This window comes from Mastigocoleus sp. MO_188.B34 (genome assembly GCF_030065675.1).
Taxonomy (GTDB): domain Bacteria; phylum Cyanobacteriota; class Cyanobacteriia; order Cyanobacteriales; family Nostocaceae; genus Mastigocoleus.
The window spans coordinates 1-56970 of the sequence record NZ_JASJDK010000041.1 but is presented as its reverse complement, the minus strand read 5'-3'; the positions used below and the strand labels follow the sequence as shown (position 1 = coordinate 56970).

The window sequence follows — 56970 nt, the reverse complement described above, 5'->3', positions numbered from 1 at the left end:
ATAGTTGCTATCACTAACTGTCTCCAAGCCTGATTATTACGTTAGTTCTGGCTCACAGTTAACGCTGTCCAAAACCAGACTCACAGCGTGTTGCAAATTTTCGGAAGAGTCTTTTAGAGTACGAATAATGTCACCCATTAACTTATTAGCTATCTTCAATCCCTCCAACTATTCACGAACAGGTTATTTCACATTACCTTGGGAACCAATTTATAAGAAATTTCAAATACCATCAGAAGAACTGGTACTAAGCGATCTACATGACCTCTCACACAAGCCGATAAATGCTCAGGTCGATAGACTTGACCCAGAGGATCCCAGCCGTGATCTCTTAGTTTTCTCCTTAGCTAAACCTATATATCCTGGCTCAGAATCAGAACGGCTTGCTTCTGGTTTTATTCGACTAGCTCGGGGTAAAGCAATACCACAAAAAGTGGGTGAAGCGTATGTGGATGTAGTGTACGGAGATTCAGGACAAGTACGCGGAGTAAGGCTCGTTAATAGCCGCTTAATTGTTTGGTTGAACTTGATACCTTCTCCTGAAGATAATGAATGTAACTGGTTTTCTGGCTCTGCTAGTAGCGTGCAGCTGGATCGCGAGGAAATTCTCGATCCATTTCTTGCTGCGAAAGGTGAGTGGTTGGGACAAGATCCAGAAAAGCGTTGCATGCAAATATCAGAAGTTTTGCTGCCCGGATCTTCCTATCCAAAATCACCTCACTACCGCGTTTCTTTATTTAATCATTCCTACAGACTCATATCTCAATCTAGTGGAAGTGTCCGAGCCAGTGTCACGATAGCATCAGAACCCTTTGATTACATTGGTGCAGATCCGGTTACCGGTGCCAATCGTCACTTAGTATGTGAATTATATCGAGTGATTAGTTTGTATGCTGGAGCAGATTATTTAATTGAAGAGTTGTTTGTCAAGGGTAAGCCTAAAGATATAAAAGACAGCATTGTAGATTCATCAATCATTGTGAATGTTGATTTTGCTGCTCGCTATTTTGCCCATATGGATATGGGAAACACTGAGGATATCGAGCAAGTATTTCCCCGGATGGATTGGTTTGCTGTTGGTTCTATGATGTCCCCTTATCCCGCTTATGGCTTTGCTACTGATGTGCATATCGATTCAGTAACACATCCATATGAAGAAAAGGAAAATTGGTTCTCTTGGCAGTTATTACCAGGAAATTCTGCAAAATGTCTGCACCTATTCATGCGCGATCGAGCAGAGGGATTTGATGCTCGCGTAGGTCATGCGTGGTATGAGATGATATACCATCCGCTGAAGGCACGAGTGTATTCTGATATTGCTGTTAGTAATACAGATTTAGAAAGTGATAATACTGATGTCTTAGCACTTACTGAGTACAGGTATTGAGTTGTCTAATGAGGTAGTAGTAATTTTCAATTTTCTATAATTTTGAGCCACTCCGCGCTATAAATAGACGGGGCTAAGATTTTCCCGCATCAAAAATGGTGTACCCGTACTTGGAATGCGATTCAGCTAAATCTTCCTAAACGCGATCCGTCAACAATAAATCAAGCTCCTTCACCAATATTGTGTTTGCTTATATTCCAGAGCAATCCTCTACAAAGGGCTTTGTACGCCATTGACGCTTCGGTTTTGACTATTTTCGCAAGCGCGACGCGTTCGCGGAGCGCCTCTCAGGGTACGCAATCTACTTCCGCTACGCGCCACTCTATGGTTTTAACCCCACACCACAACAGTGGCAAACGTATCGGAAAAATTTATTTACCCAATTAAAGTGATGGCACTATCTTAAACTAATCAACTTCTACCATATTTGTGAAGTCTTCTACAGGTAAAGTCTCTTTCTCTGCTACTAATTGTTTGAGTTGATTTTCTAATTTTGAGCGCTCTGCGCGACACTCTTCTAACTGTTTATTTTCCCCAATTAAACCTAATTTTTCTAGAAATATTGGTAAAGGTAAACCAACAACTTTTGCAACTTGATTTAATTCACCCCATTTGAGTTCATCAACTTCTCCATCCCTCAATAACCATAGTCCTGCATTACTCAAGCCGGATTGAGCCCGGAAGACTTTCCAATTAGAAATACCCTCCTTTTTCATTAATTCTAGAAGTATTTGATCGTTTTTATTACCCTTTGCATAAACGGTTGCAAATAAAAGTCGAAGTGCGACGATCGCAAGTACTAAACTTGTCGAACAAGCCAGTAGAAAGTAAACGAAATTTAAATTGTTGGGTATCATAGTGCTATATTTTTATCTGCGCCTTGATTTTACCTGGGTATATGTTGCAGCATAAATGCAGTTAAACAAAACATCACGATAAAATTAAAGCTTCTTAATTCTTTGAAGAAAATATCTGCGAATAAAAACTTACTTTATCAAACATTAATATAAATTTTACAGTATATGGCTCATGCCAAAAATCATAGAAATTAGAGATTGTGAGTATATGAAGATGTAGGTTGACAGAAAAATAATTAATAATCTGGTGAGTGGAAGTGATTTTTAAAACATGCGTCTTTATATTCCCAAGTATATCTTGGAACCACTAAGTTATTGATTTTACTAATGGTATTTGTAATAAGAAATATTGATTTAATCTTATATCGATTTATCCTAAATATTCTTATGCAATTTATTTAGTTCGATCCATACTCAATTCAAGTCAATTTAAAGAAAATTCAGTCTTATTCGTTGACTGGGATACTAAAAATAAAAGATACAGTGGTATTTCCAATTTTTATTAGACGTGGAAATTAAGTTTAGAGTAAGTACCCGAAGATAATCTAATAAACAGATGTTGGGGATAATTGAAGAACAGCGCATAGGAGCCAATTCTCAATTCAATCCCCAATTCAGTTTTTAATAATTAATTTAGTCGATATAATCAACTACATACTCGGTAGGATAGCGAACTTTTGGATTAGTTGCATATTTGTCATCAGCGGCTCGATACCCTGCGGGACAGACAACTACAGCCTTATAGCCTTGTGCGGGGAGTCCCAAAACTTCATCGTATTTATCAGGTACAAAGCCCTCCATGGGACAAGTATCAATTCCTAACATTGCTGCGCAGGTCATATATTGACCCAAAGCAATATAAGTTTGTCGAGTTGACCAATCATTGATATCGAGGGGATAGGGGGGTTGTTTCATAAACCCTTTAACCACATTGGCGAACTTCTGGAGGTTTTCTACTGGAACTTGTTGAACTTCTGACATCCGTTGGACATAACGGTCAACATCTGATTCGTTGAGGTCTTTCTTGATTGCAAATACCACCAAGTGGGAAGCTTCGACAACTTGTTTTTGTCCCCAAGAATGCTCTAACAGTTGCTCGCGGATTTGGGGATTGCGTACCACGATAAATTTCCATGGTTGTAATCCAAAAGATGAAGGAGCTAAGACCAAGCTTTGCTCTAGGACTTTCCACACAGCTTCGGGTATTTTTTTGCTGGGGTCAAACTTTTTTGTCGCATAACGCCAATTAAGCTGTTCGAGAACCTGCTCTGGTGTGAATGTTGCAGCAATCATATAAAGTTAAAAATTTGTAAACTTTGCTCAGTTTAAAAGATACATGTAATCACGAATAAAAAATAGTAGGTAAATGTTTATGTCTATCTGTTGACTAATTTTGAATAACCAATAGGAATTAATATCTCAACTGGAGAGCTAACACTAAGTTTTTCTTATGCTTGCCATTATTTGTACATATATTAACTATATTTTTATAGGAATAATTTCATCATAAAAATAGCCCTATCAAATAAGATAGTTGTTGGTTGTGTTGAATGTATATCAAATTATTGCAACTAGTATTCTAATATTGTTTTTTTGCTCCAAATGGGTAATTGGTAATCGAAAATTGTGAATGGGTGATAACGATTGCATTTCATTCCAGACGCCAACCCCAATTCCCATTAATCCTATACTTGGGACTCTTTGACTAATTTTTTCAGATGCAAATATGCTTCCTCTGGTGTAAAGCAATCACTTGCTTTCTCTGCTGGGATGCAAAACTGCCAAACATCAGGATAATAACGAATAGCAAAGCTAGGAATTAATCCCAATTCCATCGCTCGTTTACCTAATTTTTCAGTTTCTTCTTCTAGATCGACTTGGTTATGAAAGTTAATTTCACTCATACAATCCCTCTCTATTTGGAATTAAATGTCATACCCCTACAGATCTCCAATTATTAGATTTTTCAGAAATAGGTTACCAAGGTACAGTTATAAGGGTTAGTGTTAAATACTTTATAGATGCCCACAGGTCAAGATTTTATTGAAATCTTATTACCAGTAGCATTTCAGTATCAAAAGAATTCTATCGAACATTGGTGTCACTAAATCTTAAAGAAATGCAAATAAAGAAATGAGAAACAATCGCAGACATCAAAAATACTTTCCGTAATGGCGTTGGTTTCAGTTGTAGACAAGCAAGTAATTCGCCCAGTATACAAGCATCTAGAGGATATCGTGAATACTACAAATGAACAGAACCAAAAATTAAATTACCAGATTAGTTTTGATTCTGTTAATTATCCCTTGGTTCATTGTTGTGGTAAAAGACTATAAATCTTATCCTGTGAGGATTTATTTTTGAATGCGGTAAAAATTGTTTGGGAACACCGCTGGTCACTTGTCATATAAATTTTTGACAAATGACTAGCGATAACTCAGTCAGTGAAAATTAAGGATTATTTATTAGAAGTTACAAAATTAGCAAATCTAAGTTCATTAATGCTGTTCCATTTATAAATTTTTTCTCGGAAAGTTTTCCATTTTTCGTATACTCCTTTGAAAGTGGGATCCTTATCGGCGTTTTCATCCAATAATTCAAAGGAAGCTTTTTGAGCAGCTTGTAAAATATCTTGACTATAAGCAATTAACTTCGTTCCACCAGCAACTAATCTACTTAAAGCTTCACCATTACGGGCATCGTATTGAGCTAGCATACTCATGTTAGCCTCATAAGCTGCCGTTTTAAATACTTCCTGGTATTCTTTAGGTAATTTCTCCCACTCCTTAAGGTTAACTAATACTTCTAATGTTGGGCCTGGTTCCCACCAACCAGGATAATAGTAAAAGGGAGCAGCTTTTTGCAAGCCGAGTTTTTCGTCATCGTAGGGACCAACCCATTCAGCAGCATCAATTGCACCTCTCTCTAAAGCCAAGAAGATTTCGCCTCCAGGTAACACTTGAGCATTCACTCCTAAACGATTCATTACCTGTCCACCCAAACCTGGAATTCGCATGGTCAAACCTTTTAAGTCAGTTGCAGACTTAATTTCTTTTTTAAACCATCCGCCCATTTGTGCTCCGGAATTACCCGCAGGAAAGTTAATAATATTAAATTTGTCGGCATAAATTTTTTGCATGGTTTTTAGCCCACCACCATGATAGAGCCAAGAATTCTGCTGTTGAACGTTTAAACCAAAGGGTACGGAAGTAGCAAAAGCCAGAGCCGGACTTTTACCAATATAAAAATAACTTGCGGTGTGACCGCATTGTACTGTTCCTTTTTGTACCGAATCCAAGATTTGTAATGGTGGAACTAACTGACCCGCTGCAAAAATTTGGATATAAAAACGCCCATTAGTCATTTCTTTGACGCGATCAGTAAGAACTTTAGCCCCATCAAAAATACCTACAGAACGAGGCCAACTTGTTACCATCCGCCAACGTACGCGCTGTCCTGCTTGCACGCTTACACCTGCACCCGCACCATTTCTAGGACTGCAAGCAGCTATAGTTGTAGCAGTAGTAGCTGCAATCGCACCTTTCCCCAATATTTCTCTGCGTTTCATGATTCCCTTGTTTTTTAAATAACAGTTATTTCAATTCAAAGTATTTTACGGCTCATTGGTAGTATTTTACGGCTCATTGGGGCTGAAATATGTAGTCTGTTTTCAGACTGGGAATCAAAATATTAAATTTGTGTAGATATTAAACTTGCGTAGATGCAACCTTAACCTTAAAAAATTATTTAAATTCAAATTCAGAGCTACTAAATAAACTGTCAATAATATCAGCAAATTATTTGAAGTTTGGATAAATATCTCTGGGTAAATACTTGTTCACATTCCAAAATATCCATTCAAGATGCGCGGAACAGTACCCTTCCAGGAAGTATTTCATCGTTAATTTTGGCGTAAACCCGCAAACAAGCTGATACTTCTCCTGGAATACCACCAGTTTCCAAACGCAGATCGTCTTTGGAATAGGTGTAGATATCCGCGTAGGTTCCCCATAATGGGCGAATTTGAACTTGATTACCTGCTTCTCTAGCTTTTGCTACAGCTATATCGAGGGTACGTCGGGCTTCTTGTTGAAGTTTTCCCCACCAGGAATAGCGTTCCACTGGTGGTAAGTAAACTAAAGAGTGAATGGCTTCATCTAAATCCAGTTTTGCGCATAATGCAGTTATTGGATCGCGGTTCTCGCTACTAAGTTGGACTCTTTGAAATCGCTCTACAAGTGCTGCTACATATTTGAATTTTTCTGATTCGCTCTGTAAAGACCTAACGCCAAATCGATCTACACTTTTGAGTGCATGGTGTAAACACGGGTCTGTATCGATAAATTTGAGATAAGTAGATACTAATTTACCTAAAAAAACATTTTCGGCGTCAGAGTTAACCAGTTTGAGACGGGGGTCAAAATCGATTTGGTCTGACAATAACAATCCTTGGGCGTTAACGCTACCCGTTAAACCGGGATAAAGATATTCTGTGCGGATAAATGGTAATTGTTTTAAATTCTGTTTATTTTCAATTGTGCCGATTTCCCCTGCTAATTTTAAGATTTTTTTTTGCCTAATATTAGCGATTTTTTCTGGAACCCGCAACAATAAGTATTGGATTTCATCCCATAATTGAGCATCATTCTTACTGCATATTTTATATTCACCAATATAATTTGAGATATCGCGATCGCTAATTAAAGAATGGGCAATTTTTTCTAGTTTAAGTTTTTTAAGTTCAATAATTTCTTGTTGACTTATTTCTGGTTTTATTTTTTTTGGTTTAACTTGGATTTCAGTATTTATTTGTGAAGATTTTTCTGCTTGTGCTGCTGCTATGGGTTCCAAGATATCTTCCCAAGGAGAATCATTTTCCATGGAAAGGGTAGGTGATATCTGACTGGGTGGTATATTACTCTTCAAGAGTAAATCTATTTCCTTGAGTAATTCCTCGCAACTTTCCCTTCCAGGGTCATTTGCAGATGTCTCCAGAGCTGTGAGTAACTGAGTCCGCAGTCCGTGTAAACCCAAACGCAGCACCCAAGCTAAATCTGAGTTACTGGTTGCTAATAACTTACTAAGATGTTTCATTGTTTTATTGGGGATTGACGATTGGCGTTATAACCCATCCTGATGGATGAATGGAGCGCACGCAATACTGACAGCACGCTTCCACTAGCCGCATACGAATGAAGATTAGAGATTGGCGATTGTTAATTTATTACTTAGCAATGAGAATTTAATAACCTGTAATTTTGAAATTTAGAATGGTGCGTTACGCGATGCTAACAGCACCCTACTTTTGTACTTTATTTAATCCACATTCCTTATTACTTGTTACTCATTACTCATTACTTATTACTCATTACTTTTTACTTCAACTAGTGTTCTCCCGAAAAAGGGTCGCGGGTGCTTTCGATGTCATTTGGCTGGAGTTCTAAAGTGTCTCTAAATACACATCCTTCTTCTTTGAGAGATTTAATGTCTGTAGATGTCCAATAAGGGACTTCAAAAGCATGGATGCGCAGGATTCCTTGATAGTTAAGGGAAACATAATAACGACAGGGATATTCCGTAGTAATTTCTGGTTCTGGTAGTTCGCCAATTAGTTCCCATTTATTAGACTGGGGATTACGAAATTGGAAGTAAAATGTATGTTTTCCGCTGGCTGGGAAGGGTGGTAACTCTGCTATTAAACCAATACTTTGAGGTTCCATAGAACCCTCTTCATATCGGAAAACTCGCAGTTCTGAGGTATAATCTTTGCTAGCTGCAAATAAGACTGTATGGGCGTCAGTTTTTAAGGCGCTAGCTGATTCGGCGACGTTAACGGCTATATCACACACCACTTTGCTGTCATCGCCAATAATTACTGATTTGCCAGTAACTTTAGCAACATCAAGCCTCGGAGCATCGAGAGAAATTAAGTAATGGGGATTACCGCGACATAATAGTAGATCGATTTCTAGTTTTTGGTTGATTTCAAATTGGACTTTAATGTAGTTTTTGAATTCCTCTTCGGACATCCCTAATTTTTTCATCAGGGCATCGCCATTATAATAACCCCAAAGTTGCGGTTTAACGTTTTCAAAGTCTTGGCGTTTGATATTATTAGTTAATTGCATCCCTTGCCAATTAGACCGAAGTTTGGCAATCGAATCATTTGCTTGGAGTTGATAGAGTTCTTCTCCTGCTTGAAATATGGGATCGGAATTACCCCCAATTACTTCCCGCTTGAAGGAACAAGGAAGAAAATAAAATAGGTTTTTGACATCTATATAAAGTTGGTTTGCACCTTTACGCAGTAAATCTTTTGATTGTTGGGGAGAAAAACTCAATTGACGAAGTTTTTCCGCAAAGCAAGCACCAGCAGAAGTTGCTAATTTAGTGTATTCAGGTTCAAAGGTAACTCGTTCGTGGTTCCAAACAAAATAATCTGATTTACTGAAAACGCGGTAAAGTTCCTTTTCGACTAGTTCTAAATTACAGGTTTTTCCAGATAAAATTAACCAGTCTACCTGTTCTTTATGGTTTTCTTGCCGCTCTGATAAATTATCAGTGGTTAAATAATTAGCTCTATGGGTTATTGCTTGACTACCTAAAGCATTTTCGATTAATCCTTGAGCGATACCTACAGCTTCTTGAATTACTGGTAATACCGAGGCTGCAAATTGTTGTTGGGTGATAGTAACGTTAAGTCGATCAATTAATTTACCCGGTAATTGAACTTCGTTTTGTGCTAACAATTCAGCAATTTTTTGTCCGTCAAGCACAAATACATTCACAGAATCCCGACTCTCCTTCTTTTGACCCAATGTTAGTTTCGCAGCTTCTGCATATTCCCACAGAGTATAAAAAGTTTGCGCGCGTAGAGATGACTGTTTCCAACGAGTAGGTATTACCCTTTCCGCAGCAGTTAAAGCTTCTTTGTAAGCTTCACTTTCCGGTACTTCCCGATCTATGCAAGCTAATAAACTTCCTGGTTGAAATTTTCCATTATTTAAAAAGCGATCGCTCAACTCTTCCGGCTGAACTTTGAGGACATCTTTCGCTAACCTTTCCTCTGATACAGCACTTAGTAAAGCATCTGCGATCGCAGCTTTTAAGAGTAAAAATAATTTTAAAGTGATTAATTCCCCACCCAATTGTAAATGACCGGAAGAACCTAACAGCTTAGGAGTCAATTTATAATATCTTCCCCCATCACCCCTATCTTCACCGGGTTCAAAAGGATCTATTTCTTCCAGGGTTAAGCGAATTAAAGCTAAATCTGTAGTTCCACCACCAATATCTAACACCAGAACATTTTGCCACCATTTATTACCATCGCTGCGACACCTAGTTTTAAATGATTCGATACCGACATTTAAATCACCACCAAATTCTCGCCACAGGAAAAATATTGCCGCCGAAACAGCTTCATCGTAAGCCATTTGGACATCTGCTATACCCAATTGCTTTACTAACTGTTCAATTTCTCGACGTACGAAAGGAGAAGCAATGGTGGGATAAGTAACTACAGCCCGGTAAAATTTACCAGAAGAACACTTACCTGGATAACGCTGGCGATAATCTTCAGTTAACTCGATCAACTCAGCATAAGCAGCTTGGAGCATTTTGTTTACTGCAACCGAATCCTCTTGACCATTCAGAGAAACTTTAAAACTCCGCTCTTGACCAAAATAACGTTTAGGAGAATGTAAAAATCTACCATCAATTTCTTCCCCTTCCCGAATGGTAAATTCTCGATTATCCTTCGCTTGTTTACCCAAACGTACTTTTACTTGGAGCAAGTCATCATTTGGTAAAACAGGTTTGAGATCAACTACCTCCAACTCGCTGGGAATTTCACTCAAACGTCGATCCTTATCTAACTCTACAGGAATTAGACTTTGCCATTCCAAAGCCGGAACCCGAAAAACATCATGGTATATCTGGTTTAAACATTTACTAGCGGAACGGCGAAACCAAGCCAAACGCTTACCCAAAGCAATTTCAATTTGGCGAATTGCTTCCAATAAAGTTGTGCTATTTGCAGCACTCAATAACTGAGTACCAACATGTTCATTATTAGGGTCAATATCAGGAAACTGTTTGGTAAGTTCCCTCAAAAATTTTTGCCATTCCAAATTCCAAGTATCCGATCCCACACCCCGAACATCATCCACTGGACGACGATTTAACCAGTCAATCAAACGTTCTCTTAACTTGACCTCTTGTTCATAAGGTAAACCATCTGGAGTTACGATGGTTTTGGGATCGTAAAGAGTAACCGTAGAATTAGAAGTACCAAAATCAATAGCGAACCAACCAGGATAAGTAATTTCCAACTTATTATTTTCCTCCGGGAGAGATTGAGCAGGCTGAAGCAATGGTTGCTTAATACTTGTTGGAGTCGCAGATTCTCCATTAGTCCAAATATTGCACTCAGCAGTACAGTGTTTAGGTGCAGACATAATTGGATAACCCGTTCTGTCCGAATTAAAATATTCGATTGACACCTCTAAAGTGCAATCTACTCCCGATGGTAAAACATGACCCCAACGACATTCAGTTTGCTTTAACCGTTTGGGACTAGACAGTTGTAAAAGTTGAACAGAACTAAAATTAGCATTACCATAAGCAAACTGGATAAGCGCTGCTAGATCTGAGGGAAAACCAGTCACAGAAATATTAATTTGAGAAATAAAAGGAAAATAAAATCCCTCTGTGGGAATAATCTCTATTACAGGTAACACTAATAAGTTTGGGTTATCTTCCTTTGCACGTAATTGATAACGATTTAAAAGTTCTACTTTGATGGGCATTTTTTTGCTTGATGAAGGAGACAGGAGTTAGGAGACAGGAGACAGGAGTTAGGAGGTAGGAGACAGGAGACAGGAGACAGGAGACAGGAGACAGGAGACAGGAGTCAGGAGTCAGGAGTCAGGAGACAGGACAGACCGCGCCTACGGCGTTAACGTAAGTGGGGCGTAAGCACAGCAGGAGTCAGGAGACAGGAGTTAGGAGATATGAGAAAGGGGATTTGTAGTGAGAATGGTTTAGATATGAATAATTTGACTCAATGACATGGCTAACTAAAACCGGATATTGAGTCCGCTATTTTTATTTCTAAATTCTGACTCTTGAATCCTGAATTCTAGGATTGTTTACTTTTCGTTACTTTTTGCAGCTTGTTTCATATTTATATCTCGCTTTTTTATATCTCTCACTTTGGAGAACTTTTCGGTCTTAATAATTCATTTGTAACCCATTCCTAAAACTCCTTTCTTATCTTCCTTCTCCTGCTGTGCTTACTTACGCCCCACTTACGTTAACGCTGTAAGCGCGGTCTGTCCTATCTTCTGTCTCCTGTCTCCTGTCTCCTGACTCCTTCTTCTGGAAACGAAATCCTCGGTATTTGCGACAATGTTTCTAACCAAGGTGGTGTGGGTGCTGCTGTACGTTGTTCTGCTGAAGCTATATATCTTAATAATGGTTCGTTCCTTGATTTGAGCAGTTGTTGCAAACTATCTAAAATTTCTTTTAATGCTCTATAAAATGTAGATTTAACTTCTTTTGTTAGCTCGCTGACATATTGAGTTAAATGCAATCCGGCGCTAGCTGTAATTTCATTACGCAATCTTAAGACAGCTATTTGATGGTTAAAAGGTCTGGGGGGTACGGGATATTTTTTATCGGGACTCCAATCAAAGATTTGACCTTGGATGTGTTTATTATCTTGACGGGCTAGAGGAAATAAGTTTTCGGCGTCTATGGATCTATTTTTTCCATTTGAATTACCACCAAGTCCGCTATGTTGAATTACAAGGTTTTGCCATTTTCTCACCGGATCTATTGCTCGCATCAGGTTACGGAATAAGCGTACTTGATTTTTACCAAAGTTTTGTTGAATGTGTTGCTCCATTTCCGGTATAACAATTTCGAAAATATTATTTTTGTCTTGTTCGACCTCGATCGCTAATTTATGAAATAGGTCTTTGACTGCTTCAGTTGTATATTCGTGGGCGAATATCTGCATTTCTTCCAAGCTCTGAACGAAAGCAGGATAAAAATCATCGCTCCGAGTGGGAAGAAAATCTTCTACTTCTTCATCACCAAAGAAGCTTTCAGTGGATGTGAGGGAAATGGTACCGTTTTTGGTGCTGTCCAATAATAAAGTCCATTCACTCCAATCAAAGAAGATTTTGTGGGTTAATTCGTCTTTAACAACATCGCTTACTGTTACTCCGTAACGATTTTTCAAAATTGGTTGTTTGTCTAGATCGTCTTGGAATTCCCTGTAGGTACTAACCAAGTTTTCAATGGCTTCTCGGAGTTCCAAAAAAGCTGGATTTTCTACTACCGGGATATATGCAGGGATCTCTTCGAGAATATTGGCTAAGTTATCTTGTTCTTGACGGATAATTTGAGCGGAACGTTGGGTATCTGCTACAAGTTGCTTCATTCCATGTAAAGCGACATGCTCTTTGAGTAGGGAACGTAATCTTCCGATCCCACCATCTTCTACATAATCACTCAACTGTTTTTTCAAAATGCTTGTAGGTGGAAGCATTTCGCTTAATTGTTGCCATTTTTGTCGCCACTCTAACTCTTGGGGTTTGTTGAGTACGTCTAAGTCGGGGAGAAATTCTGGTGAACCAACTTGTATCAATCGGGAAATTTCTGCTAGTTCTTTCAATCCATAAATTTGGGAAAGTAGAACAATATTCTTTTTCTCTGTTGTTAAATTACTTGCACTTGCAATAATCAGTTGGAGAATTTTTAGTTCTTCTAATACTGTTTCTTCCGAAAGTAATAGTTCCTCTAATAGCTCATTAATTAACCGTTCATCACTGGAGGTTACGGGTAATTGATTGAACCTACCCACACCAACGATAATTCTATCCTTAAGGTCTTGTCCCTTATCCTTTTCAAGCATACTGCGAATTTTCGCTGCCGTTCCACCTCCGGGATATCTTCCATTCAGCAGTAGCAAAATAGTTTGCACCTCTGCTAACTCCCGCAAAGATAAAAAAGCATCCCTGACTCCAGAGTCAGCAGCACCTAAACCAGGAAAGTCTAACAATACAAATTCATTTGCGCCCTGTAACGAAGATAAATCCCAAATTTCCTGAGATACCTGTACCGTGACATCAATTCGTCGAATCAAAGAAAAACTGTTATTTAAATCTTTACTTGATGGAGTTGTATAATTTTCCCAATCTTCTTGCACTTTAGGAAGGTCTTTAAATTCAAGTTCTAAAATGTTCATCGGCGGTTCAACTAACTTTAGTCCTTTCCTCGCCGTTTCATAATCTATTTGATAACTTCTGCCACAAATTTGACTCCCGTAAGCAGTGTATGTCCTGATAAATAAAACTAATTCCCGCAGTAGCGATCGCAATTCTAAACTTTGAGTTTCCTGCCAAACTTCCTCACACCATCGTAAAATTCCCTCGGTATCTACCGTATCGGTCGGCTGCAAATTTTGGAGAATATCAAGTTGAGAAACACTTACATTTGAGGCTTTTGCTCGTTGTTCTGTTTCCTTGAGCATAAATCTCAAACATTCATTCACCCCCATGTGGGAAAGATACTCTACCGTAAATTTACCAACTTTGGTGGTTTGCAAATTGGGTTGAGCAACCAGATGAATAGCAGTGACATTACCTGTAGTTGGAGTTTCACTTACAGGAAGTGCATCAGCATAACCAATTAAACTACCAATTAGTAAAGTTTTACCGCTACTAAATTCCCCCATAATGCCGATTTTCACCGGGGAAGAAGCAAGTTCAACCGTTTTTTGAGCGTAGGAACGTAATCGCCCGACTGTTTCCTGAAAACTGTTAGGGAACCAAACTTCTTCTGGTGGTGGGTTTTGCGACAATAACTCTAAGCTTTGTAGTATCGACTCTCCATAATCTTTGTAGCGGCTTAACTGTTCTACTGCTGTATCGCTTTTCATAGTTGCTCCCAAGTCATACAGGTTTTCCCTACCCAAATCTCGATCGCCCCAAATACACCTTGGTTTAAATACAATTTAGCGGGGGTGTTTTACAGAATGAATCTTAAATTTATCAATTTTAAACTTGTTAATCTTAAACTTATAAACATGAATCCACTCCCTGTATCAGGATCATATATTTTTTCCATGAGAATGAAACAGGGAACAGGGAACAGTTTTGTGGATATGTCAGCAATGGGTGAAAGGTTAGCAACGAATATTGAATGATGGATATTAAACGGTAGATAGGTAGATATTGAGAAACTGATGAAAAATTGTTAGCGGATGTTAGGTTACCGGTATTTAGTAATGGATGTTGAGAAAAAAAACATTAGCAACGGATAGGGTTGCTGTGGGAAAAAACCAATATCCATCCGTTTTAACTCTTTTATCCGTTACCAAATTTCTCATCTCTTACCGGTGTAGTCAAAATCAAACATTATCTCTATAGTAAGTAAGCAATTAGCTAGACTCGAACTAAAACCCGCTTTAGGATTAGCAATGACAACCAAACTGAAAAAGTTCTGGAAGTTTTTCAAAAATAATATTGGGGAGCATACTATAGTTGGGCAATACCTCAGCTGCTAATATCTCGGAGATTAGTTATTTGGAGAAATTCATTGGAATGAAAACACAAACTGGGAAGGTGTATGTCGTTTAGAAACTGCCAAAAATCTACCAGAAGCCTTAAAAGAACAATTGGGTTTGGATATCGCTCCAAAGGAAGATGAAAATTAGAAATTATTTATGCGCGGAAAATTTAGAACCATTTTTACCATTAATGCTTCCGAAGATGGTAGCATATGATTCTCAATTATATTTAGTAAATATTACGAACAAGAAAAATTACCAATATAAACTAGCAGCGATCACTACTCAAAAGTAAAAAATTATTCATATTTTACTATTCTTAAAAACAAGTTTTAAAGAGGGGTTAAAAATTAAAATTAATAATCAATAATCAGTAGTGCACCAAAAAAAATAGCATAGAATCAAACATCGCATCAAATATATGTTTGATTGTTTGTACTGTTTTTAATTCAAAAAATACAAGGTAAACTATGTAATTTCATTGATACTTATGCACGCCAAATAACTTCTATTTGGTCACATATAAATTATGATTTTGAATCAATTTAGAACCTAATATTCATCACTTCAAAATCAACTACTGATTTAGCATATTCCTTACTGGGTAAAGATTAGCCAATCTATTGCCTGTGGATATCACCTAGTGCAGGCATATAAATTTACTAATACTAATCTATCAAATCAAAGCTAGTTTTGATTAGTACTAAATTCGAGCTTTTATTTCAGTCGTTTAAGTTAATCTATCAAAAGAGTTAGCCAAAAAAAGTTCCCTAGAAACAGTAGAGTTTTTATTATGGGAACTATTGATGTATTGAATAGTTACTTATGGTATTAAAATGCAAAATGGCTATAATAAAAAACATGGTTGTTCACATAATTTAAAATTCAAAAATCTAGTTTTGAATTATATGTTCATTCCTTACAAAACTAATCTCAATTATGTTTTTATTTGAGTTATTTTTTCAAGATTCATAAATATAACTCACAAAAAACATAACTAATTAGGAATTGGCTAAGGTTTATTTTAAGAAAATTGACCAAAAATGCCACTATTTAGGGCTATTTGCCCAATTTTACTTGTAATTACAACAAATGACAGGTTTTCAGACAATGGATAGTGTTAAATATGAACCCTCTCGAGTAAATATGGATGTTTTTGACTTAGCCAAGTTATATAAAGGTTCGAAGTCGAAAGCTACAAAAATGAATGATTCTTTAAAAGCAGGATTAGAGGAAGGAGAAATAGCTGAAGTTCTGGGAAAATTGGATGTTATTGAGTCTGCTGCGACTGGTATTGTTGGAGCCGGTATATCTTTTGCCATCTATAAAGCTCTAAAAGAATTTCTGCACCTTGAAGGGGCACGACGCCGAGGTGAACTAACCAATAGTGAAGTTATAGAACGAGTTAGTGATATTGCTTGGAAAGCAGGTAAACAGGGTGTGGCTGTCGGTGCAATTTTGACATTAGTTGTCATGATTTTTGGTAGCTCTATTCTTATTCCTCTGAGTATTATTTCTCCTTTTGTTGGTATTCAAATGGCAGGAAGTTTATGGCGATCTTTTTGGAATGGTCTTGATGATTCGCAAAAAGAGGAATTGAAAAATTCGGCGAATCAACTTGGAGGTAAGATTAAAAACTTTTTTGCAGAACTAGACAAAACCGAAAAAGATCCCTTCAAATCCTTATAGTATTATCTAATCAGAATTTGTATAAAATAATTTCACCCTAAATTATTTGGGTTCTAATCAATAATTTATGCAGAGATGTAGCATTGCTATATCTCTGCAAATTTAAATTTCCAATAAATAAGCGGTCGAATTTAATTAGTTAAGCATTAGACATCTCCGGAAAAGAATGTAAAGACGTAGCAGAGCCTTTGGCGTCGGCGGATCCGTAGGTGACGTAGTCAGAGCCTGCGGCGTCGGCGGAGCCTCTAGCCTCTGCTACGTCTCTACAAGGATTTTGGGTTATACATATTTAATTTCCGGAGAGGTCTATTTAAGAAAGTCAAAATAAGCTTCAATATATTTTCTTAGGTGTATAGAAATAGTATTTATATTAGGACTTACGCACTCATTTAGCATTTAGTAAAGCTTATCCAAATCAGATTTTTAAACCCCTAAGAATGAAATTTTTTCCACACTTCTCACACTTTTCACACTCCTTCTCTCATTCTTAAAAGGGTATATCAACCAATTTGGTATGACTACAGCATTGGGAGTCTCTTGGGAAGAAATTATTTCTAACTTGAGATTCCTATTTCCTTGTGAAAATCATTTACTAACCCCACACACATTACCTTACTGTAAATAACTTAATTAAATTGTTCGTGCGTAAATCCTGAACAGACAAGAATTCAACTTATGCTAGCGATCGCTTATAAGTACTTTTACTAAAGTGCATAGAAAGCGATACCTTCTTTATAATCTTTATCTAAAGTCCATCCTGCTCCAACATTAGGATCCTTAGAGTAAAAATGTCTAAAACCTCCAATATCCTCTTGCTTAAAATAGTACTGATAAACGGGTGTTGCACTTAGAGTTGCTTCTGCACATGCATAGAAAGCAATACCGTCATTATAATCTTTGTCTAAAGTCCAACCAGCTTCGACATTAGGGTCTGTAGAGTAAAAGTATCTAATTCCTCCATAAGGTTGTTCTACATAATATTGATAAATTGGAACAGTACCTTTTTGTTTATCTTTGAAAGCTTTGAAAGCTACACCGTCGTTACAATCTTTATCTAAAGTCCAACCAGCCTCGACATTAGGGTCTATGGAGTAAAAATATCTAATTCCTCCATAAGGTTGCTCGGCATAATATTGATAAACAGGAACTACTTTGGACATAATCTTATCCTTAATAAACTATAAATTTGTTACTAGAATTTGTTAGTGATTTTGCTCGAATGAGCTTGTGTAAAATGACTACATGAGGGTATTAACATTTTTCGGAATAATGTAATGTTGAAAGTCTAGCTAAAACACTACCTTTAGAGGAACTGAATAAATAACATCTATGAATTTATCTACCAAAGACAACCCCTTAATTGGGATTTGGAAACTAGTTTCCGTTACTGCAATACTTCCTAATGGAAAAATTGAACCCAAAGCTTTTGGAACTAATCCCACGGGCTATATTACCTACACTCCTGAAGGTAAAATGATGGTGATATTTTCTCGAAGTGATCGCCCACCCTTAAGTGGAAATGCACGTTCTACCCTTAGTAAAGCAATACATTCTGTACCAGTAGAAGAACGCGCCGAAGCTTTCACTACTTTTAATGCATACGCAGGAACATATACTATCAATGAAAATACTGTGACCCATCATGTAGAAGTTGCATCAATGCCAAATCGAATTGGTCAAAATTTAACCAGGATTTTTACCTTAGATGGAAATCGAATCAAATTAAAAACACCACCGAGCAAAAGCGATGATGTTCCAAAAATATTTGAATTAGTTTGGGAACACGTTGAAATTGAATAACAACAAAAGCAATATTCAACTTTTAACGGACACCACGATTTTGCTTTTGTTCCCGTTTGAACATTGTAAGTAATTTCTCACACCTTGTTTTAAAGTTACCTACAGCCCGATAGCTTTTGCGCACAACATCTAAAACACCGTAGGGAACCTTTAGTCGCAATGGAGAGATTAAAGGACGATAAAGCAAATAATATGCTTTTTTCAGGTTTTCCCATTTTGAGCATTCTTCCTCATCTAGGAAGTCAGAAATATCTACAACTAAACCCCTACCGTTATACATCATTACGTTGCGACCGTGAATATCATGGGGAAAAAGACCGCGATCGCGTGCATAATCCAGAGCTTTATCGATATCTTGGATCACCTTTCGGGGAATCGGTATACCGAGATTCATACAATCATATAAAGTTGTTCCATATAACCGTCTCAAGATTAAAAATCCATCTTTAGCGTAGAAACATTCAGAAAACGCAGGATGGGAACCCAAGCGTTGGTAGACTTCTACTTCTTCCTCAAACCCCGAACGTCCTGGTGCGTAAATCTTCACCACAAGATTTGGATAATTGGGGTGATAGAAAACAGCAGCATAGTTACCTGTACCCAAAAGGTTCCAAGGAGTAGGAATATAACTGACCTGTATGGGATCGTGTGGGTTGACGCTCTTTATCCTTAGCTTGGGTAGTAGCTCAAACTGGATACTCCCCACAAGTTGGTTTATGTGCAATTTATCCATAAGGGACAAATATATTACCTGTGGCAAAACGAAAAGAACAAATTAACCCACTCAAGTTAACTTAAAAATTCATTAACTTAACAATTTTAAATTTGATGAGATGGGATTGTGTAAAACAATGTAGCCTGATATACAAATATCATTCTAACAGAAAATAATCTAATGACACATATGATAAATGGGACAGCAAGAGCAATTAAACAGACAGAGAATTAATTGTAATGCCTTTAATTGTAGTCATATTACTTAATATTTAATCTCTCCATAAAGCAATACCACCTAATAAACCATATACATTGGGAATAATCTTCACATTCGACGCTAAATCTATTTGTACTTTTCTAGCTTCGCCACCACCAATGTATAGGTAATCATAATTAAATACATTTTGTAATAGTTTAGTTGCTTTTTTTAGTCGCCGATTCCATTTTCTTTTGCCAATTTTTTTTAACGCGATCCGTCCTAATTGTTCTTCATAGGTTTCTCCTTTACGAAATTTATGGTGCCCTAACTCTAAATTTGGTATCAATTTACCATTAACAAATAAAGCAGAACCAAAACCAGTTCCTAAGGTAAGAACTAATTCTACACCTTTACCGGAAATTGCACTCAATCCCTGCATGTCTGCATCGTTGATAACTCGTACTGGTTTTTGTAATTTATTGGATAGTGCAGCTTCTAAGTTAAATCCTAACCATTCAGGATGTAAATTGACTGCTGTTTCTACTACACCATAACGAATCACGCCGGGAAAACCAACAGAAACTCTTTGGAAATTACCTTGAGAAGATGCTAAACGTAAAATTGTATTAATCATAGGATCCGGTGTAGCTGGTTGGGGAGTATCTAAACGCATCCTTTGTGTCAAAGGCATTCCTTTGATATCTAGTACTATTACTTTGATCCCACTACCACCAATGTCAACAGTTAAAGTGCGAATATTGCCATTTTGTTCCATAAATTTACCTCTATTCCTAGGATATAAATAACAGTTTTAAAGTTTTTCTTCTTAAATAATTAGTAAGTATTCATTTACGTGTAGATTGCAGCACAAAATTTTTCAAATCCCTTAGAAAAATTAGATATCAATTTCCGACATGTATATAGCGACTCGCAAATTAGTATAGAAGTACAGCTACGAGCCTGAATCTTATTTTTAAAGCAGATTCTACTCTTATTTCCTAACTCCTGGATTCTGCTATAAATGCTTGCGATCGCATTCCCGAAATTACGATGAATAAATATGAAGAAACATGTATATTTGTAGCATCTTAAGCACAGCTTAAATTTTGCGAAAACGATCTAATTACGAATTTTATTTTAAGTGTTATGCCAAATATCATAATTAATCCCTCTAAGGCAGGTAAAATCTTTATGTGAAGCTGAATTAGTCGAATGAAGGTCAACGACCCCTCACTAAAATGAAGAATTTCCCAGCAATTAGCTGTTATTTTCTTGGTTGATCAGCACAGTTGTGGTCCAGTTGACTAGTTTAAGAATCATTTTTAACTAAATTTCATTAGCCTCATTATTGATTATGCATGGTTTTATACCCCCTAAGCGTTTTTTCCCTTATCTTTCCTGGACTGATATAGAAGAAATGCCTGATAAAGAAAATGTAGTTATAATTCAGCCCGTAGGAGCAATAGAACAACATGGGCCCCATTTACCATTGATTGTTGATGCTGCAATTGGGGCAGGAGTTTTGGGAAAAGCTTTAGAAAAACTTGATACTAGTATACCCGCGTATGCTTTACCAAATATTTATTACGGAAAGTCCAACGAACACTGGCATTTTCCCGGTACAATTACCTTGAGCACAGCAACTCTGACAGCCATTATTATGGAAGTGGGCGAAAACCTTTACCGGGCGGGGTTTAGAAAATTAGTATTAATGAATTCCCATGGTGGACAACCCCAAGTAATGCAAATGGCGGCGCGGGATTTACATGTCAAATATGATGATTTGATGGTATTTCCATTTTTCACTTGGAGAGTACCTAACATTACCAAAGAATTATTAACTTCCAAGGAAGCAAAGGAAGGAATGCATGCTGGTGATGCTGAAACCAGTATTATGCTGGCTTTATTACCACAACAGGTAAAAATGGAAAAAGCAATTGCTGAGTATCCCCCAGCACAACCAGAAGGAAGTTTGTTGAGTCCGGAGGGTAAATTACCTTTTGCTTGGACAACCCGCGACTTAAGTAAAAGTGGAGTAATTGGAGATCCAACAACTGCAACAAAAGAAAAAGGTTGGCAAATTCTTGAATCCGTTTCCGATGGTTGGGTAAGTGCGATCAAGGATATTTACGCTTTTGGAAGATTGTAGTTCCAGGTGTTAATTAAAAGTAAAAATTTGCTAATTGTCTATATGGTTAATGCTGTACGTCAACTCCCAACTTCGCTAGATTTGTTACTCTAAAAATAGCTGAATTAATCCTGAATTAATATTGATAGCTGTTAGTTTGGTGTGTAGTATTTGAAAGGTCTTCAGCCGTAACAATAATTAATATTAGAGATTTGTACTATGACAGAATTTGAATCAAAACAAGCTCATTCTTATAGCCAAGAAGATGTACAACAGATTCTGCATTTAGCAATTTCTCGTCAAGTTGATGATGATGACAAGGAATTTTCTTATCAACAACTTTTGGAAATTGCTGTGGAGATGGATATTTCTCCTGAATCCCTAAAATTGGCTGAAAGAGATTGGAAAAATTTAAGAGGAGAATTACAGCATCGGCAAACTTTCAATACTTTACGTCGTACTAGATTCAAAAAACGCTTGGGTAATTACGTAATTGTAAATACAATTTTGATAGTTGTGGATTTAATGGGTGGAGGTGGTTTCGATTGGTCGCTATATGTTGTCTTATTCTGGGGAATGGGATTAGCTCTTGACGCTTGGAATAGCTTACAAACTAAAGGTGAAGATTACGAAGCTGCTTTTCAAAAATGGTATCGCAAGCATCAAATTAAAAGTTCTTTCGACAATATTCTAAATAAGTTCTTTAAAGCAACTTCAGGATAAATAATTTGTTTGTACTTCCTTAACTCCTTTGACCGTCCAAGGTGTCTTGTCACTATCGTGACACGCTGCGCTAAGATCTACATGAATATTGGGCTGTTCGACTTTAACCCAATTTTCCAATTCCTCAACAGGCTTTTTTATTGCTTGTGCAACCATGCAGATTTTTTGCAACTAAGGTACCTTCTCCAATATCTATCTGTCCCAATTCTTTGATTAACTCACGGATTTTTGAATATGGCATGTGGGCATAATTCCCTAGCCAACCTATTAATGCTTGTAAGCGTAGTCCTAAATCTTGCCCTGGTATTATCGAATTGCTCCAATCTGGAACACAAACTTCCCCACAGTGGCTGCACTTAGCTAGAGTTAAAAATTAACAAATTACCCACTCTAATAACTATTTTTGTTCGCATTCGAATAATTGAGCAAGATTAAAAACTGTAATTCAAGTATTATTAGCTACAATCATTTTCGTAGAGGAATCTAGTTGATAAACTTGAGATTCTAAAAGTTGCTCGTAGACAGAGACTAACTCACCATTGAGTTTATTCATGTCATATTTTTCCTCTACCTGCTTTCGACCATTTTTTCCCATTTTTTCCCATAATTGTGGGTTTTCTATAAGTATCTGTATTTTTTCCGCTATAGCATCAGAATTGCGTTCGGGAACGAGAAAACCAGAAATCTCATCTTCTACTAATTCGGGAATACCACCGTGGAAAGTACTAATGACGGGTAAACCCATCGCCATGGCTTCTTTTAAAGTATTTACGGGTGCATCTTGATTTCCATCAGCAGCAGTAACGCTGGGAGCAATAAAAATGTGGCTGCGATCCAAAATGTTAGCGATTTCTGAGGAATCTTTCCAACCAAGTAACTTTATGGTGTCACAAACTTCCAGTTCTGCGATGAGTTGTTGGAAATTATTCATTAATTCGCCATCACCAATGATGTTATATTCAAGATTGGGATAAATGTAAACTATTTTTGCTACTGCACGAATAGCATATTCTATACCTTTTTTTTCAACCAGACGACCTGTAGTCGCAATTCTAATTTTCCCATCGTTGGGAAAGAAGCGAGATTTGAAAGCAAATTTAGAGCAATCAATTCCCGAACCGTGAACGACTATTTTTTTTGGGTCGCAACCAAGTTTTACGGCGCGATCACGGAAAAAATTACAATTAGCAAAGAAGAAGTCTCCCTCAACAAAGAGTTCGTCATAAACGTCTTCTCCCTGTTCTTGAATATGTCGGCTAATATCAATTCCACGAAAAGTAGTGATAATTTTACCACTAAGTATGCCAGTTTGACGAAACTTTAATGCCACATGTCCAATTGTGCCAAACTGACAGTGAATAATATCATATGAGCGATCGCTAAGTAGGGGGATCGATCTGTATAATGCTTTTAAGGAGGTAATTTGGTGACCGTATCTAAAAAAATTCAATAATTTTAAGCAGTCTAAAGAACCTCGTTGAAGATTATAAAAAATCAATCCCAGACCTTTAAGCAATCGCCATAGATAGTTATCAGGTCGGGTTGGAGGATAATAAGTACGTTCCATCAGGCGATATTTTTCAACTGCTGGATGTACTTTAGGCATATTAACAGGAGGACCGTTCACTGCATGGATATGAACTTCATGTCCTCGGTCGATTAATCCTGTAATTTGATTTAAGATAAATGCTTCTGAAATAACTGGGAAACGCCACACTAAAAACGCTATTTTCATAGTTTGTTTTATCACAAATCTTGTAACATCAATGCTTCAGTTTTATTAAAATTTGTTTGTACAAGGAAACAGGTAATAGGGAAAATTTTCAAATTATTAATATTTTATCAAGGGTAAAATGATTTAAATTTGTTTTATTTATCTTCTAGGGTGTTAATTAAAAACAGATTTGGGTAAAAAATAGGTTTGGATAAAAAGTGCTTTAATTAAAATTTTAGATGAGAAAAATCACACTTTGGCTCAGAAAAATTTAAAACAGATAACTTTGAGCAAATTCAGGTTTATAGATTAAATATTTTTCTGATTCTGACGTATTCATTGCTTGTAAAACTGGAGGAAGCTCAACACTGGGGTAGTGAATTGCGCTGATTGTTCCTGGTTGTAGATTTAATTTTTCTAAATTTTGGCAACTCATTCCCAAGATATTACCTATGAGTTTCTTAATAGTTTCTAATTCAGCTACAACTAGCCCGTTAGATAACTTGTTTTCTGTGCTGATTTGAAGTCTTTTCTTAATTATATTTGTATAATATTGCAGAAATTTTGGAGAATTTGCCGAGATTTGTGATGTGGCTGGATGATATTTTAAAATCTTTCGTCCAGTCTCAAAACAATTATTACTTTCTTCTAAAATACTAAAATCTAAAATAACATCTCTCAAACATGAAATTAATTTATGTTTCTTAACTAAATTGTTTTCGGGAGATACTAATAATAAACGTATACCTCCAGCACCCTCTTGAAGTTTAGGCATAGTATAACCCATATGAGAATTTAGGTTCATTGCTTCGAGTCGTCCTGACCCCAAAGAATTATCGCTAAATTGCAATACACTAATGCCGCAATTTGATTGTTGAATGCAATGATAGCGTTTGGGTTCGATTCCCAGTGCTATACTAATTAAAGCTCGGTTACTACCTCCATGGGCTATAACTAAAATAGTTTGACCAAAATGATTCCGTAGTAAATCTTGCCAAAATAAGCGAATCTTGCTGTAGAGATCGATCAGGGGATAAAAACGAGAAACACTATCTACTTCATTATCTACTCCTTCGATAGATTCCATGAAAAAATCCTGGGGACTATGCTTCCATGTATGATATTCTTCGGGAAAATTTTTCCGTACATACTTAATCCCTAAACCTCGCCATTGCGGTAAATCTGTTTCCCAAAGTAAATCGCTGGTATGAATAATTTTCGGCTCAAAAGTATTAGCGATTGCTTGCGCTATCTCTTGGGCTGTATCATAAGATCGCCTTAAGGAACTGGAATAGATTAGATCCAAATTTTTGTTGTTTAATCCTAATTCTGCCAAATAAATTCCAGTGTGTTGAGCATCAAGAATCCCATTAGTTGTTAATACAGAATCATTACAACTGCCTTGGTATAATTCAAGCCGATTATAAGTACTTTCTCCATGACGTAAAAGTATTATTCGAGTCTTGGAATCTTCCTTAATTTCCGAAGGCATAAGTATCTCCTCTGTATTTATCCTCACTCACAATGTTTTGCAGCCGATACAAAGTTGCATAGCAACCACCCAAGCGCATTAGTTCTTCATGAGTACCTTTTTCCCGTACGGTCCCGCTTTCAACATAGAGAATTAAATCTGCATCTTGAGTTGCTCTGAGGTTGTGGGAAATCATGAAAGTTGTTTGGTCTTGGGTTATTTGTTTGAGAGCAGAATTTACACTATGCTCGCTAGCGCTGTCCAAACCGGTTGTTGGCTCGTCAAGAATCACAATTGGTGCCTTACGAATAGCCGCCCGAGCAATAGCAATTCGCTGTCTTTGACCACCTGATAATGTTGCACCGCGTTCTCCCAAAACTGTGTCATATCCTTGGGGTAACTTCATGATAAACTCATGGGCATTTGCTAACCGAGCAGCTTTTTCTACCTCTTTATTGGAAGCACCAATCTTACCGCAAGCAATGTTTTCTCGGACACTAGCTGCAAATAAAACACTTTCTTGCAAAACTATACTGATTTGTTGGCGCAATGAGTCCAATTTATACTCACGAATATCCTGACCGTCAATTAAAATTCGACCTTCTTGGGGGTCATAAAGACGAAGAATTAAGCTAAGTAAAGTTGATTTACCATTACCAGAGGGTCCAACTAACGCTAATGTTTGACCCGGTTGTACCGAGAAGTTAATGTTTTTTAATAAGGTTCGCTCTGGATCGTAACCAAAGCTGACATTTTCAAAACGTACCGCACCAAAGAAAGGATGAGCTTTTTTGGAATTTGGTAAATCTCGCACATTTGGTTCGTATTCCAATAGTTCGATTACCCGTTCTCCCGAAGCTACAGCCTTAGTGATTTGGCGGATTTGGTTGGATAGTTTGCGTATGGGTTGGAAAGCATTCTTCAAGTAAGTGATAAATACTAAAAGTTCCCCTGGAGTTAATTCTTGGTGTTGTACTACTTGGGAACCGCGCCATAAAACTACAGCGACGATTAAAGCCATTAATACCTTGACGGTTCGTTGTAACGCAGCGGAAAGTCTTAAAGACTGAATAACTTCCTCTAAACTTTTCTTGTTTTGCTCAACAAAGATACTCTGTTGGCGATCATGCAAAGATAGCGCCTGTATGACCTTAATCGCACCCATCGTCTCGCCAGTTGTAGAAGCTAAAACCCCTTCAGATTGGCGATGTTGACTAGAAAAACTCCGAATTCTTATTAGTAGGTGGGCATTCAAAATTATAAACAAAGGGAAAATTGCCATCGCTAGTAATGCAAGCTCCCAATTAAGCCAAAACATTACTATGGACATACCCAAAAGGAATATCAAATTTGTTACTAAGGGTAAAGCATTGCTAATGGCGACATTCCGCATTTTGTCCATATCGGTTGTCACCCGAGTAATCAAGTCTCCACTCTTAAATTGCTGGTGAAAAGAAAGAGACAAGCGCTGTAGGTGAGAGAAAAGTTTACCCCGTACTTCCGATAGGATTTGCACCACAACCATTGAAATACCGTAGGTGCTGAGATAAGATGCCATACTGGACAAACCTGCGATTCCCACAATACCTGCAGTCAAAAGACCGAGCAATACCATCGTCGGCATCCCAAAAGCCCCTGCAGCTCCTGGAGAATTATTATGTGCTGGTATCAGAATATGGTCAAATACATATTTAAGAGGCCAAGGTTCTAATAACTGCAATCCCGATTCAAATAACAGCGCTAGAAATGAAAGTGCGATCGGAATTTTGTGTTTGCGAAGATAGGGAGACAATTTTCGTAATATTTTGAAAATTCCGGAGATAACTCCCTTAGTTGTTTTTTGTTTGCGTCGATTTTTCATTTGATTTATGTCAATTGTTTTTTCGCAAAGTTAGAGGGATTTGATGTTTCATAAGATATATCAAAATAAAAAATTAATATTTGATCATTGAAGGTTGATAATTCTTAATTATTGAGGCTTGACTAACTCCCAAAAATTGTTCCAGGATATTCAGAGTTTTTTGTGCACCTTCCAAATCAAATAAGTTGGTATAATTTTCGATTTGTTTGTGATTGAGAGATTCAATAATTTTTGCTGCGAGGTGGTTTGCTTTTAAAGAATTCGGATCTACAACTTGTACAATCCCTAGCTTCTCTAACTTCTTCGTCCTAATTAGTTGTTCGTTATCTTGGCTGTAATGTCCGATAGGTGCCACAATGGAACGAACACCTGTTCTGAGAATATTCATAGTAGTATTATAACCAGTTAAACTAATAGAAAGTTCTGCTTTTTTCATATATTCAGCTAACTGGGAAGTGTATTTTTTTAACTTAATATTTTTTTGATTAGCAGCAGCTTTTTGTAAACTTAAAAATTGACTATCTGGCATAAAAGGACCAGTAAATATGTGAATATTATGAGGAATCTTATGTGCTAAAATTTTACCGCTTTCGACAATTGTTTCTAATAATCCATAGCCTAATCGTCCACCACCAACACTAGCAACAATAAAAGGCTTATCAACATCTATATCTAGCTGCTGGGATTTTTGTAAGTTTTCTTCCAATGATTGAGCTACAAACCCAGTATATTTAACTTCGCATCTAAGTTCTTGATGTCTGGGAAAATTATCTGTAAATGTTTGAAAACTTGGATCGGAATGGCAAAGAATCAAATCAAAATATTGGTTGATGAGTTTACAAATGATATCTGATTCTTCATTGAGAGTTTTTCTACCAATTACATCTCTAATGCTAGATACAATTTTTGTTTCAGGAGATGAAGATTTTACATGTTCTAGCAAGGGAAGTAATTCAAAGAATAACTTATGTCTGCCAAAGGGGAAAAATTCTGTAATTAAACAATCAGGTTGGATTCGGTCAAAAGCAGTTATCAACTGATTATTTCTAATTTCTTTGACTTGTTCAACACTCTGACAGCCCTCAGATATTTGAAATTTACCTTTCTCCAACCAAAGAGATGGCAGAAAAATTGATTTGACATTTTTAGGAATTTCAAAACCTTCTACAATCGGACCACCATTAATAAAGTAGACTTGAAATCTTTCTGCTAAACTCTTTACAATTTCTGTACTTCTAACTAAATGCCCCATTCCTGTCAAGTACTGACAATAAAACATAATTTTTTTCATAATAATTAGTTCCCGAATAAATATTAAAATTGGTTGGTATATGTAGATGAAGGTTATTTAAGTACAGATTATTAAAACTGCTTACTGTAATGCGGCAACTAAATTGGATGATTCTGAATGGGGAGAACTTATGTAAAAAACTTTACTTTGTTCTACTTTCAAAGATAACAGCTGACCAATATAATGGGAAATTCTTGGAAGTGCATTAAGATCGAGTTGAATTTTAGGAGTAAGTTGGTCAAATGATAGCTGACTCAATAAGGAATTTGCCAGGGCGTCAGGGGTTAAATGCTGTGGATGAATCATTTTGCATAACCCTAACCGACTGATTCTCGCTGCACGCATTAATTGCTCTTTAGAAGGCTTAAACCTAGGTACGATAGTTGCAGGTTTTCTCGCCGAAAGAATCTCACAGACTGTGTTATATCCACCCATTCCAACTACTGCATCTGCAGCGGTCATATAACTCATCAAATCATCTGTAAACTCTCGCATTTCCACCTGTGGATGATTATCTGCCTTCTCAAATAAAGATTTTCTTCGAGATGCACACATTTCCGGACCGCAGAGAACTAGACTTTTGATTGTAAATTGCTCTTCCTTAGAGAAAACATCTAAACCAGCTAAGTAGGTATCGATTAAATGATAACCATCTTGTCCGCCACCGGGAGTAACTAAAACAAGACGTTCGTCTGCAGATATTTTTAATTCTTGACGGATCAGTTCTGCACTTTTAGAACCTGCTTCACGACGAATATAGCCACAGTAACTAGTTTTATGGGCAATTGCTGTTGGAAATTGATATTTTCTGCAAACATCAAAGACCTCAGGCATTCCTACAACTAAAATCCGGTCATAAAATTTTTCAACCGTTTCATAGTAGGATTGGCTTTGCCATTCCAAAACAGTTTTTTCTGGAGTATCAAGAATATCACGTAATAAAAGGACTAACTTCGTTTGGGGAAGAGAACTATTGAGATAATGGATAGTCTGCTGTAACTCGTTTTTTAACCCGTAGGGTTTCTTGTCCACCATCAGTAGATCGGGTTTAAAGTTAACCGCTGCAGATAAAATTAAATCCGACCTTAATTTGACTGTTTCATTAACATCAGTACCCAAATACTTCACCGAAACTTTGCCAACTTCACCACGATTAAGACAAGGAAGTTTAATGTAATCTAATCCTGGTGGTAAGCGAAATCCTTGCAACATCGGCGAGCCAGATATTAACAGTATTGAAAGATTATTTATCTCACTCAGCAGATGTTCGCATATAGCCAGCATCCTCCGAATATTCCCTAAACCAAAAGCATCGTGAGAGTAAACCATCAGTCTCATAGTTCGATTTTCCTCGATTTTTTGGACTGTTTAAAAACTGCGATTTCTTACTAAATCCTGTTTCCTGTGGTAGAAATCTTCGTCATGTGAGAAATCTTGAATCTGGCAAATTGCTTGTCAAAGAAAAGAGTCAGCCTCTAACCTTAGGGAAGGTCGGCTTGTATTTTGTAAGGTTTTTATTGACCTTACAGCCTTTGAAGGCTGACTACTTTCTGGGTTTTGGCTACCAGAGAAATACAATTGAACCGAGATTCTCTATATACAGATTCACAATTCGTGATGAGTTATGAATGAAGTTTTCATGAGAAATTTCTCATAGAAATCACAGTTTTATACCGGATTATGAGCTTCGGGGTTTACGCAATTCTGCTGGTAAGCGGAAAAAGGCTGGAGGGAGTAGAAATTCTGTAGCCAAAAGTTTGGTTTCAAAGCCTTGTAGCAAATGCTTAACCTAGATATTACATAATAGTAGTTGTCTGGCACGATCCCAAAAAACCTTTATCCTTCCAGACAAAAAACTGTATATACTACGCTGATTAATTAACATTAGATAGATGATAAAAAATATTCTATCGTGACATATATATTACATAGATAAAAAATAAACACATCTTCAGCCAGTGAAAGCCATAGTAGGATATCACCCTAAAAATGCTTTTACCTACAATATCTCCAACATCTAAGTATTGACATTTAACTGCATACTTTAGCGAGCTAAAGACAAAAAAATATGGCGTTGCTGATTTATGATATGAATTTTCTTATTTACACAATTGAGATCCTTGTAGAGACGCGATATATCGCGTCTCTACAGTCATGATTCATACTTTCATTCAGCAACGCCAAAAATATTATCTATTTTAGGTAAAGCCTAGCTATATACAGTGCATATTGACTCACAAAAAATTATTTTTCACCAAGCAGTTTCAATGCAGAATTTGCAGTTTCCCCTGAAAACACTAACTTGGGTTGATTAAAATCAGCCAATTCAAGATTAGCGAAATTATAATTTTTAAAGCAATAAGTTTCTATCTCAAAATGACTTTATTTGCTTAAATACAATTTCACAAGCAATACTATATTCCAAAGTCACATAATTGTTGGCAGGTATAGTGCTGTTAACTTATCTTTTGAAAATCACTAGATTATATTTTCCAACTATTACCATAAACTAAGCTGGTAATTGTGCAACAACTCTTTGTAGTAAATCCTTAAAGCGAAAAGGTTTAGTGACATAATCATTCGCGCCAGCACTAATTGCTACTACTTTATTGCGATCGTCGCTATTAGCAGTTACTACAATTACTGGATAGAGTTTCCCTTTGTTGCGTAGTTCTCGCAAAACCGTCCAACCATCCTTAATCGGAAGACCCAAATCAAGTAATACCAAATCAAAATCATCGGATTCAGCTTTGAGTATCGCTTGCTCTCCATCTTCTGCAACCGTAGTTTGAAACCCACTCTTGCGTAAACCTTTTTCAACAAAGGCTGCAAGACGGGCTTCATCTTCGACTATTAAAATTTTGTTCATTTTACTACTTTGTATTATTGCTTCATATTAAAGCTAGATTATCCTAGTCAAACTTCAAAACTAACTATCTTTTAAAAAAGTTTGTTCACACCCGCAAACGATACCCCATACCTCTAACAGTTTCAATTACATTATTCCCCAGTTTTTTACGCAGATAACCTACATAAACATCTACTATATTAGAACCAGGATTATAATCATACCCCCAAACTCGATCTAATAATTGTTCTCGACTCATAACTTGTCCGGGATGACGGAGAAATGTTTCAGCTAAAGTAAACTCCCGGGCTGGTAAGTCTACGATTTCATTTGCTACCCGTGCTTTACGAGTTCGCAAATCGAGTTCTACGTTACCTGCTTTGAGAATATTTTCTTCCTTGGGAAACCCTTGACTTTTCTTGCGTAGTCTGACACGAATCCTGGCTAGGAGTTCTTCAAACCGAAAAGGTTTGGTCATGTAATCGTCTGCACCACCTTCAAAACCAGCTATTTTGTCGTTAATATCATCACGGGCAGTGAGTATGATTACAGGTAGCTGCTCTCCTTGTCCACGTATTTCTTCTAGTACTTCCAAACCATCTTGACCCGGTAGCCCTAAATCAAGTATTAACATATCAAATTTTTTGCCAACAGCTAACCTTAAGACTTCATCAGCAGTTGATGCAACTGTAGGAGTAAATCCATTAGCGCGAAGTCCTTTTGCTATAAAAGCTGCGATCCGAGATTCGTCTTCAGCAATTAGAACTTGGGTCATAAAAACATCATCAGTATTTACTAAGCAATTATCAATATCATAATTATTGGGAAAAATTATTATTTCCCTAAGAAAAATTTAAGTTTGTTTGATGATAATTTAAATGGAATGAGAATTTCATTTTTGTGCGATTGTTATTTGTCTTAGGATTCAAGAGAGTCATAAGTTGTAGAGAAGAGGCTTAACGCCTACGCCGCACGCAGTTTCTGTGCCATCTGTACAGGAGTCAGCAGTACAACTCGAAACATTTATATGTGCTTTTAAGAAGAACTTATATTGTGTCTCTTTGATTTGCAATCCGCCATAGATATAAATTATTAATTAAGCGGAAAAAAAGTGCTGCGCTCGAGTCTTTATGTCGATTCCGTACTTATATACCTGTCATTATCTATACATCTTACTATCCTGATGAGTTATAAATAAGTTAGGAATGAGAATTTAATAAACTGCAACTCTAAAATTTGAAATGGTGCGTTACGCCATGCTAACAGCACCCTACTTTTGTACTTTATTTAATCTACATTCCTTAATGTCTAGGCAATTTTTAAATAATTAAGAAGTCAAGATACCATGATCGATTACTTGACAAAATTAGTAGGGTGTCGGAATTAGCAAGATTTGGAAAATCTATACTTTCATTTCTTGTGGTTTTTCTTCAGTCTTTAGTGGTTGCAGGGGTAAGATAATCGTAAAAGTTGAACCTTTTTTTGGTTTGCTTGTAAGGGTAACTTCACCATCATGGGCTTCAACAATCGCCCTAACAATGGACAGTCCCAAGCCCGCACCTTCCGAACGACGACGACTATTCGCTGCACGAGCAAAACGTTCGAAAATTCGTTTTTGATCCTCGTAAGCAATTCCTTCGCCGGTATCTCGTACCCAAAAATGCACCTTATCTTCGATTAAAGCAGAACCAATTGCAATGGTGTCGTTGTAAGTAGTGTAATGTGTTGCATTACCTGCTATATTCATTACAGCTTGAGTAAGGCGTTGACGATCTATTACTATCTGACACGCAGCAGTTCCATCCAAGCACCAATTACGATCGGCTAAACCCTTTGCTTTAATAAATAATTCTTCTGTCAATTGCTTAACGTCAACGGTTTCAAGTAGTAAGAAATCTGGACGTTCTGCTTTTGCCAATAAAATCAAATCTTCGACAAACCGACTCATGCGATCTAATTCATCTAAGACCAACGCTACAGTTTCCTCTTTTTCTTCGGGATCGTCTCCCATCAGTTCTAAATGTCCGCGAATAATTGTAATTGGCGTTCTCAATTCGTGTCCAGCGTCATTAATAAAACTTCTTTGAGTACTAAAAGCTGCTTGTAAACGATCCATCATTTCATTAAATGTGGTCGCTAATTCTGCAATTTCTCCCTTTCCTTGGACTTGAATGCGTTGGTTTAAGTCTGATTCACCGATGGAACGTGCAGTAACAGCTAATAACCGCAGGGGAGAAAGTACCCAACCAGAAACAACCCACGCTAATATCAAGGCTATGATTAAGATAATACAACTGACTTGAATTACAACGTTGACAGCTTCAATAATTTCTGAACGTTCGCCATCAATAGTGTGAGCAACTACAAGTGCTCCCAAAGTTTTACCTTCAAATGTTACTGGATAACCGATGTAAATTATTCCACCTGTTTCTCCATCGGTAGCTTGCATTTCACCTTTTGTTGGTTTAGTTAATTTTGCCCAATCCTGCATTAACTTTGTATCTCGGTCGAAGATTTCTGGTCTACCCCTGGGACTAGATTTAAAAAATCTTCCATCAACAAAAGTTAACAAATATGTATCATCTTCAGGAAGTTGCTTTGCCATGAATGCATTGAAGAAGTCTTCTAGTTTTGCGATGGAAGATGGAGGTTTGAGGCGTCGTTTCAGTTCTTCATCTCCATATTTTAACCATAGGGGGATCTCTTCTATTCCATCACCCATATCGAGATATTCAGAAGATGTATCATTGTCAACTAATTTATTAAATATGTACATCTTTTCCTTAAGTTCTCTACGAACTCGAGTATCAATGCGCTGATATAGAAGTAGACGAAATGCTGGAATAGAAGCGACAAAGATAAAACCAACGATTAATACATACCAAAACAAGATTCTGGTTCTTGCAGCCCAAAAAAAACCTCGACGAGGATTCAAGATTTGACTTTTGATTTTAAGATTCTCTATTTGAGATGGAAATTGGTTGCTATTGGTACTATCCATAACTATCCGAGCAATAGCTAATAATTTGCGTAGGGAACTAAGATATACAAGATTCAGTTTATGTTTGCTTACACTGAGTAATAACAACTACCCTTGCAGCAATTAAACTCTCAACAGGGTACAAGTAAGATAAAGTGTCATAAGATTTTAAATGTAAGCACAGACTATAGCTGAGCGAACGTAGGATATACCGACAAAAATATGCACAATAAACCTATATTTACATCGTAATTGTTAATGATTATAAAATAAGCAAATATAAAATAGACAAAATACTAATATTAATCTTCGCAAATTATTGTACATTAAAATGTAAAAGTAAATTCTTCTTAAATCCTCATTCGTCTGCAATTCTGTCATACAAGTATAATAGAGCTACCGTAGATATTTAATTATTTCTTGCACCTATTATGTTTATAATGCTTGTTTCTATGGCTTACTTTATCTTTGCTTATAAGTGAAATGTTGCGAAATAATTAGTAACATAAGTGCAAATATTTATATTTATTCATTCATTCGATTGATTATTTGTATTTATTCATTAATATTATTTGCAATTTTCAATAATCCGTAATTATTGGGATAGTCACTCACACTTAAATACACCTTGGTGATCGCAACTTATAACTTTATTAATTAGGTTGGGACACCTATGAATAATAAAAACCTATGTATAGTAAGCTTTTAGGATTTATAGATAGTTTTTTATTTCCGCCGATCCATACTATTTTTTGTTTTACTTCTGACGGTCGATTTCAAAATATTGAAGCAACTTCCAAATAGAACTTGAGAGCAAATTGGTAGTAATATGAGCAACTATGGGTACCAATAAATTCCCACTGATGATTGCGCTGTAACCTAATATCAAACCAACAATAGTAGCCCAAATGACGTAAGACCATTGTTGAGAGCCATTTAAGTGCAAGACACCAAAGCAAAGACTAGAAATAATTACAGCCAGGTGGTTAAAACCTAAAGCTGGTAACATCACCCCGCGAAACAATAATTCTTCACTTAACCCAGGTAACAATCCAACCCAAATTAGATCGGGAAATACCAAGGGCTTAAGAACTATGTCTAAATAATAATCTGCATTTTGACGGTATGAACTCCAAAATTTGTAAGCGAAGCTGCTGAAAACAGTTATGGTTAGACCTAAAGTTGCTCCTAAAAGCAATTCATTTGCTTCCCAGCGCCAAGACATTAAATAAACATTACCAAATCGCAACCATAATTTAGCAATTATCCACAAAAATATCGCTGTTACTCCGATCGCAGCAAGTACTTGAGTGCGGGTAAGGTATGGTGGAATTTCTGATTCGGGCTTTTGGTCATTTTTCATGAGTAATTTATTACTGGTTAACCGTCAACCGATCGTTTGTCACAAAGTAATACCAATTTCTTTTAAAATTGCTCACTTCTTTTGTAAAAGGGAACAGGGAACAGGGAATAGGGAACAGGAAATGGGGAATAGGAAACAGACTTAAATAATTGACGTGTAGCAGTTTTTTTGGAATTGATATGAGATTTTGATTTTTACTTTGATTTTTACTTTGATTTTTTGTTACATAGTTAATTTTGTTAGAGTTAATTTTGTTAGAGTTAATATAATTAATTATTCCTTAAAGAGTGCAAAGGATATATATTTGACCCAAGGGCAGAAGGATTAATACCTGCTTTATGTGCAGCAATAAAACCTACAGCTTCCAAATAAGACTTGACTCGCACTGACTTAATTCCTAAAGGTTCTGGAGGGACTTGAATTTGGGTTTGATTTTCTTCTACAACAATAATTTCACATCTTTGTTGATTTAAACTGAGTAAGGCGCTACCTCCACAAGCATTCACTGGAGCGATCGCGGCGTCAACTTGATTCGCCCAAATATCTCCAGGTTGGGGATGTTGATCGCTTCCCTCAAGAATAAACTGAGGCGCTCGATTTAAACCAACAAAAACACTAGGTATAAAAGTATAGCCCAATTCTTCCGCTGCCGAACGGGGAGATAAGTTTGAGTCGAGAGGTGCGGGTAAAAAAGCAGGTGAATGAGCGCAAGGTATTTTGAAGGTTCGGACAATGGAGTGACTAATTACCGCTTCAGCTCCAGCAATGGGATCTACCCCTTTTCCTTGACGGTAATTATTTTCAGTTTCTGGATCGACCTCATCGGGGAAACGAGCTACCACAGCGATCGCTTCCGCACCAGCTTGATTTATTAAAACATCTGCTGCTCTCAACAAACTATCCAGATTTCCAATGGTTCCCCAACTTGCACCACTAGAAGAATTGCGTAATTCTACATTTAGGGGAGCATCAGTAATAACATAATCTGTCAGGTGAAGTCCTAATGTTGCTCTCGCTGCATCAGCTGCTTGTAAATGTCGCAACCGTAAATCTGGTTCAATTCCTCTATCTAAAAGTAAACCTATTTTATTTTGATGTACCGGACGCAAGCCCCAAGTTCCTGCAGCAAATTTGTCTAAGCCATAACCTTCCACATATAAAGAGTTAGGTAAATTCCAATACATTGTTGCAGCATTGAGAACATTGGGGTGAGTTATTAGGCGATCGCAAACTTGGGAAAGGGCTTTAGCGACAGGAATTGCATCGCCAGCATAACCACCAATTGCAGCTCCGATCCCTGTGGGGATAAGTAAAATCGCAGTGTATGGACGCATTTATTCAGTTATCAGTTATCAGTTATCAGTTATCAGTTATCAGTTATCAGATTTTGTAGCGTGTGTTGGGTATTAGCCTTAATGCACCACAAATGACATCAATGGTATAGGATTATTTACTTTTTTGGTATTTTCTAAGAATCGTTAATTAGCTGCAGTCAACTTTGCGATCGCTATACTATTTTCTGTACCCTTTTCTCTGCTAAGTAATTCTGGTAACAACTGCTTCTACCTTTACTTTTTGCTGTTCTGTATCTACAGAAGTAATCGCCCAGCGTAGAGGTTCTCCTTGTTTCTGTAATTCTGTTTCAATCGCTAGTTGTAATTTTTGTAGATTATCTTGCAGGTCGATTTCTGTACTAATAAAGTGAGTTGTCATTGAAGTAACTTCAGGCTATTTGTTACTACAGATTAACGGATAACCTTTCAAATACACCAAAGGACAAAAAACTTAATTAATTTTCCTGCTTTCAATGGTGCTAATTATCCAGCAGCTTTATCTGCGACTACTTGAGTACGTAAAACTAAATATTTACAACAATCAGACTAAGATGTAAGCTTTTCACTTGGGGTAAATAAATCAACTTAAAACCTGTATAATCCAAATTTTATATTTTATACTTATAGCTCAATACAGTTCAGTTAAGACTTTTTTGAAAACAAATCGCACTGTAGAGACGCGATATATCGCGTCTCTACCAAGGAATGTGGGCTTATCTGAACCGTATTGACTTATAGCTCTTATATAAAAACTATATATTAAGTATTAGAACAGTAGCTCTTAATGAAATATATTTGCTTTAAATTAAGCTAGTTAATTTTGGCTAATGGTCAATGGTTAATTGTAATTAACTATAGCAATAGAACCTGAATTGTGAGAATATGAATACTCTATGAACCTAGTTCTAATTTCTCATCTATATTGTGACTAAAACTATAGCGAACAGCAATTAACCACTAACAACTAGCAAACGATAATAACGGTCAATTAACCTTTACCAAACTGCTTTTCATAAACAGTTTCTTCTTTTTCCGTTTCTATTTTTAGATTGGAGCGAGGATAGGCGACACAAAGTAAAACATAACCTTGTGCTTGGAGGTCTGGACTAACCCCCATACCATCAGTTTGATCTACTTTACCATCGTTGATAATTTTGCCCGCACAAGTAGTACAAACACCAGCATGACAGGAAGAAGGTAACTCCAATCCTGATTCATCAGCAACAGACAAGATAGTTTGATTTTCAGGAACTTCTAAAGTATGAGTTTCCCCTTGATGGAGGATTTCAACGGTGTAAGTTTTAGACATATGTATTCCCTTAGAATTAATGCAGCAGACAAATAAAATATTTTATCTTATAAGTAATAGAGCATAAACCTAAGCTACAAAAATTAGTAAAATCATTATTTCAAAAAGGTCACTTTAGATCGCAAGAAGATGTTGAATAATAAATCATATCAGGTGAAAAACTTTAGTTTTTACGCAAAATCAAACTGTGACGATGGATAAGAGTGGGTTTTAATTAGAAGTAGCTGTAAAATAAAAATAAAAGTAATCGCTTTGATAAACAATCGACAAAATATATTCACACTTGTATAGTCGAATATTTTTGAATAAAATGTAAGTAACTATAAGCACGATTATCTGAGTGTTTAATTTTAGCTCTCCATCCAAACTTTTGAAATGATTTTACTACCTCATTCCTGTCATCAAATCACCGTACAAGTCTTTGAAATCATGTTCTATGGATAACAGGAATATTATTTTTCTGAACCATCGATTTTCTGATTTATTACTCTTTAGTTGATTGCGCAAAGAGCTATGACAGTAGAATGAATCCCCAGAGAATTAAAGCAATTGTAAACAGAGCTTTATTCTTGCCGATCTAAATTTATCGAACTATGGAGAGTCAAATGTTGGAATCATACCGCAAACAAGTCGAAGAAAGAGCTACGCTGGGAATTCCTCCTTTACCACTAGATGCAAAGCAAACATCAGAACTGTGTGAATTACTGAAGAACCCCCCAGAAGGTGAAGAAGAAACGTTACTGAATTTATTGAGAGATCGAGTTTCTCCCGGGGTGGATCCAGCAGCATATGTCAAAGCTGGTTTTTTAAGCGCGATTGCTAAAGAAGAAATAACTTCTCCCCTAATATCGCCGGTTGAAGCTGTGCAATTGCTGGGTACTATGGTTGGGGGTTACAACGTCCAATCTTTAATCGATCTGCTACAAACTTCTACTTCTAGCTTGTCCCAGTCTGAATCATCAGAAACGCCCTTGGTGATGCGGGGCGAAGCAAAAGAACCTTTGGCTACATACGCCTCAATGGCATTGAGCAAAACTTTGCTGGTGTATGATGCCTTTAACGATATCATGGATTTATCCAAAACTAACCCTTACGCGAAAAGAGTTGTGGATTCTTGGGCTGAAGGTGAGTGGTTCACATCTCGTCCGGAAGTACCAGCAGAAATTACTGTTACCGTTTTTAAAGTTCCTGGGGAAACCAATACTGATGATTTATCCCCTGCGACGGAAGCCACAACCCGTCCCGATATTCCTCTTCATGCTCTATCAATGTTGGAATCTCGCCAACCCGGAAGTTTAGAAACCATCGCCGAATTAAAGCAAAAAGGACACCCGGTAGCATATGTGGGAGACGTAGTAGGAACCGGTTCTTCCCGCAAATCAGCAATTAATTCCGTATTATGGCACCTTGGTAATGATATTCCCTTCGTACCTAACAAACGGGCTGGGGGGTATATTTTAGGTGGAAGCATCGCCCCAATATTTTTTAATACTGCTGAAGATGCTGGTGCATTACCCATTGAGTGTGATGTCACTAAAATGGAAACTGGTATGGTGATTACCATCCATCCCTACAAAGGTGAAATTACCAACGAAGCTGGGGAAGTTATTTCCACTTTTACCTTAAAACCCGAAACTATTTTAGATGAGGTTCGTGCTGGGGGACGGATTCCTTTATTAATTGGACGCAGTCTCACCGATAAAACTCGGGAAGCATTAGGTTTAGAACCGAGTACTATATTCAAGCGTCCAACACCCCCCAGTGATTCCGGTAAGGGTTATACACTCGCTCAGAAAATGGTCGGAAAAGCTTGTGGTTTACCTGGAGTACATCCGGGAATGTCATGCGAACCAATTATGACAACCGTTGGTTCCCAAGATACCACAGGTCCCATGACCCGCGATGAGTTAAAAGAATTGGCTTGTTTGGGTTTTAGTGCAGACTTAGTGATGCAAAGTTTCTGTCATACAGCAGCTTATCCCAAACCAGTTGATGTCAAAACTCATAAAGAATTACCTGACTTCTTCGCTCAACGTGCTGGGGTTGCTTTACGTCCCGGTGATGGAATTATTCATTCCTGGTTAAACCGGATGTTATTACCGGATACCGTAGGAACTGGTGGTGACTCCCATACTCGTTTTCCTTTAGGAATTTCCTTCCCCGCAGGTTCTGGTTTAGTAGCTTTTGCTGCTGCATTAGGGGTAATGCCCTTGGATATGCCAGAATCAGTACTAGTACGCTTCAAAGGGGAACTGCAACCGGGTATTACCTTGCGAGATATTGTGAATGCGATTCCCTATGTCGCCATTCAGAAAGCTTTGCTGACGGTAGAGAAAAAGAATAAGAAAAATATCTTCGCCGGACGAATCTTGGAAATAGAAGGTTTACCAGATTTAAAAGTAGAACAAGCCTTTGAACTTACCGATGCTAGTGCCGAACGTTCCTGTGCTGGTTGTACGATTAAATTAGGAACCGAAACCATATCTGAATATCTGCGTTCCAATGTCGCCTTATTGAAAAATATGGTAGCGCGGGGTTACACCGATGCAAAAACCATTATGCGTCGCGTCGCCAAAATGGAAGAATGGTTAGCCAACCCCCAATTAATGACAGCTGACCCCGATGCAGAATACGCCGAAATCATCGAAATCGACTTAAACGAAATCAAAGAACCCATCGTTGCTGCTCCTAACGACCCCGATAACGTGAAATTATTATCGGAAGTTGTGGGCGATCGCATAGATGAAGTCTTCATTGGTTCCTGTATGACCAACATCGGACATTATCGCGCTACTGCTAAGGTCTTGGAAGGTTCGGGAACAGTTACTACTCGTTTGTGGATTTGTCCTCCAACCCGCATGGATGAAAAACAACTCAAAGAAGAAGGAGTTTACGGTATATTTGGTGGGGCTGGTGCGCGTACCGAAATGCCAGGATGTAGTCTGTGTATGGGTAACCAAGCCCGAGTAGAAGATAACGCCACAGTATTTTCTACTTCCACCCGTAACTTTAATAACCGTATGGGTAAAGGTGCGCAAGTTTACCTTGGTTCGGCGGAATTAGCTGCGGTTTGTGCTTTGTTAGGTAAAATGCCGACGGTAAAGGAATATATGGAAATTGTGGCGAAGAAAATTCATCCCTTTGCTGATGACTTGTATCGGTATTTGAACTTCGACCAAATTGCTGGTTTTGAAGATGAAGGAAGAGTGATTCCCTTAGAAGAAATGCCGAAACTTGAAGATATTTTGGGAATGCCAAAAGCCGGTGTTAAATAATTAATGTTGGGTGGGCGATGTCCCACCTTTACAATATTTATTTATTAAATAGCTTAGAAACAGCTAACAACTCTCGTCCTTGTACTTCTATAGTAGAAGAATCTTGCCTTATAAAAGCTCTTTCATTAATGAATGAAACATCTTCCTGTACTGGAATGGTAATTCTAATAACTGAAAAATTTTTATATGATATTGTGTCAATTTTTGTTAAAACTTGTGTTTTTAATGGTTCACTAAGTGCTGAGTTTTGAATTTGATTTGTTAGCAACTTTATATAATTCTCTGTATTTTTGTTCTGGAGTTTTGCTTCTCTATCAATACCAACAACATACCTTCCATTAATTTCAATGGGTTCGATATTATCTAAGCCTTTTATTCTATAAGCATCTTCCCTTGAATCAGTAACTCCAATGTGTATATACCCATCAGTGTCTGAACCTAAATTAGCAATTCCACAAATAGTGTGAGTAATCTTTTCTAATAAACCTTTATTCAGAATTCTTTTGGATGATAAATCTAATAAGCCTTGTTTGCATTCATATCTTGCAGTCTCTATTCTAGAACGTCGCAAAGAATTTTCAAAGTCAAGTGCTAATTCAACTCCATGTCCTAATGCAGGTGGTTCTTTTCGTGCAAAATAATCTTGTATTAAACCTTTAGTTTGCTTAATGTTATTTTTTCTGTCTTCTGTTTTTGTATAGTGACTGCTTAAATCTAATTTTTTCTGAAGACCTCTAAGACTGCTCATAATTCCTTCAGCATCTACTGGAGAAAGATTTTGACAGATAACCAAATCAAAAAATGCCATAAATATAGTGTAAAATGCTGTTCTAATTGGATTGCTGCTTCCAGGGTTAACAATACGCAGTAAAGCCTTTGCTTCTGAATCATAAGCTTCAATAGTTTCTCTCATAACTGCAAAAGTTTTAATAATGTCATGAGTTAACTTTTTAAAACCATAAGTTGCCAATTCTCTTTCTATAATGTGAGAATATTTACTTGTTGATTCATATAAACTATCTAAGCGTTCAGTGCTCACTGGTAAAGGTTCTTTTAACACAATAGAAGCTACTATATCGGCAATCATTTGTTCATCTTCACTATCTCGCAATTGTGAAATTGTTATAGCGTATTGCTTACACCATATTGTGTCTTCAGCTAAGATGTTATATCCTTGTTTTGACTTTTGTGAATCAATGCTTATCTCTGGCATATTAGAGAGATGCAATACTTTATCTGATACATCTCCACGTAACTCCATAGAAATTGTTCTAACTAATTCTGCAAATGCAGTAGTTACGCCTGCTTGTCTTCTTTCTTGGCGACTTAAATGTTTACCGCTTGAATTGATTCGACCAAAAACCTCTGTAATATCTTCTTCCTCCATTGCGGTATAAATAGTTATAGCTAATTGATAATCTAAAATATCTGCGCATAATTTTCTAGAAAGAAGAGAATCATCTTTTTTACAGCTTCAAATTTCCCATCTTCAGATAATTGCTTTGCGTATGAAAATTCATCGATATTAAAATATTTTTTTTGATATGGAAACGCATTTTCTATAAAGCTAAATATAGCATTTAATCTTTGTATACCATCTATAATCTCATATTTACCACTACCATGTATTTGAGGACGTTCAGCCAATAATATTAATGGAATTGGGTATTGCTTTAAAATACTCCCAATTAGCCTCTCTTTTTCTGCAACTGTCCAAACAAGTTTTCGTTGATATTTCCTATTTACTAATAAGCTACCTGAACGATACAACCTGTAAGCCTCAGTAACATTCATCCCGCGAGGAGCAATACTCATCGTACACGTCCTTGTATATTTTTACAGCAAATAAAATTATAATTCCATTTTCAGTAAAAAATACTTTACTTATTATCGGAAGACTACATATTTATACAGATTTATCAACTTCCAACTCAACACTTTAATTTATTGGATTTTTAGCTATTGTGTTGGGTTCTCAAATATTACAAAAGTGATCGCACTAAAATTTACTGTTATTCTTCTCGAAAATTACGATTATCGTAAGCGAATTCACCAAACTTACACTATAGTGTAGAAAAATATAATTAAGCCCTTCGTTCTAAACAATTAAGAATGCGAACAGCAAGCTGTTTCGCTATTACGGGTTTATTTATAAAATCATCAGCACCACTCGTCAGCGCTTGTTCTCTCAAAGTTATATCCTTATGAATGCTGAGGAATAAAACGGGAAGTTTACACCAATAAGAATGATTGCGAAGTACTTGACATAATTCAATTCCACTGATGTGTGGCATTTCAATATCTAGTACCAGTAAATGGGGATTGATAACTTGAAGTACTTCCCAGAATTGTCGCGGATCGTCTAAGGTTGTAAGCTGAAATTTCCAAGGTTCTAATAGGGACGGTAATAATCGTAATAGGTCTGAGTCATCATCTACGACCATGATTCTTTTGTCTCGGGAACGTTCTATTACTTGTTTACAAAAGTCAATAACTTGAATGGGGGTAATTGGTTGTTTTAAGTAAAAAGAACTTCCATGTCGTGCTACATGTAAGCGGTCTTCAACTCGATCGCTATCGGCGATCGCTAAAACGGGAATTGATGGTGTGAGTAAGTTGAATTCAGCAATTAAAGATAAATATTTGGAGCGTAACGTTGGATCGAACGCAGAGCGAGCAAAAGACACCTTGATAATAACTACATCGGGAAATTCTTGATATTCTTCTCCATCCAACCAAGATCTAGCTGAGTCAGGAGTAGTTGCGAACACGGTTCTAATTCCTTGAGTTGTTGCTTCTTGGGTTAATTCTTCAGTAAATTTTGTATCATCATCCACAATTAACAACAAAGGTGAATGTTGTCCTAATTGGGAAGAAACTCGGTCGGAAAGATTATTTTCCGGCTCCTCTTCTCCAAATAAGTTTTTATTTAAGGTGTTAAAAATGCTTTCTAGTTGCTGCAATTGTACGCTGTCTTGATTAATATCTATTTCCAAAAGTTGCTCTAATTCTTTTGCTAATTGCGATTCTGTATCAAAACCAAAAATACCCAAATTTCCTGCTAAGTTGTGAGCAATTAATTTTGCTTCTTGGCGATCGCTTTGATTGAGACATCCCTCTTTTAAAGCTTTGATAGCTGATTCTAAAATAAATAATTGCTGTTTGTTGCGCTGTCGATGTTTTTCCCAGATTGAGTTTAATGCTGTTAAATGTAGGGATGTTTTGTCATTTTTACTATCTTTCGCAACATTTGATGTAATTTGGTTTTGAGGATTACTAACTTGAGGTAATTTTTTTAAACAATATCCTCGTCCTCGTACGGTTTCGATCGGGTCTTGAGATAAACCAGCTAATTTTAATTGATTTCTTAAACGTCTTAAATGGGAGCGAACTGTTGCATGAGCGGGATACTCTACCGAAGACCACAAACTTTGAATAATTTCTTCAATACTAAATATTTTTTGACTGTGGCGTAAAAATAATTCAAGTAATCCGTATTCTTTTCCCGTCAATAATAACAATTGTCCCTGATATTTAACTTCACCACTACAAGGATCTAGTTGTAAATCACCCCAACTTAAAACTGGACGGGAGTTGGAGTTTACACGACGCAATAAAGCTCGAATCCGAGCAGCTAATTCATCAATATCAAAAGGTTTACCCAAATAATCATCTGCTCCTGCATCAAGTCCCTGAATTTTGGCTTGACTACCGTTGCGAGATGTTAGTAAAAGAATAGGCATATGATAGCCATTTTCACGAAAACGCTGACAAAGACTAATACCATCAAGCTTAGGTAAAGACCAGTCTAAAATAATTAAATCATATGTGTAGGTAGAACCATAAATCCATCCTTGTTCCCCATCATGAACAGCATCGATCGCATAATTCAGTTCTGCAAGACTTTTTTTGAGTACATCAACTAAGGTTCGATCATCATCTACTACTAATATTCTCATGTTGACATCCCCCAAAATTGCCTATCCCCTTTAATAACTTTAGCGTTATTCAATTAATATCTTCAGAAAATATTTTCACTATGAACAAATATAGGAAACTATAATAATTTGGGAACTAATTAATTGAACTTGTTAAGTTGTTTTTTCACTACAGAATAATGATTTTCAAATACAATTAATTCATACATTTTCATTTATTAACTAAATGTTACTGATTTGTGAAAATATAAAAATAATTTACTTACTTATATATAGCTTTTTCTAACTCATTTATTATTTACATTACTCATTTTATCTTATAGTTTCCAGTGGAGTATTTTGGCGATTTTACTGGCTAAAGTCATAGAATTGAAAGGTTTAGTAATGACATCGACCGCCCCCATATTTTCAAACTCGTTTGTATCAACGATTTGGGTTTTTGCTGTCAGTAAAATTACTGGAATTGAATTGGTGCTAGGGTTAGATTTTAACCTTGCAAGGGTAGAAATTCCATCCATATCTGGCATCATCACATCAAGGAGAATTGCGTCTGGTTGCTCACTTTGGGCTGTAGTGATTCCTTCCAAACCAGAAGAAGCAATAGATACTTTCCAACCTGTTTCAATTTCTATGCCGATTTGCACGACTTCCTGAATCGTTTCTTCATCATCAATCAGTAAAATACATTTATCACTCATGGCGATCGCTCTCTTTCGGTTCGCTTGTTGTCAGTTCAATTTTTGTCTGCTCGCTGTTATTTTGTATAATCGCGGGTAGGGTAAAGTAAAAACTACTGCCTTTTTGCTGGCAACTCTCCGCCCAAATTTTACCCCCATGTCCTTCAATAATTTGCCGACAAATTGCTAATCCTAAACCAGTTCCACCTTTTTTACGGGAATTGGAAGAGTCAACTTGGTGAAAACGCTCGAAAATAGTTTCTAATTGACTTGTGGGAATTCCTTGTCCTCGGTCTTTAACTTCAAAGGTAACGTAAGGGATTAATTTTTTGCTTCTGGTTTTCTTTGGTGACGCTTCTATTTTCGCAGATAGCCAAACACAACTATCTGAAGGGGAAAATTTAATTGCATTACTCAATAAGTTAGTCAGGGTTTGAACGATATAATCACGATCTGCCCAAACCACAAAATCAACCGACTCAGTAAATAGCTTAACTCCATGCTCAGTAGCCATTGTTTGCATAGTTTGGGCTGCTTCAATCATAAGTTCTGTAACTTTGCAGGCTTTCTTATTCATTTTTATTTTGCCTGACTGGATGCTTTGTAAATCTAGGACATTGTTAACTAAGCGCACCAAACGTTCTGTTTGTTCATCAGCAATTTGCAACATTCGCTGTCCTTTATTGGAAAGGTTACCCAGTTTTCCCGTAGCCAGAATTTTCAAAGAACTGTGAATGGATGTTAGTGGTGTACGCAGTTCGTGACTGACTACGGAAATAAATTCATCTTTCATCCGTTCAATAGCTTTGCGTTCGCTAATATCACTAGTGAGAGCAAAAAATCCTTTTACTACATTTTTTTGCTGTTCGTTTATGTGGGGTATGTAGGTAATGTTGACAGAGTGACTGCATCCATCTTGGAAAGTGATATCTTGTTCATAAGTAACTTTTTCTCCAGAAAGCGCACTTTCTACATATTTCCGAATTTTTTGGTATTCTTCTGTACCATGAACTTTTTCCAGATGACAGCCATAAATTTTACTTGGAGATAACCCTAACCAGGTTTGGTAAGCTTCATTATTGAAACGATAAAGCTGTTGTTTATCCACATAAGCAATTAAAACTGGTAGTCCGTTAGCAATCAAACGTAACTGCTCTTCACTGCGACGTAATGCAGCTTCTACCATCAGGCGATCGTTAATTTCCTGCTGAAGATTACTGTTAACCTGTCTTAGTTTCGCCGTACGTTGGGCGATCAATTCTTCTAGATTTTCTAGTAATTCTCCTTGGGACAAAGCAATACCGATTTGGTCTGCAAGTTGTTGCATTAACTCCAACTCAAAATCTTTCCAGTCTCGGGTATTTTTACATTGATGAGCAATTAACAAACCCCATAGCTGGCTATGAATTCCAGGTTCATCAGTTTTAGAATCTTTAATTTTAGAATCTTTAATCTTAGAATCTTTAGTTTTAGAATCTTTAATTTTAGAATTTTTAATTTTAGAATCGTTAGTCTGAGGATTAAGATTTTGCAGGATTGGTACCACTAATTTAGCTTTTACTGTCCATTCGTCCATAAATTCAACTAAGCATTCAGCCAATCCTGCATCAGGAGAATGTATATCAGTAATAGCTTTTACCCTTCCCCCTCCATAGAGTTCTCGATATTCTCGGGGAAATACTTCTTCAGGAAATACAACACCTAAAACAGCAGGATACTCAGGTAACACAGCTTCACTAATAGACTTACCAGTACCATCGGCAAAAACTTGATAAATTAATACTCGGTCAGCATTTAAAATTCTTTGTACTTCATTAACTGCTGTTTGCAGGATTTCTTTGAGTTGTAGCGATTGACGAATTTTGAGAGTAACTTCTGCAAATAACTCTACTTTTTGATGTTCTCGGTGGAGTTCTTCTGCTGCTGCTCGCTTGAGATCGGTAACATCCCTGAAAACTAATAAGTTGTAGTTGGGTAATAATTCTTTAACTCTGCTATGCTCTACAGTGCGGATTGTCCCATCAAGATGTCGAATTTGAATTTCTTCGATATCTTGCTCATGTTCCCAATTTAGAGGGGAGGTTAAAAAAACTGCTATTGACTGACCAATTAAATCTTTTTTGGTCGAACCAAATAACTCACAAGCTGCTCGATTGACCTCTACAAAATTATTTTGTTGGTCAAGAATTGCGATCGCTTCGGCAGAATGTTCAAATACAGCTTGGAGTAATGATTTCTCTCCTTGAAATTCTCCTACTCGCTGCATAAGTTTTAATTATTGAATTATTGATTAATTTTTTATTATAGATTAACCCTAATTTAAATTTTGCAACTAAAAGTTCATGAAAATTAACTGATTTAACAAAAAAGGATGTGTGAAACTATGGTGTATCCTTTCGTTTTTACTTATCAAGATTTATTTTTCCTCAAAACCCCGTAGAGACAACTCAACCCCCCTCCTAATCTGTCTTAGGGAAGAGTCATCTCTACAAAAATCATTACTTGGCAAACTTAAATAGTATATCGATCATTACTCAGATGGAGTAGTGCTTTCCACCGCATCAAGAGGACGAATATTCACAATTTTTCCTCCCATACGAGTAATACGAACCATTTCTGCATTCATGCGACTGTAAGGAACTTGAATGAAAACACTACCACTAGTACGGAAAGGATAGCTATTAGCATCATTTTGGTCGTTTTGTCTCAATCCAGTAACCTCATAAACAAAAATACGGTTACTAGAAGCAGAATTAGATCTACCACCGATTAAAGATTTTCCCAACATTTCTTAAATTTCCACAGATACTTTTATATAAATACCAGACTTAATTTATGCCAGACTGAATTATGCTAGAATCACCTACGCCAAAGTAATACTTGCAACTTTGCCACCCATTTTATTGATTTGTTTTAAAGTACCCGATAGCTGTTCGTAGGGAACCAATAATGCTTTACTAACACGCCGTACTTTTGGATATCTCGGTAAATTCATCCCCGAAACTTCTATGCGATAAATACGACCTTCCCGATTAGAATTTCTAAAGGTTTTATTCTGAGCTATACCTTGGTTAGAAGCTTGATAAGCCCAACCATCACCACCTCCGGAAGGACTAACCACCGCAGAAGCTTTATTAGATGCTAATTCTTTTGCTAAACGAGACTTTGTACCTGCAATCTGAGCGCGATCGCTATTAGCATAACCCCGATACAGTTGAAACATCCGGGTGAAACCAACTGTTTTTTGCTGAAACTGAGTGGAAAAACCCCGGTAAAAAGGTACTACATCATCACCAAAATTGTCATAATATTCCGCAGAATCAATATAAGAGTCAATATCTGCCTCAAAACCTTTATTTTGGTAGAGGTCGAGGTGATAAATTACCTCTGATTCATCGTAAGGAGCGCGACCAAGTAAATGTTTTAAATTTAACTCAATAGTTCTGGTCTGGAAACTACCATAAAGAAATTTAGACTTATACAGTTCCGATTTAGCTACAGCCCGTACAAATTCCCGTACAGTAATCGAACCGTTACACAGTAAAGATTCTATACTAATCAAACGCTCAGAAGCCATAATATAGTCATTACCAAGTACCTGTCGATAAACGGCTTTGATGGCGATTTGAGCATCTTCATTACTCCAGTTAGGTCGTAACTCTACAGGTTTGCTTTGACTAAATGCAGAAACTCCTAAACGGGATGCTGCTTGTGTAATTGCCACGTTTTTATTTTCTCCTACAAGTATAAATTTAAATATGCCAAAATTAATCTTAGCTTAGGCATTTTCAATGCTGAGAATTTGACAACCATTCTTATTCAAATTTTGTAAAATTCGAGAAAGTCTTTCGTAAGGAACAACATATTCCTTAATGCTACGTCTTAATTGGGGCGCTCTTCCCCGCGCTCCTTGGCTTACCCGCAAACGATATAAATTTCCTCGACCAGTCGCAGTGACTCCACTCAACGCTTGTCCCATATCTGGAGTACGGATAGGATTTGCCATATTGCGAGCTAATTCATAGGTTAAACTAGGGCGACCTTTATTTCCTTGGGCGCGATCGCTATTAGCATAACCCCGATATAGCTGAAACATTCTGGTAAAACCGACGGTTTTCTGTCCTGGTTGGTTAGAAAAACCACGATAATAAGGTACAATATTATCGCCAAAATTTTCATTATATTCTTCAGAATCAATATAAGAATCGATATCTGCTTCAAAGCCTTGATTTTGATAAATATCTAGATGGTAAATAATTTCTGATTCATCGTAAGGTGCGCGACCGAGTAAGTGTTTGAAGTTTAACTCAATTGTGCGTGGATGATAATTATCATAGAAAAATTTTGATTTATAAAGTTCCGACTTCGCGACTCCGCGTACAAATTCGCGAACAGATATCGCACCATTACATAATAAAGATTCAGCACTGGTGAGACGCTCGGATTGCATCAGATGGTCGTTCCCTAAAATTTGTCGGTAAATGGCATTAATGACAAATTTTGCATCCTCTTGATTCCAGTTAGGACGCAATTCTAAAGGAGTTTCATCGCTAAATGCAGAAGTTCCTAAACGAGATGCTGTTGCAGTAATTGCCACTGATTTTGCTCCTAGATTGTGCTTTTCTGAATTATGTCTTCTTAGATTTTGTTCCTGGATTTTGGTTATTGAATCCTATGTCTGCGCCACAAACGAGGTTTATTTTCTTAAGATTATTTTTTGGTATTGCTCGGAATTACAAGAAAATATCTAAAATCTAAGTATCTAATAAATACTGATAAATAGACTTTAATTGATAGCTACTTGTAACGCCGAGCAATGAGAAAAATTTTAGCTCACTTAGCTTAAAGTTCTAGCTCAAAGCATTGATAGCGTAATCAATATAGGAGTTTGCTTCAACAGCAGGATCACCACTTAAACCATGGTTTCCTTTGATATATTTGAGAGCCTCTACGTACCAGCTTGGAGATAACTCAAAAGTACTATTAATTTCAGCAATTCCCGATATCAGATAGTCATCCATAGGACCAGTACCTCCGGCTACAAGACAGTAGGTAACCATACGTAAGTAGTAGCCAATATCCCGAGCACATTTAGCTTTACCCTCAGGGGTTGAAGCATAGTTTGCTCCCTGCATTTGGGTCGTATAAGGAAATTTTTGATAAACAGCTTGTGCTGCACCATTAATTAAACGATCTGCATTGCTAGTTAGTGACTTAGCAGCTTCTAAGCTTGCACTAGCCTGACGAAAACGACCAAATGCAACCTGAATTTCGGTACTGCTAAGGAAACGACCTTGGGAATCAGCGGAGGATACTGCTTCAGTAATTGGAGTTTTCATCGATAATTTTCCTTTGGAAACTTGACTTACTATTTGCTATTGAAATACAAGAAATATCTATGTTGGCTTTGAAAACTACTAACCAACTGCTGATGCTGCACGGTCGAAGTAACTACTCAACTCAGACATCAAAGAACTACAATCCCCAGGAGTGATACCTTCTCTGCTACCTGCGATTGCGATCGCAGCTTCCTTCATTTTATTAATACCTTCGGCAACAGAACCGCCAGGTACTCCTAGAGCAACATAGGTTTCTCGTAAACCATTCAAACAGCGATCCTCTAAAACAGAAGCATCTCCAGCAAAAACGGCATAAGTAACATAGCGCAAGACAATTTCCATATCTCGCAAACAAGCAGCCATACGACGACTGGTATAAGCATTACCACCAGGAGCGATCAACTGGGGTTGTTCGGCAAATAAAGCGCGAGCAGCATTAGCAACAATAGTTGAAGCATTACCTGTGATGCGATTAACTATATCCATACGCTTGTTACTTTCAGCAACCATATTGCTGAGGGCGTCAAATTGCTCGTTGCTAAGGTAAACACCCCGAGTATCAGCTTGGGAAATAACCCGGGTAAATGCATCTAACATCTAAGTATCCCCTATATATTTAATCGCACAAATGGAATTCTAGAAAGCTGAAACCTAACTTCTCACAAAAAACTGAGGGTTAGCTAAGGATATAAATGAGTGAATTCGATTTCTCGCTTGACTCAAAAAACATTAATCTTTTGCGTTCAAGTTAGGAATTCAGCGGCTTTCGGACTATAACCATATAACCAAAGGTTTTGTGCAATTCTGGTGCAATTGCATTAGCAAATTTTAAACAATTGTTTCTTTGTGTAACTAAAATTTAAAATAAAGTAGTTTTAAGTAATAAAGATTGCTTGACTTTCTAGGGAAATGCAGGATCCAGAAGACAGGAAACAGGAGTCATATCATGTCCGGTAAAACACTTGCGATCAGGTTCGTAGTAGCGCTTGAGCGCCATAGTAAAGATATTGGCGCTCAAGCGCTACTACAAACAAACATATTTTTTAATAAATAATTAAGCGGACATGATATTAGGAGATAAGCTGCTATGCAGCTAAATTGAATATGACAGCTTTATTTGGGCTTGATTTTTGTTTAAGTCCCACTGATAAAGAGAATCTAATTTAATTTGCGAACTAAAAAATTACCCACAAGTGTACTATTATCCTACTTATTAATTCTGTAATATTGAAAATGTCATAAACCCAAATCAGCTAGAAGTTCCTGACAAACAACTAAATAACTACATACAATCTATCTATTTTGGAGGCTATCAGTACAATGCAATCGATGGATAAATTTTGTATGCACAGATTTTATATCTACAGATTTTTGATGCACGGATTTTTGATGGACATATTTTTGATATTTACTCTAATACCAATTTCCTAAATTCAAGCTACAAATGGTATGCCAGGAATAAAATCATATCTTGTAATTGAGTTTCATCTTGGTAGCCTCACTAAATGAAATTGGTGTAACCCAAACACTATTGCGGATGGTTTCATTTCAGGAGTAATACTAAATGGGATTACCTCTTTCAGGAATGAGTGTTGGAGAAATTTCAACATTATAGAAGAGGTTTCATAGAGAGTGAGTCTCAAGCAAGATCCGATTTGTTATCAGAGCACAGATCGTAAAGCGAGCCAAATTCTTGTACTGGTCAGAAAATAAATATGCTGGAAATTATTGAATTTATAGTTTCTTTAATCTCTGCAATATTAGGGACAATATCCTTTTTTAGGTCTCAAATAAATAGAGAGCCACATCTATTCAATAAAGTCTTGCGCTTTCTGAAAATATTTGTAATTGGAATTGTAGTTTTTGTTGTTGTTTTGTGGCTCTTTGTCTTACCACAAGCTTCTACGATAAATATATCGACGCACTCAACTTCTACAAAAAAGATACTATCTAGCAATAAATTAGTTAGGTGGATTCGGAAATTTTTTATTGTGCTACTTGAATTTTTATCCGTAATTCAATGGTTTATATTTGTTTTGATGGTTTGGCTATTCTCAAAAATTTATTCATTTACCCGAACAACCACCAAAGTTATTTCACTTCTTACTTGTGGAATCATAGACTTGTTGGGAATGTTCTTTGCACCAAGAAAGCATAGTTAACTCCATAAAGTATGTATATAGCTAGCTTCACACTACATCATGTTGTTGCTTGATTTGTATAACTTTTAATTAAGATCTAGCATCCAATAACATTTTGGAATCATAACTTTTAGCGATCGCGATCCGGGTCACCCAATTACTCGTTAAATTTTGTTGCAAAAATCTTATTGGTAGTTGCACCATGTTCTGGAATAGATTTAAAGGAATAAGGGTTGGAAAAATGCAAGCAATTATTCTTGCAAATGTTGATAAATATTTGCCTAATGGGCACTTAGAAGATATGGCTTGGTTGAAGATGTGGGTTGGTTCTGAAGTAATTTTATAAGTTTTTTGCCTACTCATTACCAATAAAAAATCCGATCAAAATTTAACAGTCCAAGCAGCAAAAGCCAAAGTCCCCCAACCTGCAATAAAAGCAGCCCCTCCCAAAGGTGTAATTGCACCGAGATACTTGATTCCAGTTAAACTCAACAGATACAAGCTACCAGAAAAAATAAAAGTACCGATGATAAAAAGCCAACCACTAGCAACAAGTACCCCCTCAGGAGGTTGAGCACGTGTCATTAACACTGCTACAAGCAACAAAGCTAAAGCATGGTACATCTGATAGCGAGCACCCACTTGAAAAACTTCTAAATAATGTTCGCTAATTTTTTCCTTTAGAGCATGGGATGCAAAAGCTCCAGCAGCAACAGATAAACCACCGAAAGCAGCTGCTAAACTTAAAAAAAACTGGGTCATATTGCCAAATGCAACTCAATTATCCTCATGGATCGTAGCAAGAAAATTAATTCTTGACTGTCACAAAACTGTCACAGAACAATCAATTTATTTATTAATTGCGAACAAAAAACTAATTTAGTTGACGGTCGTGTTTCACAGTCAAACTTATTTTTCATTTGATTCACGAAAAAATTTTAGACATCGAAATAATAAGATATTCCTCCATCTTCGTTAACATTAAAATCAGCATTGAATTCCTTAGCTTTTTGGTCAAGATATTCCTTTGCTGTAGCTGGGGGTAATTGGGAGTGCATTGCAAATTTCAAAACAGTAATTCGTCCTTCATTTTCTAAAACCATGCGGTAAAAAGTTGATTGTAGCTGTTCGTTAATTTTTTGATTCAAAGCATTTCTTTGCTGTCGTTTATCACGGTATAACGATAAGGCTAACCAACCTCCCAGAATTGATGTGGGTAAGCCAAAAACCAGACCTCCAACAACTTGATTATTTTTTTCCTCAATTGCATCCAACAGTTCGTCATCTGGAACACCAAATTCAAATTGATCCGAAGATCTGTTGAGTGCTTTTTCAAAAACACTTTTTTCTAATTTTGCCGAAACAGATAAACTTAAAAATATAAATCCAAGCATCAACAACCAACCTGCAGCGAACTTCTCAGCAGTCTTCATAGGTCTTGTGAAATTTTTACTTTATCTGCGATTTTAACTCTTGCAGCAAAAAGCTTCCAGAAATAAAAAATGAATTCACACTGAGCTTGAGGTACTTATACCTAGCTTAAAATGTGCATGATAAAAAATACACTTTGACTTAGTGTATTTTTGTAGAATGAAATGGTAGATTAATCTGATAAATTAAATTAATTGACAAATACCTTTGTCATATTAATCTTGATTTTTCTGTAGTTTTTACCTGAATTTTAGTTTAGCTGATTTTTTGTTGGGAATGGTAGTTAATAAATAAAAATGTCTTTGGTTGACAAAGTATCAAAATTTATTTATGAGTAATCAATTTGACTGGGGATATAGAAAAAACTTGCCGGAACTTCAAAACGATAGTTAATATGCCCTTTATCATTATTTTCAAAATGGGCGTTAAACTCTTTAGCTTTGACATCTAGGTATTTTCTGGCTTCTTCTCCAGAAAGACTACCTTCCATGGCAAATTCTAAGATAGTTATTTTTCCTTGATTAATTTTCAATATCCGGTAAAAAATCCGATCTAGGCGATCGCGCAATTGCTTTTTATCCCTTTGGTGCAATCTCCAAAGCATTAATCCTCCGCCTGCTAGCATTGGTACGCTAATACCCATGGTCATAAAAAAGCTTTCTCTAATCTCAAGCTTTGACTCATGGGTCTGTTCTTCACTTGCTAATTCCGGAATTTGAGCAACGCCGTACATTGCAAATAAGAATCCTATTGACAGCAAACAAGCTGCACTTATCTTTTTTAAAAATTTCATAATCGCAGCAGAAGACACTACCTATCTTGCCGCGATCTTAACCTTACTTACGCGTAGCTTCCAACAAGCGAGAAAAGTAGAAGCGAGTTTTGGTCATTTCCTTTCTTCCCACTTGAAAGCCATTATTTTCAAAGGCTTTGACAATTTTTGCTTCTCGGTGTAAATAGGCGCGAGTAGCTTTACTTGGACCCGGGAAAAAACTTCCAATTTTCTTTAGAATACATAAAGCTGGAGTTTTGGGAGCAAAACTTAGAATGACCCGTGATTCTGCTAAGCTACACAAATGGGAAATCATTTGGTCTGCTTTATCTTGGGGATAATGAATCAGCACATCCAAACAAGCCACTGTGTGGTAACTTCCACTTAAGCTTTCTAAATCTTGGACATTAAAAGTGATATTTTCGCTACTTTTAGGATTGCTTGCAGCTCTCTGTTTTCCCTCACCTACCATTTTTTCAGAAATATCACTAGCAAATACTTTTGCACCTTCTTGGGCTAGGGGAATACTTAAACTACCAACACCACATCCAGCATCACAAACAGATATTTCTGACAAATTACCATCCGCTTGCAGCCAACCTATAACCTTATCTACAGTTTGTTGATGTCCGGTGCGGATGTCTAGTTGAACTTTATTGACATCTTCTCCTTGACCGTAGATACGCTTCCAACGGTCAAAGCCTGTGGAATTAAAATAATCCTTAACAATTGTTTTATCGTCAGCTGCGTTCATGAAAGTCGATATTTAGTCTAATGGTTTCAATGCTTAAACCTATCATGAATTGGGGGTTGGGGATTGGGAAGTGTGGGGAGTGTGGGAGGTGTGGGAAGTGTGGGGAGTGTGGGGAGTGTGGGAAGTAGTGTGAGGTTGGGGATTAGATATTTTGCTGTGATTTACGACCCACTTAAGTTAACGCTGTAAGCGCAGTCTGTTCTGATTTCTGACTTATTACTGTGCGCTTTTGCGCGTCCCGCAATACCTATAGCTAGAGGCTATAAATGGAGTAGGGACGGAGCGCACCTTCACACTTCACAGCCTGCGTGTTTCTCTATCCCTCTCCCCAAACCGGACTTGACACTTTCGCGTCATCCGGCTTTCCATCATTGCAACCGACTATGGTTGCC

Annotated in this window: 44 protein-coding genes and 1 pseudogene; 8 read left to right on the top strand and 37 right to left on the bottom strand. The window is 36.9% G+C overall.

The genetic code is table 11. The features are described 5' to 3' along the window. The first annotated feature begins 127 nt into the window (after positions 1–127). Positions 128–1387, top strand: a complete 1260-nt coding sequence (locus tag QNJ50_RS12205; protein ID WP_300635632.1) for a hypothetical protein — start codon at positions 128–130, stop codon at positions 1385–1387. A 407-nt stretch (positions 1388–1794) separates the two neighbouring features. On the opposite strand, the gene QNJ50_RS12200 is transcribed toward QNJ50_RS12205, so the two are convergent. The 7 genes from QNJ50_RS12200 to QNJ50_RS12170 all read right to left on the bottom strand — a co-directional run bounded on the left by QNJ50_RS12200 (position 1795) and on the right by QNJ50_RS12170 (position 14194). Further along, positions 1795–2244 (bottom strand): hypothetical protein, encoded by a 450-nt coding sequence (locus QNJ50_RS12200; RefSeq protein WP_300635630.1) that lies wholly within the window; start codon positions 2242–2244, stop codon positions 1795–1797. A 633-nt stretch (positions 2245–2877) separates the two neighbouring features. Further along, positions 2878–3537 carry an NAD(P)H-dependent oxidoreductase gene (locus QNJ50_RS12195; protein ID WP_300635628.1) on the bottom strand — a complete coding sequence of 220 codons (660 nt, stop codon included), beginning with the start codon at positions 3535–3537 and terminating at the stop codon, positions 2878–2880. Between the two features lie 392 nt (positions 3538–3929). Next, positions 3930–4148, bottom strand: a complete 219-nt coding sequence (locus QNJ50_RS12190) for a hypothetical protein (RefSeq protein WP_300635626.1) — start codon at positions 4146–4148, stop codon at positions 3930–3932. Positions 4149–4702: 554 nt separating this feature from the next. Further along, on the bottom strand, positions 4703–5812 hold the full coding sequence (locus QNJ50_RS12185; RefSeq protein WP_300635624.1) for a TRAP transporter substrate-binding protein: 1110 nt from the start codon (positions 5810–5812) through the stop codon (positions 4703–4705). A gap of 290 nt (positions 5813–6102) precedes the next feature. Next, positions 6103–7338, bottom strand: a complete 1236-nt coding sequence (locus QNJ50_RS12180) for a hypothetical protein (RefSeq protein WP_300635622.1) — start codon at positions 7336–7338, stop codon at positions 6103–6105. A 290-nt stretch (positions 7339–7628) separates the two neighbouring features. Then, complete coding sequence (locus QNJ50_RS12175) at positions 7629–11054, bottom strand: molecular chaperone (protein ID WP_300635620.1); 3426 nt, start codon at positions 11052–11054, stop codon at positions 7629–7631. 530 nt (positions 11055–11584) lie between these two features. After that, a complete protein-coding gene (locus QNJ50_RS12170) occupies positions 11585–14194 on the bottom strand; it encodes a dynamin family protein (RefSeq protein WP_300635618.1) in 2610 nt (869 codons plus the stop codon). A 766-nt stretch (positions 14195–14960) separates the two neighbouring features. On the opposite strand from QNJ50_RS12170, the gene QNJ50_RS12165 reads away from it, so the two are divergent. Then, a complete protein-coding gene (locus QNJ50_RS12165; protein ID WP_300635616.1) occupies positions 14961–15119 on the top strand; it encodes a hypothetical protein in 159 nt (52 codons plus the stop codon). A gap of 797 nt (positions 15120–15916) precedes the next feature. Continuing rightward, positions 15917–16513, top strand: coding sequence for a hypothetical protein (locus QNJ50_RS12160; protein ID WP_300635614.1), 597 nt, complete (start codon positions 15917–15919; stop codon positions 16511–16513). A 704-nt stretch (positions 16514–17217) separates the two neighbouring features. On the opposite strand, the gene QNJ50_RS12155 is transcribed toward QNJ50_RS12160, so the two are convergent. Further along, complete coding sequence (locus QNJ50_RS12155; RefSeq protein WP_300635612.1) at positions 17218–17673, bottom strand: hypothetical protein; 456 nt, start codon at positions 17671–17673, stop codon at positions 17218–17220. 169 nt (positions 17674–17842) lie between these two features. Between QNJ50_RS12155 and QNJ50_RS12150 the strand changes: the two genes are divergently transcribed. Next, complete coding sequence (locus QNJ50_RS12150; RefSeq protein WP_300635610.1) at positions 17843–18313, top strand: lipocalin-like domain-containing protein; 471 nt, start codon at positions 17843–17845, stop codon at positions 18311–18313. Between the two features lie 22 nt (positions 18314–18335). Here the strand turns inward: QNJ50_RS12150 and QNJ50_RS12145 are convergent, their stop codons facing one another. Next, positions 18336–19046 (bottom strand): serine/threonine protein kinase, encoded by a 711-nt coding sequence (locus QNJ50_RS12145; RefSeq protein WP_300635608.1) that lies wholly within the window; start codon positions 19044–19046, stop codon positions 18336–18338. A 253-nt stretch (positions 19047–19299) separates the two neighbouring features. Beyond that, positions 19300–20004 carry an ROK family protein gene (locus QNJ50_RS12140; RefSeq protein ID WP_300635606.1) on the bottom strand — a complete coding sequence of 235 codons (705 nt, stop codon included), beginning with the start codon at positions 20002–20004 and terminating at the stop codon, positions 19300–19302. A gap of 579 nt (positions 20005–20583) precedes the next feature. Between QNJ50_RS12140 and QNJ50_RS12135 the strand changes: the two genes are divergently transcribed. Together QNJ50_RS12135 and QNJ50_RS12130 are read left to right on the top strand one after the other, a co-directional pair. Further along, a complete protein-coding gene (locus tag QNJ50_RS12135) occupies positions 20584–21378 on the top strand; it encodes a creatininase family protein (protein WP_300635604.1) in 795 nt (264 codons plus the stop codon). A 198-nt stretch (positions 21379–21576) separates the two neighbouring features. After that, entirely contained in the window at positions 21577–22080 is a 504-nt protein-coding gene (locus QNJ50_RS12130; protein ID WP_300635602.1) for a 2TM domain-containing protein, read from the top strand. Here QNJ50_RS12130 and QNJ50_RS12125 read toward each other — a convergent pair. The 13 genes and pseudogenes from QNJ50_RS12125 to QNJ50_RS12065 all read right to left on the bottom strand — a co-directional run. Next, positions 22073–22438, bottom strand: a pseudogene (locus QNJ50_RS12125) (IS66 family transposase); the annotation flags it as partial. The gene QNJ50_RS12130 and the pseudogene QNJ50_RS12125 sit on opposite strands and share 8 nt — an antisense overlap. A gap of 87 nt (positions 22439–22525) precedes the next feature. Continuing rightward, positions 22526–23815 (bottom strand): glycosyltransferase, encoded by a 1290-nt coding sequence (locus QNJ50_RS12120; RefSeq protein WP_300635600.1) that lies wholly within the window; start codon positions 23813–23815, stop codon positions 22526–22528. Between the two features lie 250 nt (positions 23816–24065). After that, positions 24066–25286, bottom strand: a complete 1221-nt coding sequence (locus QNJ50_RS12115; protein WP_300635598.1) for a histidine phosphatase family protein — start codon at positions 25284–25286, stop codon at positions 24066–24068. Next, positions 25270–27126, bottom strand: coding sequence for an ABC transporter ATP-binding protein (locus tag QNJ50_RS12110; protein WP_300635596.1), 1857 nt, complete (start codon positions 27124–27126; stop codon positions 25270–25272). Before QNJ50_RS12110 ends, QNJ50_RS12115 begins: the two co-directional genes overlap by 17 nt. Positions 27127–27199: 73 nt before the next feature. After that, entirely contained in the window at positions 27200–28417 is a 1218-nt protein-coding gene (locus QNJ50_RS12105; RefSeq protein ID WP_300635593.1) for a glycosyltransferase, read from the bottom strand. Between the two features lie 81 nt (positions 28418–28498). Continuing rightward, positions 28499–29755 (bottom strand): glycosyltransferase, encoded by a 1257-nt coding sequence (locus tag QNJ50_RS12100; RefSeq protein ID WP_300635591.1) that lies wholly within the window; start codon positions 29753–29755, stop codon positions 28499–28501. Positions 29756–30926: 1171 nt separating this feature from the next. Beyond that, the gene (locus QNJ50_RS12095) at positions 30927–31286 is read right to left on the bottom strand and encodes a response regulator transcription factor (protein WP_300635589.1); all 360 of its coding nucleotides are present in this window, start codon (positions 31284–31286) and stop codon (positions 30927–30929) included. 85 nt (positions 31287–31371) lie between these two features. Further along, the gene (locus QNJ50_RS12090) at positions 31372–32040 is read right to left on the bottom strand and encodes a response regulator transcription factor (RefSeq protein WP_300635587.1); all 669 of its coding nucleotides are present in this window, start codon (positions 32038–32040) and stop codon (positions 31372–31374) included. A gap of 627 nt (positions 32041–32667) precedes the next feature. Then, positions 32668–34266, bottom strand: coding sequence for a HAMP domain-containing sensor histidine kinase (locus QNJ50_RS12085; protein ID WP_300635585.1), 1599 nt, complete (start codon positions 34264–34266; stop codon positions 32668–32670). A gap of 736 nt (positions 34267–35002) precedes the next feature. Beyond that, complete coding sequence (locus QNJ50_RS12080) at positions 35003–35608, bottom strand: CPBP family intramembrane glutamic endopeptidase (RefSeq protein WP_300635583.1); 606 nt, start codon at positions 35606–35608, stop codon at positions 35003–35005. 269 nt (positions 35609–35877) lie between these two features. Further along, positions 35878–36942, bottom strand: a complete 1065-nt coding sequence (locus tag QNJ50_RS12075) for a DUF3326 domain-containing protein (protein WP_300635582.1) — start codon at positions 36940–36942, stop codon at positions 35878–35880. Between the two features lie 202 nt (positions 36943–37144). Beyond that, entirely contained in the window at positions 37145–37321 is a 177-nt protein-coding gene (locus QNJ50_RS12070; RefSeq protein WP_300635580.1) for a hypothetical protein, read from the bottom strand. 609 nt (positions 37322–37930) lie between these two features. Beyond that, positions 37931–38251 carry a 2Fe-2S iron-sulfur cluster-binding protein gene (locus QNJ50_RS12065; protein ID WP_300635578.1) on the bottom strand — a complete coding sequence of 107 codons (321 nt, stop codon included), beginning with the start codon at positions 38249–38251 and terminating at the stop codon, positions 37931–37933. A gap of 605 nt (positions 38252–38856) precedes the next feature. Between QNJ50_RS12065 and acnB the strand changes: the two genes are divergently transcribed. After that, positions 38857–41526 carry a bifunctional aconitate hydratase 2/2-methylisocitrate dehydratase gene (acnB, locus tag QNJ50_RS12060; RefSeq protein ID WP_300635576.1) on the top strand — a complete coding sequence of 890 codons (2670 nt, stop codon included), beginning with the start codon at positions 38857–38859 and terminating at the stop codon, positions 41524–41526. Positions 41527–41563: 37 nt separating this feature from the next. On the opposite strand, the gene QNJ50_RS12055 is transcribed toward acnB, so the two are convergent. The 14 genes from QNJ50_RS12055 to bchM all read right to left on the bottom strand — a co-directional run bounded on the left by QNJ50_RS12055 (position 41564) and on the right by bchM (position 56578). Beyond that, complete coding sequence (locus QNJ50_RS12055) at positions 41564–42913, bottom strand: ATP-binding protein (protein WP_300635575.1); 1350 nt, start codon at positions 42911–42913, stop codon at positions 41564–41566. A 32-nt stretch (positions 42914–42945) separates the two neighbouring features. Further along, entirely contained in the window at positions 42946–43341 is a 396-nt protein-coding gene (locus QNJ50_RS12050; protein WP_300635574.1) for a DUF262 domain-containing protein, read from the bottom strand. A gap of 269 nt (positions 43342–43610) precedes the next feature. Further along, positions 43611–45485: a response regulator gene (locus QNJ50_RS12045; RefSeq protein WP_300635573.1), complete on the bottom strand. Its 1875-nt coding sequence runs from the start codon at positions 45483–45485 to the stop codon at positions 43611–43613. 296 nt (positions 45486–45781) lie between these two features. Continuing rightward, positions 45782–46162, bottom strand: coding sequence for a response regulator (locus QNJ50_RS12040; protein WP_300635572.1), 381 nt, complete (start codon positions 46160–46162; stop codon positions 45782–45784). Next, positions 46155–48407 carry a PAS domain S-box protein gene (locus QNJ50_RS12035; RefSeq protein WP_300635571.1) on the bottom strand — a complete coding sequence of 751 codons (2253 nt, stop codon included), beginning with the start codon at positions 48405–48407 and terminating at the stop codon, positions 46155–46157. The genes QNJ50_RS12040 and QNJ50_RS12035 overlap by 8 nt, the downstream gene beginning before the upstream one ends. Before the next feature lie 264 nt (positions 48408–48671). Next, positions 48672–48929: a phycobilisome linker polypeptide gene (locus QNJ50_RS12030; RefSeq protein WP_300635570.1), complete on the bottom strand. Its 258-nt coding sequence runs from the start codon at positions 48927–48929 to the stop codon at positions 48672–48674. Between the two features lie 75 nt (positions 48930–49004). After that, on the bottom strand, positions 49005–49865 hold the full coding sequence (locus tag QNJ50_RS12025) for a phycobilisome linker polypeptide (protein WP_300635569.1): 861 nt from the start codon (positions 49863–49865) through the stop codon (positions 49005–49007). Between the two features lie 54 nt (positions 49866–49919). Continuing rightward, on the bottom strand, positions 49920–50738 hold the full coding sequence (locus QNJ50_RS12020; RefSeq protein ID WP_300635567.1) for a phycobilisome linker polypeptide: 819 nt from the start codon (positions 50736–50738) through the stop codon (positions 49920–49922). A gap of 253 nt (positions 50739–50991) precedes the next feature. Next, positions 50992–51480 (bottom strand): phycocyanin subunit alpha, encoded by a 489-nt coding sequence (gene cpcA, locus QNJ50_RS12015; RefSeq protein ID WP_300635565.1) that lies wholly within the window; start codon positions 51478–51480, stop codon positions 50992–50994. 78 nt (positions 51481–51558) lie between these two features. Next, on the bottom strand, positions 51559–52077 hold the full coding sequence (locus tag QNJ50_RS12010) for a phycocyanin subunit beta (protein WP_300635563.1): 519 nt from the start codon (positions 52075–52077) through the stop codon (positions 51559–51561). A gap of 1925 nt (positions 52078–54002) precedes the next feature. Next, positions 54003–54383, bottom strand: coding sequence for a DUF423 domain-containing protein (locus QNJ50_RS12005; RefSeq protein WP_300635562.1), 381 nt, complete (start codon positions 54381–54383; stop codon positions 54003–54005). A 176-nt stretch (positions 54384–54559) separates the two neighbouring features. After that, positions 54560–55054, bottom strand: coding sequence for a hypothetical protein (locus tag QNJ50_RS12000; RefSeq protein ID WP_300635560.1), 495 nt, complete (start codon positions 55052–55054; stop codon positions 54560–54562). Positions 55055–55380: 326 nt separating this feature from the next. Continuing rightward, entirely contained in the window at positions 55381–55845 is a 465-nt protein-coding gene (locus tag QNJ50_RS11995; protein WP_300635558.1) for a hypothetical protein, read from the bottom strand. Between the two features lie 43 nt (positions 55846–55888). Next, entirely contained in the window at positions 55889–56578 is a 690-nt protein-coding gene (bchM, locus tag QNJ50_RS11990; RefSeq protein ID WP_300635556.1) for a magnesium protoporphyrin IX methyltransferase, read from the bottom strand. Between the two features lie 63 nt (positions 56579–56641). Between bchM and QNJ50_RS11985 the strand changes: the two genes are divergently transcribed. Continuing rightward, positions 56642–56767, top strand: a complete 126-nt coding sequence (locus QNJ50_RS11985; protein ID WP_300635554.1) for a hypothetical protein — start codon at positions 56642–56644, stop codon at positions 56765–56767. The last annotated feature ends 203 nt before the right edge of the window (positions 56768–56970 follow it).

Coding starts and splice junctions, on each gene's coding strand:
- QNJ50_RS12205 (WP_300635632.1), top strand. CDS start 128: ATGTCACCCATTAACTTATTAGCTATCTTCAATCCCTCCAACTATTCA.
- QNJ50_RS12200 (WP_300635630.1), bottom strand. CDS start 2,244: ATGATACCCAACAATTTAAATTTCGTTTACTTTCTACTGGCTTGTTCG.
- QNJ50_RS12195 (WP_300635628.1), bottom strand. CDS start 3,537: ATGATTGCTGCAACATTCACACCAGAGCAGGTTCTCGAACAGCTTAAT.
- QNJ50_RS12190 (WP_300635626.1), bottom strand. CDS start 4,148: ATGAGTGAAATTAACTTTCATAACCAAGTCGATCTAGAAGAAGAAACT.
- QNJ50_RS12185 (WP_300635624.1), bottom strand. CDS start 5,812: ATGAAACGCAGAGAAATATTGGGGAAAGGTGCGATTGCAGCTACTACT.
- QNJ50_RS12180 (WP_300635622.1), bottom strand. CDS start 7,338: ATGAAACATCTTAGTAAGTTATTAGCAACCAGTAACTCAGATTTAGCT.
- QNJ50_RS12175 (WP_300635620.1), bottom strand. CDS start 11,054: ATGCCCATCAAAGTAGAACTTTTAAATCGTTATCAATTACGTGCAAAG.
- QNJ50_RS12170 (WP_300635618.1), bottom strand. CDS start 14,194: ATGAAAAGCGATACAGCAGTAGAACAGTTAAGCCGCTACAAAGATTAT.
- QNJ50_RS12165 (WP_300635616.1), top strand. CDS start 14,961: ATGAAAATTAGAAATTATTTATGCGCGGAAAATTTAGAACCATTTTTA.
- QNJ50_RS12160 (WP_300635614.1), top strand. CDS start 15,917: ATGACAGGTTTTCAGACAATGGATAGTGTTAAATATGAACCCTCTCGA.
- QNJ50_RS12155 (WP_300635612.1), bottom strand. CDS start 17,673: ATGTCCAAAGTAGTTCCTGTTTATCAATATTATGCCGAGCAACCTTAT.
- QNJ50_RS12150 (WP_300635610.1), top strand. CDS start 17,843: ATGAATTTATCTACCAAAGACAACCCCTTAATTGGGATTTGGAAACTA.
- QNJ50_RS12145 (WP_300635608.1), bottom strand. CDS start 19,046: ATGGATAAATTGCACATAAACCAACTTGTGGGGAGTATCCAGTTTGAG.
- QNJ50_RS12140 (WP_300635606.1), bottom strand. CDS start 20,004: ATGGAACAAAATGGCAATATTCGCACTTTAACTGTTGACATTGGTGGT.
- QNJ50_RS12135 (WP_300635604.1), top strand. CDS start 20,584: ATGCATGGTTTTATACCCCCTAAGCGTTTTTTCCCTTATCTTTCCTGG.
- QNJ50_RS12130 (WP_300635602.1), top strand. CDS start 21,577: ATGACAGAATTTGAATCAAAACAAGCTCATTCTTATAGCCAAGAAGAT.
- QNJ50_RS12120 (WP_300635600.1), bottom strand. CDS start 23,815: ATGAAAATAGCGTTTTTAGTGTGGCGTTTCCCAGTTATTTCAGAAGCA.
- QNJ50_RS12115 (WP_300635598.1), bottom strand. CDS start 25,286: ATGCCTTCGGAAATTAAGGAAGATTCCAAGACTCGAATAATACTTTTA.
- QNJ50_RS12110 (WP_300635596.1), bottom strand. CDS start 27,126: ATGAAAAATCGACGCAAACAAAAAACAACTAAGGGAGTTATCTCCGGA.
- QNJ50_RS12105 (WP_300635593.1), bottom strand. CDS start 28,417: ATGAAAAAAATTATGTTTTATTGTCAGTACTTGACAGGAATGGGGCAT.
- QNJ50_RS12100 (WP_300635591.1), bottom strand. CDS start 29,755: ATGAGACTGATGGTTTACTCTCACGATGCTTTTGGTTTAGGGAATATT.
- QNJ50_RS12095 (WP_300635589.1), bottom strand. CDS start 31,286: ATGAACAAAATTTTAATAGTCGAAGATGAAGCCCGTCTTGCAGCCTTT.
- QNJ50_RS12090 (WP_300635587.1), bottom strand. CDS start 32,040: ATGACCCAAGTTCTAATTGCTGAAGACGAATCTCGGATCGCAGCTTTT.
- QNJ50_RS12085 (WP_300635585.1), bottom strand. CDS start 34,266: ATGGATAGTACCAATAGCAACCAATTTCCATCTCAAATAGAGAATCTT.
- QNJ50_RS12080 (WP_300635583.1), bottom strand. CDS start 35,608: ATGAAAAATGACCAAAAGCCCGAATCAGAAATTCCACCATACCTTACC.
- QNJ50_RS12075 (WP_300635582.1), bottom strand. CDS start 36,942: ATGCGTCCATACACTGCGATTTTACTTATCCCCACAGGGATCGGAGCT.
- QNJ50_RS12070 (WP_300635580.1), bottom strand. CDS start 37,321: ATGACAACTCACTTTATTAGTACAGAAATCGACCTGCAAGATAATCTA.
- QNJ50_RS12065 (WP_300635578.1), bottom strand. CDS start 38,251: ATGTCTAAAACTTACACCGTTGAAATCCTCCATCAAGGGGAAACTCAT.
- acnB (WP_300635576.1), top strand. CDS start 38,857: ATGTTGGAATCATACCGCAAACAAGTCGAAGAAAGAGCTACGCTGGGA.
- QNJ50_RS12055 (WP_300635575.1), bottom strand. CDS start 42,913: ATGGAGGAAGAAGATATTACAGAGGTTTTTGGTCGAATCAATTCAAGC.
- QNJ50_RS12050 (WP_300635574.1), bottom strand. CDS start 43,341: ATGAGTATTGCTCCTCGCGGGATGAATGTTACTGAGGCTTACAGGTTG.
- QNJ50_RS12045 (WP_300635573.1), bottom strand. CDS start 45,485: ATGAGAATATTAGTAGTAGATGATGATCGAACCTTAGTTGATGTACTC.
- QNJ50_RS12040 (WP_300635572.1), bottom strand. CDS start 46,162: ATGAGTGATAAATGTATTTTACTGATTGATGATGAAGAAACGATTCAG.
- QNJ50_RS12035 (WP_300635571.1), bottom strand. CDS start 48,407: ATGCAGCGAGTAGGAGAATTTCAAGGAGAGAAATCATTACTCCAAGCT.
- QNJ50_RS12030 (WP_300635570.1), bottom strand. CDS start 48,929: ATGTTGGGAAAATCTTTAATCGGTGGTAGATCTAATTCTGCTTCTAGT.
- cpcA (WP_300635565.1), bottom strand. CDS start 51,480: ATGAAAACTCCAATTACTGAAGCAGTATCCTCCGCTGATTCCCAAGGT.
- QNJ50_RS12010 (WP_300635563.1), bottom strand. CDS start 52,077: ATGTTAGATGCATTTACCCGGGTTATTTCCCAAGCTGATACTCGGGGT.
- QNJ50_RS12005 (WP_300635562.1), bottom strand. CDS start 54,383: ATGACCCAGTTTTTTTTAAGTTTAGCAGCTGCTTTCGGTGGTTTATCT.
- QNJ50_RS12000 (WP_300635560.1), bottom strand. CDS start 55,054: ATGAAGACTGCTGAGAAGTTCGCTGCAGGTTGGTTGTTGATGCTTGGA.
- QNJ50_RS11995 (WP_300635558.1), bottom strand. CDS start 55,845: ATGAAATTTTTAAAAAAGATAAGTGCAGCTTGTTTGCTGTCAATAGGA.
- bchM (WP_300635556.1), bottom strand. CDS start 56,578: ATGAACGCAGCTGACGATAAAACAATTGTTAAGGATTATTTTAATTCC.